This is a genomic window from Streptomyces sp. NPDC107581 (assembly GCF_055657175.1).
The window spans coordinates 57,672-113,329 of sequence record NZ_JBVKBH010000015.1 but is presented as its reverse complement, the minus strand read 5'-3'; the positions used below and the strand labels follow the sequence as shown (position 1 = coordinate 113,329).

Sequence of the window (55,658 nt, the reverse complement as noted above, 5' to 3'; positions counted from 1 at the left end):
GCCGCCCTCGCGCTGAGCGCCTGCGGCGCCGCCCCCGACAACGCGTCCACCAAGACCAAGGACGGCAAGAACGCCGCCACCGCCACCTCGGCCGCCGACTTCGGCGGCATGGACGCCCTCGTCAAGGCGGCCAAGAAGGAAGGCACGCTGCACATCATCGCCGTGCCCCGCGACTGGGCCAACTACGGCGCCATCATCGACGGCTTCCAGAAGAAGTACGGCATCAAGATCCAGGACGAGAGCCCCGACGGCACCAGCCAGGACGAGATCAACGCCGTCACCTCCCGCAAGGGCCAGGACCGCGCCCCCGACGTCCTCGACCTGGGCAGTTCCTTCGCGCTCAGCGCCGCCCAGCAGGGCCTGCTCGCGCCCTACAAGGTGGCCTCCTACGGCGACATCGCCGAGGGCCAGAAGGACCCGCAGGCCCGCTGGTTCAACGACTACGGCGGCTACATCTCCATCGGCTGCGACGCCAAGCGCGTGAAGGCCTGCCCGACGTCCTTCAAGGACCTCCTCAAGCCGCAGTACAAGGGCCAGGTCGCGCTCAACGGCAACCCGACCAAGTCCGGCTCGGCCTTCGGCGGCGTCTACGCGGCGGCGCTCGCGAACGGCGGCTCCTTCGACAGCATCCAGCCCGGCCTCGACTTCTTCGCCAAGCTGAAGAAGAACGGCAACTACACGCCCGTCGAGTCCACCCCGGCCACCGTCGAGAAGGGCGAGACGCCCATCAGCATCGACTGGGACTACCTGAACGCCGGCTACGCCGACGAGTTCAAGTCCAAGGGCGTGGACTGGAAGGTCACCATCCCGGCCGACGGCCAGTACGCGCAGTACTACTCCCAGGCCATCAACAAGGACGCCGCGCACCCGGCGGCCGCCCGCCTGTGGCAGGAGTACCTCTACAGCGCCGAGGGCCAGAACCTGTGGCTCAAGGGCTACGCCCGCCCGGCCCTGATGACCGCCATGGAGAAGGCCGGCACCCTCGACAAGACGGCCGCCGCCAAGCTGCCGAAGGTCACCGGCACGCCGTCCTTCCCGACCGAGGCCCAGCAGAGCAAGGCCAAGACGGTCATCGCTCAGGGCTGGGGGAAGGCCGTCTCCGGATGACCTCCGCTCTCCCGCGTGCGGACGCGGCGCCCGTCGCTTCGGCGAAGCGGCGGCGCCGCGCCCCCGGCTGGCTCGCCGTGGTGCCGCTCCTGGTGTTCACGGCGATCGCCTTCGGACTGCCCGCCTTCGCCATCCTGGACGGCGCCTTCACGGTCAAGGACCAGACGACCGGCGCCGCCTCCTACACGACCGAGAACCTCTCGACCTCGCTGCAGGGCCCGTATCTGACCGCGCTGATCGGCAGCGTCAAGCTGTCGGCGGTCTCCGCCGCGCTCGGTGCCCTGCTCGGGCTGCCGCTCGCGCAGGCCGTGGTCAGCTCCCGTTCCCGCGCGCTGCGCGAGGCCGTACTGACCGCCTCCGGCGTGCTCGCCAACTTCGGCGGTGTCCCGCTGGCCTTCGCCTTCGTCGCCACCCTCGGCAACGCGGGCGTGCTGACCGTGCACCTGGGCCTGACGGACAAGGGCTGGGACCTCTACAGCTTCTGGGGCCTGGTCCTGGTCTACCTGTACTTCCTGATCCCGCTGATGGTCCTCACCATCACCCCGGCCCTGGACGGGCTGCGGGCCCAGTGGCGGGAGGCGGCGCTGAACAACGGCGCCACCGGTGTGCAGTACTGGCGCCACGTGGCCCTGCCCGTCCTCACGCCCTCCCTGCTCGGCGGCCTGGTCCTGCTGTTCGGCAGCGCCTTCGCCGCCTACGCCACCGCCGCCGCGATGGTGGGCAGCGCGGTCCCGCTGGTCACGCTGCAGATCGCCGATGCCCTCTCCGGCAACGTGCTCGTCGGCCAGGAGAACGTCGCCCTCGCCCTGAGCCTCGACATGGTGCTGGTGGCGGGCCTGGTGATGGCCGTGTACCTGCCCCTGCAACGACGGAGCGCCCGATGGCTCGACGCCTGACCCCCTGGCGCTGGGCCGTCCTCGGCCTGGCCGCGCTGTACTTCCTGGTGCCGCTCGCCGCGTCCGTGGTCTTCACGGTCGACGTGCCCGGCCACGGCGTCAGCTTCGACGCCTACACCCAGATCCTGTCCACCGACGGCTTCGTCTCCAGCCTGCTGCTCTCGCTGGAGCTGGCCGTGACCACCATCGCGGTCGTCCTGCTGCTGATGGTGCCCGCCGTGGTCGCGCTGCGGCTCGGCGCGCCCCGGCTGCGGCCGGTGGTGGAGGTGATCTGCTCGCTGCCGCTGGTGGTGCCGCCGATCGCGTTCGTCGCCGGGATCGTGACCGTGCTGAAGTGGGGACCGGAGCACTTGTCCAGGACCCCGCTGTTCGAGACGTTCGTGGTCATCCAGAACGAGAACTTCCCGATCGTGCTGGTCCTCGCGTACGTCGTGATGGCGCTGCCGTTCGTCTACCGCGCCCTGGACGCGGGCCTGCGTGCCATCGACGTACGTACCCTCGTCGAGGCCGCCCGCAGCTGCGGTGCCTCCTGGCCGCAGGCCCTCGTCAGGGCCGTACTGCCGAACCTGCGCGGGGCGCTGCTCAACGCGACCTTCCTCACGCTGGCGCTGGTGCTCGGCGAGTTCACCGTCTCGCACCTGCTCGGCTACGAGCCCTTCGCCGTGTGGATCTACAACGTCGGCGGCTCGCAGGCCCAGATGTCCGTCGCCGTGTCCGTGCTCAGCCTGCTCCTCACCTGGGCCCTGCTGCTCGCGCTCGCCGGTGCCGGCGGACGCACCCGAACCGCTTCCTCCCGGGGATGAACCATGACCGTCACCACGCTTGAGAAGGCCGCCGCCGAAAAGGCCGCCACCGTCGAATTCCGGGGACTGCGCAGGGAGTTCGGGGCCACCGTCGCCCTCGACGGACTCGACCTGACCGTGCGGCCGGGGGAGTTCCTGGCTCTGCTCGGCCCCTCCGGCTGCGGCAAGACCACCGCGCTGCGCATGCTCGCCGGGTTCGAACATCCCGACGCCGGTGCGGTGCTGGTGGACGGAGAGGACGTCACCCACGTCCCGGCCCACCGTCGCGACGCCGGGATGGTCTTCCAGTCCTACAGCCTCTTCCCGCACCTGAACGCCGTCGACAACGTCGCCTTCGGACTGCGCATGCGCAAGGTCCGCACGGCCGAACGGCGCGCCCGCGCGGCCGAGTTGCTGGAGCTGGTCGGACTCGGCGACAAGGGGGAGCGGTTCCCGCACCAGCTCTCCGGCGGCCAGCAGCAGCGCATCGCGCTGGCCCGCGCCCTCGCCCTGCGTCCGCGCGTCCTGCTGCTCGACGAGCCGCTGTCCGCGCTCGACGCCAAGGTCCGCCTGACCCTGCGCGAGGAGATCCGCCGGCTCCAGCAGGAACTCGGCATCACCACCCTCTTCGTCACCCACGACCAGGAGGAGGCCCTCTCGGTCGCCGACCGGGTCGCCGTCATGCGCGCCGGCCGGCTCGAACAGTGCGCCGAACCGGCCGAGTTGTACGGCCGTCCCGCCACCGCCTTCGTCGCCGAGTTCGTCGGCACCATGAGCCGGATCCCGGGCGAGCTGAAGGACGGCACCGTCGAGGTGCTCGGGCAGCGGCTGCCGGCCGACGGCGAGGTGCCGAACGGCGCCGTGGACGTGCTGGTGCGGCCGGAGTCCGTCCAGGTGCGGGCCGACGAGCAGGGCAGCGCCCGGGTCGTCGCCACCGCCTTCCTGGGCGCCGTGGTCCGGGTCACCGTACGGCTCGCCGACGGCACCGAGGCCAAGGCCGACCTGCCCGCCCACGAGGCCACCGGGCTCGGCGCCGGAACCGCGGTCGGCGTGTCGCTGCCCGAGCGCCCGGTGCTGGTGGCCGAACGTATCCAGAAGTGAGGAACGACAACAACGTGACCCCCCACACCCCCCACACCCCCCTACGCCCGCTTCAGGCCGTGCTGTTCGACATGGACGGCACACTCGTCGACACCGAGCGCCTGTGGTGGGAGGCGGTCGAGCAGGTCGCCGGACGGCCGCTGAGCGAGGCCGACCAGCCGGAGGTGCTCGGCCGCCCGGTCGAGCACACCGCCGCCTGGCTCGGCGCCGCCACCGGACGGACCAAGGCCGACCTCGCGGCCGAGCTGCACAGCGAGTTCGCCGCCCGGGTGCGCACCGGCACGGTGCCCCGGCCCGGCGCCCTGGACCTGCTGGACGCCCTGGCCCGGGCCGGCGTCCCCACCGCCCTGGTCACCGCGTCCCCGCGCGAGGTCGCCGACGTCGTGCTCGACGCCCTCGGCGCCGCACGGTTCGCGGTCTCCGTCACGGCCGACGACACCGCCCGCACCAAGCCCGACCCCGACCCGTACCTCGCCGCCTGCCGGGCCCTCGGTGTCGACCCGGCCTCCTGCGTGGCCGTCGAGGACACCGCGACCGGTGTGGCGTCCGCCGAGGCCGCCGGGTGCGCCGTCCTCGCGGTGCCCTCGCTGGCGCCGATCGGCGCGGCACCCGGGCGGACCGTGCGGGACAGCCTGGCCGGGGTCACGCCCGAGGACCTCGGCGCCATGGTCGCGCCCGGGCTGCGGGTGATGAGCTGGAACCTGTGGCTCGGCGGCAGCAAGGTCGACGACCACCGGGCCAAGCAGGTCAAGGCCGTCCTGGAGAGCGGCGCGGATGTCGTCGGACTCCAGGAGACCGCCGGTACGGCGGCCCCGGAACTGGCCGAGGCGCTCGGCTGGCACCACCACCGGGCCGGCGAGAACCTCGGCGTCATCAGCCGGTACCCCATCACCGCCCGCTTCGGAGACCCCGGCGTCGGCTTCTACGGCGCCGCCGGCGTGCGGATCGAGGTCGCGCCCGGCCGCGAGGTCGACGTGTGGACGGCCCACCTGCACTACACGCCGTACGGCCCCTACGAGGCCGCCTTCGACGGGCTCGGCGAACCCGGGCTGATCGACCACGAGGGCGTACGGCTCGCGCAGATGCGGGACACGCTGCGCCGGATCGCCGAGTCGTCCGCCGAGGGGGTCCCGGTCGTCCTCGTCGGCGACTTCAACTGCCCCTCCCACCTGGACTGGCCGGACGTGGCGTGGCCGGTGACCCGGGCGGCGGCGGACGCGGGCTTCGCCGACTCCTACCGCGAGGTCCATCCCGACCCAGTGGCCGAGCCCGGGCACACCTGGTCGCCGATCCACCCAGTGCACGAGGACGGCAGCGGACGGCCCGAGCCGCAGGACAGGATCGACTACGTCCTGCACCGGGGCCTGACCGTGCGGGACGCGAGGACGCTCGTGACCGGCATCCCCTGCCCGTGGCCCGACGTCGCGGGCAACGACTGGCCCTCCGACCACGCGGCGGTGGTCATTTCCTTCGCCCTGCCCAGGAAGTGACCCGGGGTTACCGCAGGTCACCATTGCGGACCAGGTGACGATCCCGTAGGTTGTGCCCGCTCATACTGACTGGTAATACGGGCAGGTACCCCATGCGCTGGCCCGTCGGCCGTCCCACCACCGTCCGCGCGAGGATCATTGCGCTCGCCCTCGCCCCGGCCGTCGCCCTCATGGCTCTGTGGAGCTTTGCCATGGTGTCGGTCACCGCGGAACTGCGCGGCCTGATCCGGGTCCAGGGGGTGTACGAGGACTTCGGCACCCCCGTGGACACCGCGATCGGGCAGATCCAGATCGAACGGCGGATGTCCGCCGCCTATCTGGGCGCCGGCCTCGACACGGCCACGGCGAGCCAACTGCTCGGGCAGCAACGCCGTACCGACCGGGCCGTCGACGCCATGCGGCAGGCGGTCCGGGACGGGGACCGCAGCCGGCTGACGGACCGGCAGCGGCAGGCCCTGGACACCATGGTCGCCGCCACCGGGAAACTGGAAGGGCTGCGCCAGCGGGTGCTGTCCCGGGAGATCTCCTGGGACGGCGCGGTCGACGAGTACAGCACGCTCGTCGAGCCCGGCTTCGACGTGGAGTCCACGCTCACCGCACTCCAGGCCGGACAGCTCGCCCGGGAGGCACAGGTCGTCATCGAGCTGATCCGGGTGCGGGAGTTCGTCTCCCGGGAGGACGCGCTGGTCGCCGGGGCGCGGGCGGCCGGCACCCTGACGGACCGGCAGTACGACGCCCTGACCGCGACGATCGAGGACCGGCGCGTCTTCGAGCGGACGTACGTGCCCGACCTGCCCGCCGACTCGCGCGGTCTGTTCGAGGACTTCCAGCACCAGGACCTGTACCGGTCGCTGGTGCGGGGCGAGGACGCCCTGCTGCGCGCCGGTGCCGGGCGGGCCGGACAGGCCGTCGCGGCGGACACCTGGCGCACGACCACCGACCACGCCGTCAAGCGCTATATGCAGCTGTGCACCCGGTCGGCCGAGAACTCCGCCGCACGCGGCCGGGCCTTCGCATACCACGAGCTGGCCAAGGCCGCCGTCGTCGGTGGGGTCGGACTGGTCGCCGTGGCCCTGTCGCTGTGGTTCGCGGTGCGCGGTGCCCGGCGCATCTCGCGCCGGCTGGAGACCCTGCGGGACGCCGCCGACGTGCTGACCACCCGGCAGCTTCCGGACGTCATGCGGCGGCTGAGCGCCGGCGAGGAGGTGGACGCGCTCACCGAGGCGCCGCCGCTCGCCGCCGACGAGATCAGGAACGACGAGATCGGCCAGGTCGGCCGGTCCTTCAACACCGCGCGCCTGGCCGCCGTGGAGGCCGCCGTCACCCAGGCCACCCTGCGCCGGGGACTGTTCGCGGTGCTGCTGAACATCGCACGCCGCAACCAGGCGCTGGTGCACCGCCAGCTGAAGCTCGTCGACACGCTGGAGCGGCGTACGGACGACCCGGACATCCTGAGCCAGCTGTTCCGCATCGACCATCTGACCACCCGGATGCGTCGGCACGCGGAGAGCCTGATCATCCTCTCCGGCGCGGTCCCCGGGCGCCGCTGGCGCCGGCCCGTGCCCGTGGCGGACGTCGTCGCCTCGGCGGTGGGCGAGATCGAGGACTACGCGCGCGTGGTGGTCCCGCCGATGCCCGAGGTGGGCGTCGCCGCGGACGCGGTCGCGGACGTCGTCCATCTCGTCGCCGAACTCCTGGAGAACGCCACGGCGTTCTCGCCGCCGCACACGCAGGTCACCCTGCGCACCGGACGGGTCGGCAGCGGCTTCGTCCTGGAGATCGACGACCGCGGGCTCGGCCTCGACGCCGAGCAGCGCGCCGATGCCCACCGCACCCTCACCGACGCCGACGCCTTCGACCCCACCCGGCACGACCGGCTCGGCCTGTACGTCGTCGGCCGTCTCGCCGCCCGGCACGGCATCGAGGTGAGCCTGCGGGACTCGCCCTACGGGGGTACGACCGCCGTGGTGCTGCTCCCGGAGGGGGTACTGGCCGAGCTGGAGCCGGCGGGGATGCCGTCCGCCGGGGCCGATGTGCGACACCGGGCGGCACACCAGCCGGAGCAGGCCGAGCGGCCGGAGCGGCCGGAGCGGGTCGGGCGCGGGACGCCGGTCGAGCGGCTGGAGCAGGTCGAGCGGAGGGCGTCGGTCGAGCGGTCGGAGCAGGTCGAGCGGACGGTGCCGGGCGACCGGTGGGAGCAGGCCGAGCGGACGGCGCCCGTGCTGGAGCTGCCCACCAGGAGGCGGTCCACATCCTCGCCCTCGTCCTCGACCCCATCTGCGCCCGCACCCGCACCTTCGCCCGGACTCTCGCCCTCGCCCTCGCCGTCGTCTGCGCCCGCACCCGGGCCCTCGTCCGTACCCTCGCCCACGCGCGAGTCCTCACCCACACCCGAGCCCGTGCGGCCCGAGCAGCCCACGCCGGGTGCACGCGACCCGCAGCCCGCCCCGGCCCTGCCCACCCGTACCCGCCAGGCCTCCCTCGTCCGGGAACTGCGCGACGATCCGCCGCCCCCTGCTACCGCCCCGGAGCGCGAGGTCGACGCCGACGAGATGCGGGCGATCTTCGGCGCCTTCCAGCGCGGCCTGGACCGCGGCCGCAAGGGCCTGCCGACGGCCACCGGGACCGAGGACCGATCCGACGCGCCGGACGGTCCGACCGCGGGGCCGCACCGCCCCGCTCCCGGGCCGTACGACCTGTCCACCGGGCCGCATGACCCGACCACCGGGCCGTACGACCACCTGGCCACCGGGCCGCATGACCCAGCTACCGGGCCGTACGACCCGACTCCCGCGCCGCACCATTCGACCGGCGCGCCACACCCCCCGACTCCCGCGCCGCACCATTCGACCGGCGCGCCACACCCCCCGACTCCCGCGCCGCACCATTCGACCGGCGCGCCACACCCCCCGACCCCCGCGCCGCACCATTCGACCGGCGCGCCACACCCCCCGACCCCCGCGCCGCACCATTCGACCGGCGCGCCGCACCACCCGGCCGCCGCGTCCGACGACGCCCACGCCGATGAAGGGACGGACACCGACGATGCACGGTGACGACCAGAACCCCGAGAATCCGGCCCCGGCCGCCGGAGCGCCCGGCACGGACCTCGGCTGGCTGCTCGACGACCTCGTGGCCCGTACCGACCATGTCCGCCAGGCCGTGCTGCTCACTGCCGACGGCCTTCCGCTCAGCTCCTCGGAGGGCATGCGCCGCCGGGACATCGAGCACCTGGCCGCCGTGTGCTCCGGCTTCCACGGCCTGGCCCGCTCGGCGGGGGAGCGGTTCGACGCGGGCGAAGTGCGGCAGACCATGGTCATGCTGGAGGACGCCTACCTCTTCATCACCCCGGCCGGGCACGGCAGCCGGCTCGCCGTGCTGAGCGAGGCGCGCACCGACGTCGGCCAGCTCGCCCATGAGATGGCCCTGCTCGTCCGCCGCCTCGGCCGCCACCTGGACGCCGCCACCCGTTCGGACCGCTGATCCCGCGGTGAGCGACGAGCACTGGTACGAGGACGAGACCGGGTCGATGGTCCGTCCCTACACCGTGACCCGCGGCCGTACCCGGCCCTCGGAACGGCATGCCGTCGACCTGATGTCCAGGGTCACCGCGCTGGAGCCGGACGGCGCGGGGCACCCGGATCTCGACCACGCCCGCGCCTCGCTGCTCGACCTGATCCGCCGCGGCGCGCGCCCCGTGGCCGAGCTGGCGGCGGACGCCGACCTGCCCCTGACCGTCGTCCGGGTCCTGCTCGGCGACCTGGCCGAGGCGGGGCTGATCCGCATCGACCCGCCCCGCCATCTGCCGGTCAGCGGTCCGGCCGCCGATCCGGGGCTGCTGCGGGAGATCGTGGAGCGGCTGAGGGAGCTGTAACCGCGGCGCCGGCGAGCTCGGCCAGCAGGGCGGCGGTCGCCTCGTCGGCCGGCAGGAACGCCTCCAGCCGCAGCTCGGCGAGCGTGACGTCGACGGCGGTGCCGAAGTGCGTGAGCGTGGTGATCAGCGTCAGCTCGCGGTCGTCACCCGGAGTGGGCGCCCGCAGCCGCAGCGGTACGGCGAACCCCAGGTGGTCCGGCGACTCGCGCGGCCGTGCCGGGGCCAGCTCCGCGAGCTCGTCCGCCAGCCGCCGCAGCCGGTCGTCCGGGTTGCGCACGCTCTCGGCCCGGACCCGGTCGATGATGTGCCACGCCCACTCCTCCAGGTTGACGATGCGGGGGGCCAGGCCCTGCGGATGCAGCAGCACCCGCGGGACGCTCACCGGCGCGACGAGCAGGTGCGGGGCCACGCCCGCGGTGAGGGCGTGGAACGCGGCGTTGGCCGAGACCAGGTCGCCGTGCCGGTCGATCACCACCGCCGGGTAGGGCAGATGGCCGTCCAGGATCCGTTCGAGCGCGGTGCGGACCGGTGCGAGCCGCGGGTCGTCGAGGCGGGTCTGCGGGTACGCCGGTGCGAACCCGGCCGCGAGCAGCAGCTCGTTGCGCTCGCGGACCGGCACCTCCAGCGACTCCGCGAGCCGGATGATCATCGATCGGCCGGGTACGGACCGGCCGCTCTCGATGAAGCTGACGTGCCGCTGTGTGGTACCCGCGCGCGTGGCCAGCTCCAGCTGGCTGACGCGCCGCCGGGTGCGCCACTGGCGCAACGCGCCGGCGAGGGGCGCTCTGGTCGTTTCACCGATCATGACTCCTGTGTAGCCCCCCGGGCGCGAACGGGCGATACCCTGCCGGGAATTGCCGCCGTCCCGCGGGACGCAGCAGGGTCGTCCCCGTACACCGGTCCTGCGCTACCGAGGGGAACGACCATGTCCGACACCGACACCGACACCGGCACCAGCCGCCTCGCCGAGAAGTACGTCGCCGTCTGGAACGAACCCGACGCCGAGCGGCGCCGCACCGCGATCCGTGAGCTGTGGTCCGACGACGCGGTCCATGTACTGCAGGCGCCCGAGGAGATGCGGCAGGCCGCCGCGGGGCTGGGCTTCGACCGTCTCGTCCTGGAGGCGCGCGGACACGACGCGCTGGAGTTCCGGGTCACACGCGCCCACGAGGAGTTCGTCGCGCCCGGCACCTTCGTCTTCCGCATGCGCGGCGGCGCCGACCGGCTCCACGACGTCGTCAGATTCACCTGGGAGATGACGGCCGCGGACGGCGGCGGGATCGCCGCGGCGGGCCTGGAGATCCTGGTGCTCGGCCCCGACGGCCGCATCACCCGCGACCACCAGTTCATCGAGGGGTGACCGCGATGACGACCGTACTTCCCACCACGGTGCGCAGCTACCACCTCGCCGCCGGCGGCGGTCTCGACGGGCTCTCGCTGCGCTCCCGTGCACCGCGCGCCCCCGGACCGGGCGAGGTCGCCGTCGCGGTCCGCGCCGTCTCGCTCAGCTTCCGCGAGCTGCAGGTGCTGCACGGGCGGTACGTGCTGCCCGTCGCGCCGGACGTCGTACCGGTCTCGGACGGGGCCGGCGAGGTCGTCGCCGTGGGGCCGGGCGTCCACCGGGTGCGTCCGGGCGACCGTGTCGTCTCCACCGTCTTCCCGCACTGGCTGGACGGACCGCTGGAACCGGACCGGCTGCCGCAGCTCGGCGGCACGCTCGACGGCATGCTGACCGAGCTGGCGATCCTCCCCGAGGACGCCCTCGTGTCCGTCCCCGGCCATCTCTCCTACGCCGAGGCGGCGACGCTGCCCTGCGCCGCCGTCACGGCATGGAACGCGCTGACCGGCGACGGCCGCGGCGTGCGGAGCGGCCAGACCGTGCTGGCCACCGGCTCCGGCGGGGTGTCGCTGTTCACGCTGCAGCTCGCCTCGGTCCTCGGCGCGCGCGTGATCGTGACGACCGGCAGCCCCGGCAAGGGACGGCGCCTGCGTGAGCTGGGCGCCGACGAGGTCGTCGACCGCCGCGAGGCCCCGGACTGGCACCGTGCCGCCCGCGACCTCACCGGGGGGCGGGGCGTCGAGCGCGTCGTCGACACCGCCGGGACGCTGGACCAATCGCTGCGCTCGGTCGCCGTCGACGGGCACATCGCCCTCGTCGGGTCCGTCTCCGGCACCTGGTCCCCGATCGACCCCCGGCTGCTGTTCGGCGCCGCCGCCACCGTCCGGGCGGTGGCCGTGGGCAGCCGCGCCCAGTTCACGGCCATGAACGACGTCATCTCCGCGCACCGGCTGCGACCGGTGATCGACCGGGTGTTCCCGTTCGAGCAGGCCGCCGAGGCCTACCGGTACTACGAGGAGGCGAGCCCGCTCGGAAAGGTGGTCATCGAGGTCGGCTGAGCGGGTGGACGCCCGGCGCTCAGAGTGCCGGGCGCCACGGGACGACCCTGAAGTCGCCCGTGCCCTGCTTCACCTTCTCGAAGGGGGCCGACGACACGCAGGGCGGCAGGTCCTCGGTGTCCACGGGGCTGCCGACCGCGGCCCAGCTGTAGCCCAGCCGGTCGTGCCGGCCGAGGTCGTGGACCGTGATGCCGACCCGCCTGCCCTTGGCCCCCGGCAGGTCCGAGGCCGTGATCACACCGGAGACGACGGCCACCTTCCCGCCGGTGACCAGGCAGTCCACCGTCGCCCTGCCCCAGGCGCCGTCGCCGTGCAGGTAGTGGCTCCACTCGAAGGTACCGGTGGCCTTCTGTGGATCGCCGGTGTCCTTCGCCGCCAGATGCGCGTCGAAGGAGAAGGTGATGTCGTCGCCGGCCGACCGGTACAGCTTGGCCGTGCCGGTGAGCGAGGCGGCCTCCCGCCCGGGACGGTGCGCCCCGGACGCCGAGGCCGCAGGCGCCCCCGACCGCGAGGCCGCAGGCGCCTCGGACCCCGAGGCCCCGTACCCCGAGGCCATCGCCGCGCCCGCCGTCCCGGCGGTGATCAGCAGGGCGGTGGCCAAGGCGACGGCGGCGATCTTCGTACGACGCTCCATGACGGCCCTTCGACGCTCCATGACGGTCCTTTCCGCAGGTCAAGTGCGTGAACTGAACGCTCACCACTCTCCCGGCGCCGGTCCGCGCGCACATCGGCCCGCGGGTGGCATCCGGCCTCCCCCGTCCGGCGGGGAAGCCCCGGAGCGACCTGCGTCCCAGGGTGGACGGGACCGCCTCCCGGGGGCGCGCAACGAATCGCCGCCCGACCCCCCACCCACGCAACGAACCGCGCACCGGCGCGCAACGGCTCCTTCTTGTCCGGCCGAGCGCGCCGACCGTACCTTCTATCTGGCCCCCCAAAATCTCCTTTTCCGGTGAGGACCCCGCATGCGCACCGCCCTGCTCCAGAGCTCCGGCCGCCCCGGTTCCGTCGTCGAGAACCTCAAGGTCCTCGACGAGGCCGCGGGCCGGGCCGCCGCCGCGGGCGCCGCGCTGCTGGCCGCGCCCGAGATGTTCCTGACCGGGTACGCGATCGGCGACGCCATCGGCCGCCTCGCCGAGCCCGCCGACGGGGACTGGGCCGACGCGGTCGCCGAGATCGCCGCCCGGCACGGCCTGGCCATCGCCTACGGCTACCCGGAGCGCGACGGCGAGACCGTCTACAACTCCGCCCAGCTGATCTCCGCCGACGGCACCCGGCTCGCGAACTACCGCAAGACCCACCTCTTCGGCTGCTTCGAGCGCGACCACTTCACGCCCGGCGAGCAGCCGGTCGTCCAGGCCGAGCTGAACGGCCTGACCGTCGGCCTGATGATCTGCTACGACGTCGAGTTCCCGGAGAACGTACGGGCCCACGCCCTGGCCGGCACCGACCTGCTGATCGTGCCGACCGCGCAGATGCACCCCTTCCAGTTCATCGCCGAGTCCCTCGTGCCGGTGCGGGCCTGGGAGAACCAGATGTACGTCGCGTACGTCAACCGGGTCGGTCCCGAGGGCGAGTTCGAGTTCGTCGGACTGTCCGTCCTCGCCGGTCCCGACGGCATCGCCCGCGGCCGCGCCGGCCGCGGCGAGGAGCTGGTGTTCGCCGACGCCGACCCCGCCTTCCTGGCCGCCTCCCGCGAGGCGAACCCGTACCTGAAGGACCGCCGCCCCGGCCTGTACGGGTCCCTGTCCTGACCTCTGGCGAGCCCTCGCCGTCCCCCGCCCCGAGCCCTCGCCGCCTCCCCCGAGCCCTCCCCGTCGTCACCCCCGCGCAAGGAGTCCGTACCCCATGACGTCCACGGTGCCCAACGCCGTCGAGCACGCCGACGAGCAGCAGCCGCCGATCACCATGTTCGGCCCGGACTTCCCCTACGCCTACGACGACTTCCTCGCCCACCCGGCGGGCCTCGGCCAGATCCCCGCGACCGAGCACGGCACCGAGGTCGCCGTCATCGGCGGCGGTCTGTCCGGCATCGTGGCCGCCTACGAGCTGATGAAGATGGGCCTCAAGCCCGTCGTCTACGAGGCCGACCAGATCGGCGGCCGGCTGCGGACCGTGGGCTTCGACGGCTGCGACCCGTCCCTCACCGCCGAGATGGGCGCGATGCGCTTCCCGCCGTCCTCCACGGCGCTGCAGCACTACATCGACATGGTCGGGCTCCAGACTCATCCCTTCCCGAACCCGCTGGCCGAGGCCACCCCGTCCACCGTCGTGGACCTCAAGGGCGAGTCGCACTACGCCGAGACGGTCGACGACCTGCCCCAGGTGTACCGGGACGTCGCCGAGGCGTGGAACAAGTGCCTCGACGAGGGCGCCGACTTCTCCGACATGAACCGCGCCATGCGCGAGCGGGACGTGCCGCGCATCCGCGAGATCTGGGCGAAGCTGGTCGAGAAGCTCGACAACCAGACCTTCTACGGCTTCCTCTGCGACTCCGAGGCCTTCAAGTCCTTCCGGCACCGCGAGATCTTCGGCCAGGTCGGCTTCGGCACCGGCGGCTGGGACACCGACTTCCCGAACTCCATCCTGGAGATCCTCCGGGTCGTCTACACCGAGGCCGACGACCACCACCGCGGCATCGTCGGCGGCTCCCAGCAGCTGCCGCTGCGCCTGTGGGAGCGCGAGCCGGAGAAGATCGTCCACTGGCCGTACGGCACCTCGCTGAAGTCCCTGCACGCGGACGGCGAGCCGCGCCCGGCCGTGACCCGGCTGCACCGCACCGCGGGCAACCAGATCACCGTGACGGACGCGAACGGCGACATCCGCACCTACCAGGCCGCGATATTCACCGCCCAGTCCTGGATGCTGCTGTCCAAGATCGCCTGCGACGACTCGCTCTTCCCGATCGACCACTGGACGGCCATCGAGCGGACCCACTACATGGAGTCCTCGAAGCTCTTCGTGCCGGTCGACCGGCCGTTCTGGCTGGACAAGGCCGTCGACGACAAGGGAAACTCGACGGGCCGGGACGTCATGTCGATGACGCTCACCGACCGCATGACCCGCGGCACCTACCTGCTGGACGACGGCCCGGACAAGCCCGCCGTGATCTGCCTGTCCTACACCTGGTGCGACGACAGCCTGAAGTGGCTGCCGCTGTCCGCGAACGAGCGGATGGAGGTCATGCTGAAGTCCCTCGGCGAGATCTACCCCAACGTCGACATCAGGAAGCACATCATCGGCAACCCGGTGACCGTCTCCTGGGAGAACGAGCCCTACTTCATGGGCGCGTTCAAGGCCAACCTGCCCGGCCACTACCGTTACCAGCGGCGCCTGTTCACGCACTTCATGCAGGACCGGCTGCCCGAGGACAAGCGGGGCATCTTCCTCGCCGGCGACGACATCTCCTGGACCGCCGGCTGGGCCGAGGGCGCGATCCAGACCGCGCTGAACGCGGTCTGGGGAGTCATGCACCACTTCGGCGGCGAGACCGACCGGTCCAACCCTGGACCGGGCGACGTCTACGACGAGATCGCCCCCGTGGAACTGCCCGAGGACTGACCGGGCCCGGATCAGGGCGCGGGCGGGCGGACTCAGACTCCGGCCGCCCGCGCCTTTTCAAACACCTCGGCGGCGACGGCCTTCAGCTCCTCGGCGTCGCGCGGAGTGCTCTGCAGGTCGACCAGGATCTCCTCCAGGCCGATGGCCGCATAGCCGGCCAGGTCCTCGGCGATCTGGTCGGCGTTGCCCTGGAAGGGCCGGCGGCCCTGCCCGTCGAACGCCTTCGCCGAGTACTCCGCGTTCACCCGCAGGACCGTCTGGATCGGCTCCTTGCGACCGCGCTCGGCCGCCAGGTCCTGCAACTGCTGCCACTGCCCGGCGACCTGCTCCACACCCATGCCCACCGGCAGCCACCCGTCGGCGTGGTCGACGAGCCGGGTCAGCGCCCTCTTGTTGGCCGCCGCCAGCATGATGGGGATCGGCCGGGCGGGCTTCGGCCCCACCACGGCGGACCCGATCCGGGTGATACGGCCCTCGTAGCGCACCGGGTCGGGACCCCACACCGCGCGGCACACGTCGATGATCTCGTCGAGCACCTTGCCGCGCTCCGCGATCGGTCGGATGCCCGCGGCCGCGTACTCGTCCAGCGACCAGCCGGTGCCGAAGCCGGCGATCACCCGGCCGCCGCTCGCCGCGTCCAGCGTGGCCAGGGACTTGGCCAGCTGGAAGGGCTGGTGCAGGGGCGCGACCAGCACGCTGGAGCCCAGCCGGGCCCGCTCCGTGGCCGCGGCCGCCAGGGCGAGCGTGACCAGGGGGTCCGCCACGCTCCGGTAGGAGTCGGGCCAGGGCAGGCCCTCGACGTCGTACAGACCCTGGGTGGGGGGCTCCGGGAACAGCGCCCGCTCGTACACCCAGAGGCTGTCGTACCCGATCTGTTCGGCGGTGCGTGCCACATCCGGCACGTCCTTGCCGAGGTAGTACTGCCGATTCTGCGGAAGACTGAGTCCGAGCCTGGTCGCCATGTGCCGAGTGCTCCTTCGCGATCGGTTGCGGCTTCAACGTACAGCGGCCACGGCGCAGTTCCGGCGAGGCAGGACGGAGTTGGCCGGATCGGTGCGATTCAGTCGGCCAGTGGCGTGAGCAGCATGCGGCCCGCGAAGCCCACCCCCGCGTCCAGGCGTTCGGTGAACTCCTCGGCGACGTCCTCGCAGCGGCGCAGTGCCCACAGGGCCCTGGCCGCCGCCCAGGTCGCCTCCCGTGCCCGTTCCAGGCTCCAGGAGCCCAGCAGATGGGTGATCGGGTCGGCGATCTGGAGCAGGTCGGGACCCGGCATCAGATCTTCGCGGATGCGCTCCTCCAGCGAGACGAGGAGGTCGCCCACGCGGTCGAACTCGTCCTCCAGGTCGGCCGGTTCGCAGCCGAGCGTACGGCAGGTGTCCACCACGGCGAGCGCCAGATCGTGCCCGATGTGCGCGTTGATGCCCGCCAGCGCGAACTGCAACGGCCGTACGCCGGGGTGGCGGCGGAACTGGAACAGGGGCCGCCAGCAGGCGGGCGGACGACGGCCCCGGGCCACCGCGTCGACGGCCGCCAGATACCGCTGGGCGAACCGCACGTCCAGCGCGCTCGCCGCCCCCGGGTCCCGGAACTCCCCGGCGTCCAGACGCCGGTCGACCTCCTCGGTGACGGCGAGGTAGACGCGGTTGAACACGGCGACCCCGTCCCGCTCGGGCAGCTCCGCGTCGAGGGCGCGCATCCGCGCGAGGACGGCATCGACGGGCGGGGTGAAGTGTTCCAACTGCGCCATGGGGGAAGGGTCCCAGCCCTAGGCTGACCGGCGTGCCGACCGGCCCGGCGCTTCGCCGGAACGGGGGAACGCCGGGTTGGGGTGGTGGGAGAACCTCTGGGTGGGACGCGGTGCGGACGACTCTGCGCGGGGTGGTGGGAGAACCTCTGCGCGGGACGCGGTGCGGACGACATCGCGAGGGACGTGTGGGGCGAGACCTTGCGTGGGACGTGCCGGGACGTGTGGGGGCGACCCCGCGCGGGATGTGCCGGGAAGTGTGAGAGCGCCCCTGCGTGGGATGTGCCGGGAGGCGTGGGGGCGACCCCGCGTGGGACGTGCCGGGAGGTGTGGGGGCGACCCCGCGCGGTCCGCTCCGCGATGGTGCGAGCGGCACCGCGGCAGGAGATAGGGGGGAGCAACACCGTGTCAGGCTTACGTGTCCGGCGTCTTGCCGCGCGTCGGGTCGCGCGCAGGCGGGCGCTGCGGCGCGCGGCGATGGTCGCGGCCGCCTCGGTCGTCACCGTGGTCGGCGCCGTGGCGGGGATGATCTCCGGGCTGGACCACGGCCGGGGGGCCGACCAGGCCCGTCCCGAGGTGACCCGTCGGCCGACTCTCGCGCCGCTGCCGGCCCGCTCCTCGTCCTCGCTGTCGCCGTCCCCGCCGCCGTCCCCGTCGAGGACCCCCCGGACTCCTACGGCCACCCCGGGGAACCGGCTGCCCACCGCCACCCCGGCCCCTCCCACCGAGCGGAAGCGGCGGACCACCACCGTGACACCCCTGCTGTACCGCCACCCCGAATCCCAGGTGCTGGACTGGGTCCGCGCCCACCCCGACGATCCGCGCACCGCCCTCATCGCGTCCCGGATCGCCGACCGGCCGGCCGCGGTGTGGTTCACCGACCACAGCCCGGACACCATCGCGGCCCGGGTGCGCACGGTCACCGCGGGCGCGGCGGCGGAGAGCCGGGTCCCGGTGCTGGTGCCGTACGCGATTCCCGGCCGCGACTGCGGTGGCGCCTCCCAGGGCGGGGCGCCGGATCTCGCGGCCTACGACGCCTGGATCGACGCCTTCGCCCGGGGGCTGGGCTCCGGTGAGGTGATCGTGGTCCTGGAGCCGGACTCGGTCGCCCAGTCCGACTGCCTGCCGGAGGCCGCCCGCGCCGCCCGCTTCGCCTCGCTGGCCCGCGCGGGCCGCGTCCTGAAGGCGGCGGACCCCCGCGCGCGGGTCTACTACGACGCGGGCCACTCCGGCTGGAACCCGCCCGAGAAGCAGGCCGCCCTGCTCCGGGCGGCAGGAGCCGCGTCCTCCGACGGCATCTTCAGCAATGTCTCCAACTTCCGCACCACCGCCGACGAGATCGCCTACGACCGGCGTGTGCTCGACGCCCTGGGCGGGCCGGAGTCCCTCGGCGCGGTGATCGACACCAGCCGCAACGGCAACGGCGCCCCGCCCGACGGCCGGTGGTGCGACCCGGCCGGCCGGCGGATCGGCAGGGCGCCGACCCTGAGCACCGGCGAGGCCCGAATCGACGCCTACCTGTGGGTGAAGCTGCCGGGGGAGTCGGACGGCTGCAAGGGCGCGGCAGGCACGTTCACGCCCTCCTACGCCTACGACTTGGCGCGCTGATCGCCCTCGTCATAGGCGGAGGTGCCCTCGTCCAGCAGCGGCTCCTGCGTCTTGAGATGCGCGGGCGCGAAGGCGCGCAGCGCGTGGTAGCCGGTGATGACGACCAGCGTGCCGAGGGCGATGCCGCTCAGCGAGAAGGTGTCGGTGAACTTCATGGAGACGTTGCCGACGCCGATGATGATGCCCGCCGCGGCCGGGACCAGGTTCAGCGGGTTGCGGAGGTCCACCTTGGCGTGGAGCCAGATCTGCGCGCCGAGCAGGCCGATCATGCCGTAGAGGATGACGGTGATGCCGCCGAGGACACCGCCCGGGATCGCGGCCACCACCGCGCCGAACTTGGGGCAGACGCCGAAGAGCAGCGCGAAGCCGGCCGCGGCCCAGTAGGCGGCGGTGGAGTAGACGCGGGTCGCGGCCATCACGCCGATGTTCTCGGAGTAGGTGGTGTTGGGCGGTCCGCCCACCGCGGTCGACAGCATCGAGGCGACGCCGTCCGCCGAGATCGCCGTACCGAGCTTGTCGTCCAGCGGGTCCCCGGTCATCTCGCCGACCGCCTTGACGTGGCCCGCGTTCTCCGCGACCAGGGCGATGACGACCGGCAGCGCGACCAGGATCGCCGACCACTGGAAGGACGGTCCGTGGAAGGTGGGCAGCCCGATCCAGTCGGCCTTGGAGACGCCGGAGAGGTCGAGGCGCCAGTGGTCGGTGACCTTGCCGCCCGGGCCCATGGAGTGGATCTTCCCGAAGATCAGGTCGAAGGCCCAGGAGATGCCGTACCCGAAGACCAGGCCCAGGAAGATCGCGATGCGGGACCAGAAACCACGCAGACAGACGACCGCCAGACCGGTGAAGAGCATCACCAGCAGGGCCGTCCACTGGTCCTGCGGCCAATAGGTCGAGGCGGTCACGGGGGCCAGGTTGAAGCCGATCAGCATGACCACCGCGCCGGTGACGATCGGCGGCATGGCCGCATGGATGATCCGGGCGCCGAAGCGCTGGACGGCGAGGCCCACCAGGAACAGCACGACGCCGACGACGAAGACCGCGCCGGTCACGGTGGCGCTGGTGCCGCCCTGGGCACGGATGACGGCGGCCACGCCGACGAAGGACAGTGAGCAGCCCAGGTAGCTGGGCACCCGGCCGCGGGTCGCGAGCAGGAAGATCACGGTCGCGACACCGGACATCATGATCGCCAGGTTGGGGTTCAGGCCCATCAGCACCGGGGCGACGAAGGATGCTCCGAACATGGCGACCACGTGCTGGGCGCCGAGGCCCACCGTGCGCGGCCAGGAGAGCCGTTCGTCGGGGCGTACCACCGCTCCGGGAGCGGGCGTACGCCCGTCACCGTGCAGTTTCCAGCGCACGCCGAGGTCCATGGTGGGGTTTCTCTTTCTCTGTACGTGAAGACGGTCCGGACCATTGTCACGGGTACCTGGCCGCTCTACGCTCACACGGTCGTCTTCGTGAACGAGATTCACATATCTGAATTCCGACGATCGGAGTGCCCGATGAGTGGACGTTCCCGCGCGGCCGTGCTGCTGGCCGCGGTGGTGACCTTCTCGGCCGTGCTCGTCCCCTCCGCCGACGCGGCACCCAAGGCGCCGCGGACGGCCGTCCTCGACGGCGCCCGCCTCCAGCAGACCCGGGCCCGTCTGGACCACGACCCCCGACTCCGGGGCGCGCTCAAGGAGTTGACCTCCCGCGCGGACACCTGGCTCGACCAGGGCCCCTGGACGGTCGTGGACAAGCCGAAGCCGGCCCCCGGCGGCGACGTCCACGACTACCTCAGCCAGGCCCCCTACTGGTGGCCCACCACGACCCCCACCGCCGGCAATCCCTGGGGGTGCCCCTACGTCCAGCGCGACGGGCAGCGCAATCCGGAGGTCGACAGCGGCACGGACCGGCAGGACGTGGAGAAGGTCTTCGACTCGACATACGACCTCTCGCTCGCCTGGTACTACACCGGCAGGCGGAGCTACGCCGAGAAGGCCGGGCAGATCCTGCGCACCTGGTTCCTCGACCCGGCCACCCGGATGAACCCCGACCTGGACCACGCCCAGTTCATCCCGTGCAAGTACGACGGCCGGGCCATCGGCATCATCGACTTCTCGCAGTCGTACACGAGCGTGCTCGACGCCCAGGCCGTCCTCGCGGACGGCGCCCCCGGCTGGTCCGCGAACGACCGGTCGGCGATGGGCAAGTGGAACAGCGACTTCCTCGGCTGGCTGAAGAACAGCGACTTCGGCGAACAGGAGGGCGCGGCCGCCAACAACCACGGCACCTTCTACGACATGCAGCTCGCCGCCCTCGCCTACGCCACCGGCGACACGGCGCTGGCCCGGCGGACGGTGCTCGACGCGCGCGCCAAGCGGATCGCCCCGCAGATCGCCGCCGACGGCAGCCAGCCCCAGGAACTCGCCCGCACCCGCAGCTGGCACTACTCGACCTTCGACCTCGTCGCCTACACCCGGCTCGCCGCCATCGGCAGGCACGTGGGCGTGAACCTCTGGTCCTACCGGGGGCCGGACGGGCAGAGCCTGTTCGAGGCCGTGGACTATCTGCTGCCGGCCGCGACCGGTGCCGCCGCCTGGCCGCATCCCGAGCTGGAGTTCCACCGGTACGCGGCGAGCGATGTCGTCCACGCGGCGGCGGACGCCGGTGACCGGGCGGCCGGGGCGGCCGTGCCGGGGCTCCAGGAGCCTCCCGGCGGTGACCTGTGGGCGCTGCGGCCCGCCGCCGAGCAGCTGGACTCGATCGCGGGCTGACCCGGCCCGACCAGGGGGCTTCCCGGCCAGGGCTCCTGAGCGGTCGCTTAGTATGGAGTGTCCCCACCACTCCGTACCCCGTCGTTCAGGAGCCCCTCCCGTGACCGCCGAAGCCCCGATCGCCCCCGCCGTCGTCCATGGCCGGCTGATCCCCGTCACCGTCCACTTCGACGACCTGGACGCGCTCGGGCTGCTCCACAACGCCCGCTACCCGCTGGTGGTGGAGCGCGCCTGGACGGAGCTGTGGAACGAGCACGGCGTCCGCTTCGACGGTGACTGGGAAGCCGCCGGCGACGCCTGCAACGCCGTCCGTGAGCTGCGCATCGGCTACGAGGCGCCGGTGACCAGCCCGGGGACCTACGCCGTCCACCTCTGGCTGGAGCGGCTCGGCACCACCGGCCTGACCTACGGCTTCCGCTTCTGCTCGGCCGACGGGACGCAGACCTACGCGCAGGGCACCCGGGTCCTGGTCCGGCTGGACGCGACGACCATGCGCCCCGCGCCGTGGAGCGACGCCTTCAGGGCCGTGGGCCGGGAACTGCTGCGACCGGCCGGCTGACCTCGGCCCGGCCGCCGCGGTCGGCCGTGCGCAGCACACCCGCGCACAGGACAAGCCCGGCCGCCAGCGCGGTCACCACGCAGAACGAGACCGTCAGACTGGTCGCCTGGGCCACCCCGCCGATCAGGCTCGGCGCGATCAGCCCCGAGGTATAGGTGATCGTCGCCACGCCCGCTATGGCCTGACTGGGGTTGGGCCCGGCGTGTCCGGCCGCCGCGAAGCACAGCGGGACGACCACGGCGATCCCGAGGCCCATCAGCGCGAACCCGATCATCGCCACCGCCGGCTGCCCCGCGACGACCACCAGCAGGCCGCCCAGTGCGGCCAGTGCACCCCCGGCGCGCACGGTGCGGACCGCGCCGTGGCGGTTCACGACCGCGTCGCCCGCGATCCGGGCCACCGCCATGGTCAGCATGAACCCGGTCGTCGACGCCGCCGCCAGACCGGCCGAGCCGTCCAGCCGGTCCCGCAGGAACACCGCGGACCAGTCCAGGCTCGCCCCCTCCGCGAACACCGCGCAGAAGCCGACCGCGCCGATCAGCAGCGCCGAGCGGGGCGGCAGCGCGAACCGCGGCGGTGGCTCCTCGTCCTCGGCCGGCTGCACGTCCAGCACCCAGCCGCAGGCCGGCAGGCCGAGCAGGGTGAGAACGGCGGCGGCGAGCGCGAAGTGCAGGCGCGCGTCCGCGCCGAGGTGGGCGGCGAGCGTGCCCCCGGCCGAGCCGATGAGCGCGCCCGCGCTCCACATGCCGTGCAGGCCCGACATGATCGACTTGCCGAGCCGCTCCTCGACCTCGACACCCAGCGCGTTCATCGCGACGTCGGCCATGCCGGCGGCCGCGCCGTAGGCGAACATCGCCAGGCACAGCGTGCCGAGGTTCGGCGCCAGGGACGGCAGGACCAGGGACAGCGTCCACAGCGCGATGAGTCCGCGCAGGGCCTTACGGCTGCCGAAGCGGTGGCTGATCCGGCCCGCCAGCGGCATCGCGCACGAGGCGCCGAAGGCCGTGAACGCCAGCGCGAACCCGAGCTGCCCCGCACCGAGGGAGGCATGTTCCTGGATCCACGGCACACGGGTCGCGAAGGAGCCCGTCACGGCGCCGTGCACGGCGAACACGGCCGCCACGGCATACCGGGCGCGCCCGACGTCGTCGCGCGTGCAGCTCACGTCACTCATGTTCCGGTCCCTCCCCATGAGTTCCCCTCTGAGCCTCGGCAGTACCGCCGTAAACTATCAGGGACCCTGCCTGATAGATAGGGAGTATTACGGCCGCCCGCGTCTGGGAGGATTCCCGTCATGCCCGCATCACCGAGCACCGCCCGGGCCATCAATGACCGGCTCGCCCTGCGGCTGCTGCAACAGGAGGGCCCGCTGACGGCAGGGCAGTTGAAACAGCTGACCGGACTGTCCCGGCCGACCGTCGCGGACCTCGTCGAACGGCTCACCGTCTCCGGCCTGATCACCGTGGTCGGAGAATCCGGCGAGCAGCGCCGGGGCCCGAACGCCCGGCTGTACGGCATCGTCGCCGACCGCGCCCACCTGGCCGCGCTCGACGTACGCACCGAGGGGGTCCTCGTGCTGGTCTCGGACCTCGTCGGCCGGGTGCTCGCCGAGGCGTCCGTGCCGATCGGCGGGGACACCGGGACCGGGCCCGCCGTGGAGCAGGCGGTGGCGGCGGTGGAGCGGGCCGTGAAGGAGGCCGGCGCTACGGGGGCGCCTGCGCGCGAGGGCGTCCGGGCCTGGGGCAGGCTGCACACCGTCGGCATCGGGGCGCCGGGCCTCATCGACCCGGCCACCGGCGACCTCCGCGAATCCGGCCGCCTGCCCGCCTGGCACCGCCGCCTGGTCACCGCCCTGCAGGAACGGCTGCCCGAGGCCCGGGTCACCGTGGAGAACGAGACCAACCTGGCCGCGGTGGCCGAGCAGCGCGAGGGCGCGGCCCGCGACCGCGACACCTTCGTCCTGCTCTGGCTGGGCCACGGCGTCGGCGCCGCGGTCGTCCTGGACGGCGCCCTGCGCCGCGGCGCCTCCGGCGGTACGGGCGAGATCGGCTTCCTGCCGGTCCCGGGAACGGCGTCCCTGCCCTCGGCGACCGACTGCGACGGCGGCTTCCACTCGCTGACCGGGGCGGCGGCGATCGGCGCACTGGCCCGCGAGTTCGGCCTGCCGACGGCGCTGACCGCGGACGGGCCGGGCGTCGCGGTGGTGGTGGGCGGGGCGGTGGCCCGGCTGTCCGGCGGGGGCGACGCGCACGCTGCCGACCGCTTCCTCGACGCACTGGCACACCGGATCGCCATCGGGGCCGCCTCCGTCGTCTCCATCCTCGACCCGGGGTGCGTCGTCCTGGGCGGGGAGATCGGGCAGGCCGGGGGAGCGGAGCTGGCCACACGCGTGGCGGACCGGCTCCGGCGCATGTCACCGCTGGCCACCGAGGTGCGGGCCGGCAGCCTCGGCGGCGCCGCGGTGCTGCGCGGAGCCCTGCTGACGGCCCGGGACCGGGCCCAGGACGACCTGTTCGCACCGGCACAGCACAGCCAGGGACCCGCCCGTCCGACCGGACCACCGGCACGCAAGCACGGCTGACCGCCCCGACCGACCGGCGGCGACGGGGCGTTCTGCCGGCCCGCCCTCAGCGGGCACACCACTGCGGCGCCGGCCGTTCCGCGCCCTCTTGGCTACGGGCTCCGGAACCGTCGTCCAGGTCCCCCCGATTGCCGGCCCGCCCTCAGCAAGCACACCGCTCCGGCGCCGGCCGTTCCGAAGTCCTCATGGGCGCTGGCCTCCGAGGTGCTGCCCTTCCGGGGCTCCCCGAAGGTTCTTGGAGCGGCCTCAGCGGGTGCACCGCTCGGACGCCGGCCGCTCGGTGGCCCTCTTGGCTACGGGCTCCGGAACCGTCGTCCAGGTCCCCCCGATCGCCGGCCCGCCCTCAGAAGGCACACCACTGCGGCGCCGGCCGTTCCGAAGTCCTCATGGCCGTGGGTCCCCGAACCGCCGTTCCAGGTAGTCCTCGAAGGTGGCGCGGCCCGTCGCCCGGTCCGGTGTCAGATGGCCGCCCGCGCGGAAGGCGCGGTAGGTCTTCCCGAGCAGCGGTACGTTGACGACGGCCCGGCGGCGCCCGGTCGCCCGGAGGTAGGCGCGGGCCAGCGAGTCGAGTGACCGTACCTCCGGGCCGCCCATGTCCGGCACCCGTCCGGCCGCAGGCCCGGCCGTCAGCTCGGCCAGGCGGCCCGCGACTTCGGCAACCTCCACCGGCTGGTCCGCGACTGCGGCCGGGACCGGCATGACCGGCGGCTTGGACAGGCTCTGGAAGAGCGTCGCCAGCAGATCGTGGAACTGGGTCGTGCGCAGCACGGTCCAGCCGAGCCCCGACTGTTCGATCAGCCGTTCCACCGCGAGCTTGGACCGGTAGTAGCCGAACGGCACCCGGTCGACGCCGACGATGGAGATGTACACCAGGTGGCCCACCCCGGCCCGCCGCGCCGCCGCGATCAGGTGCTCCCCCGCCTGCTCGTCCCCGCCCCGCGGACTGCTCGCACAGTGCACCACCGTCGCCACGCCCGCGAGGGCCGCGTCGAGCCCGGCCCCGCCCGCGCGCAGGTCGACGGCGTACGGCTGCGTGTGCCGGCTGAGCACCCGCACCTCGTGCCGGTCGGCGCGCAGCCGCTCGGTGACGAGCCTGCCGAGCGTGCCGGTCCCGCCGGTCACCAGGATCCTGGTCATGCTGTTCCGTCCCTCCGGACACCGGGGCCCCGGTCGGAGCGCCCTTCGCCGACCGGGACCGCGCAGCCCCCGTGAAACGTGACAAGCCCCGGCGGGTCCGGCTACGCCCGCGTGAGCTGCCGTCGCACGTACTGCAGCTTGTCCGGGTTCATCACGGCGCGCGCGTGCGCGATCCGCCCGTCCGACGGCTCGAACTCGACGACCCCGGTCAGCGTGCCGCCCGCCCACATGGCCAGCCCGCGCGCGCCGTTGACCTCCAGCACCGTGAACTCCAGGCCCGCCGCGAACCGCTGGGCGACGCCCGCCAGGAAGCGCAGGACCTTCTCCCGGCCCTCGATCGGCCGCCGGGCCGCGGAGACCTTCCCGCCGCCGTCGCTCCACCAGGTCACGTCCGCCGTGAGCAGCTTCTCCAGGCCGGCGAGGTCACCCTCCCGGGCCGCCGCGATGAACGACGTGACCAGCTGCCGCTGATGCTCGGGAGCGGGCTCGAACCGGGACTCCGGCACGGCCACCCGCTGCGCCGCCCGCCGGTACAGCTGACGGCAGTTGGCCTCGCTCAGGTCCAGGACGTCCGCGATCTCCCGGTGGCCGTACCCGAACGCCTCGCGCAGCACGTAGACCGCCCGCTCGGTGGGGGTCAGCCGCTCCAGCAGGACCAGCATCGCCAGCGAGACCTGCTCCCGCCGCTGCGCGGACTCCAGCGGCCCGAGCGCGCCGTCGGAGGTGAGCACCGGCTCCGGCAGCCAGGTCCCGACGTACTGTTCGCGCCGCGCCCGGGCCGACGTCAGCCGGTTCAGACAGAGGTTGGTCACGGTTTTGCCGAGCCAGGCCGCGGGGTGCTCGATGGCCGCGCGGTCGGCGCCGCTGAACCGCAGATACGCGTCCTGCACGGCGTCCTCGGCCTCCTGCGCGGAGCCGAGCAGCCGGTAGGCCAGGCCGAACAGCCGGGGGCGGTGGGACTCGAACTCGTCGGCGAGCTGCGGTGCGGTCATGCGTCCACCCTGTCAGAGGCCTGGCGGCCCGGCGGCGGGCAAGGGCCGTCGTCACCGCCACCGGGCCCGCCCGAACCCTAAAAGGACTAGACCAGTGCGGTCAATGGGTCCGGACCAAGGCCAATCCGTCCTCCGTGCGCGGCAGTTGACCGACGCGACTGCGCCGCGCAAGTCCAGCGACACGTACTGTGAGGGAGCCCACACGGTCCGCCTGTCTGGAGTGTCGTCCGGCGTGGCACACTGGCCGTGTACCAGAAGCAGCGCACTCCGGGGTCGGTGAAATTCCGAACCGGCGGTTACAGTCCGCGACCCGGTCGCTTCCAGCGGCCGGTTGACCAGGTGAAATTCCTGGACCGACGGTTAAAGTCCGGATGGGAGGCAGTGCGCGGCGGGCGGGCATGTTCCTGTGCGCGCCGCCGTCTCTGGGATTCGTCCATCTGCGGACGGGTCCCTGTTCGGCGTCGCCCCCGGTGTGCTCACCCGTTCATTCTGTCGTCATCGACAGGCCCCGGAGTCCGTGCCCCAATGTGGCAGGAGGACCCGGGAAGTGTTCACCGGAATCGTCGAAGAGCTGGGTGAGGTCACCGCCGTCGAGAACCTCGGCGACGCCTCCCGTTTCCGGCTCCGCGGCCCCGTCGTGACCGAGGGCGCGCAGCACGGCGACTCCATCGCCGTGAACGGGGTCTGTCTCACCGTCGTGGAGCACGAGGGCCCCGAGTTCACCGCCGACGTCATGGCCGAGACGCTGAACCGCTCCAGCCTGGGCGCGCTCACCGTCGGCTCCCGCGTCAACCTGGAGCGCCCCACCGCCGTGGGCGCGCGCCTCGGCGGGCACATCGTGCAGGGCCATGTCGACGGCACCGGCCGGGTGCTGGAGCGCAAGCCGTCCGAGAACTGGGAGATCGTCAAGATCTCGCTGCCCGCGGACCTCGCCCGGTACGTCGTGGAGAAGGGGTCCATCACCGTCGACGGCATCAGCCTCACCGTCGTCGAGGCCGGCCAGGACCACTTCACGGTCAGCCTCATCCCCACCACCCTCGACCTGACCACGCTCGGCCACAAGCAGCCCGGCGACCCGGTCAACCTCGAGGTCGACATCATCGCCAAGTACGTGGAGCGGCTGCTCGCGGCCGGTCAGGGGGCCGGCCGGTGAACTGGCTCGACTCCCAGGCCTTCACCCTGTTCGGCCAGCACATCATCTGGTCCGACATGGTCGGCAACATCCTCGGGCTCATCACGCTCGCCCTCGGCTGGCGCCGCTCCCTGCTGACCTGGCCGGTCCAGTTCCTCTCCGGCCTCGTCCTCTTCGCCGCCTTCTACGGCCATCTGGCCGGCAGCGCGGGCAAGCAGGTCGTCGTCATGGCCGTCGCGCTGTACGGCTGGTGGCAGTGGCAGCGCACCAGGGGCCGCTCCGCGGACGGGCACATCGCCCCCCGGTTCGCCACCTGGACCGAGCGCGGGACGATGCTCGCCGCCGCCGCCGTCGGCACCGTCGCGGTGGCCCTGCTCTTCAAGGCCTACCCGTCCCTGTCCTGGGACCCCTGGCCGGACGCGTACATATTCGTCGGCACCATCGTCGCCATGTACGCCCAGGCCAAGGGCATGGTGGAGTTCTGGTTCGCCTGGCTGCTCGTCGACCTCGTCGGCGTGCCCCTCAACTTCGCCAACGGCTACGCCTTCTCCGGTTTCGTCTACGTCATCTACGGCGCACTCGTCCTGTGGGGCATGCGCGACTGGTGGCTGCGCTCCCGCCGGGGCCCGCAGCCCGTCCTGGAAGGAGCGCCGGCATGACCTCGACCTCTCTGCTCCACGGCACCGACCGCATCGAGGAGTTCAGGCTCGACCCCGTCGAGCAGGCGATCGCCGACATCGCGGCCGGCCGGCCGGTCGTGGTCGTCGACGACGAGGACCGGGAGAACGAGGGCGACCTCGTCATCGCCGCCGAGAAGGCGACCCCCGAGATCGTCGCCTTCATGATGAGCGAGTGCCGGGGCCTGATCTGCGCCCCCATGGAGGGCGACGAACTGGACCGGCTGCGGCTGCCGCAGATGGTCGCGGACAACACCGAGTCCATGAAGACCGCGTTCACCGTCTCCGTGGACGCCTCCGCCGCGCACGGCGTGAGCACCGGCATCTCGGCCTCCGACCGGGCCACCACGCTCCGCCTGCTGGCCGGCGGCACGGCGGGGGCCGGCGACTTCGTCCGCCCCGGCCACATCTTCCCGCTGCGCGCCAGGCCCGGTGGCGTCCTGGTGCGCAACGGCCACACCGAGGCCGCCGTCGACCTCGCCCGGCTCGCGGGACTGCGTCCGGCAGGCGCCATCGTGGAGATCGCCGGCGAGGACGGCCGGATGCTGCGGCTGCCCGAGCTGATCCCGTTCGCCCGCAAGCACGGCCTGACGATCATCTCCATCGAGGACCTGATCGCCTACCGCCGCAGCAGCGAGCCCACCGTCCGCCGCGAGGCCGAGACCCGCCTGCCCACCGCGCACGGCACCTTCACGGCCTACGGCTACCGGTCCACCGTCGACGGCGTCGAGCACGTCGCCCTCGTCCACGGCGAGATCGGCGACGGCGAGGACGTCCTGGTCCGCGTCCACTCCGAATGCCTCACCGGCGACGTCTTCGCCTCCCTGCGCTGCGACTGCGGCCCCCAGCTGGACACCGCCCTGGAGCGCATCCAGAAGGAGGGCCGCGGAATCGTCGTCTACCTGCGGGGGCACGAGGGACGCGGCATCGGACTGCTGTCCAAGCTGCGCGCCTACGAACTGCAGGAGCAGGGCCGCGACACCCTGGACGCCAACCTCGAACTGGGCCTGCCCGCCGACGCGCGCGACTACGGCGCCGGTGCGCAGATCCTCGCCGACCTCGGCGTCCGCAGCGTCCGCCTGATGACCAACAACCCCGAGAAGACCGACGCGCTGCTGCGCCACGGCCTCAAGGTCAGCGGCCGCGAGCCGATGCCGGTCCAGGCCGGCGAGCACAACCTCCGGTACCTGCGCACCAAGCGGGACCGGATGGGGCACGACCTGCCCTGGCTGGACACGCCCGCCGTGCCCGCCTCCGCGGCCACGGCCGCGTCCACCTGCGGCAACCAGTAAGCGAAAGCACTTAGGAGAGACGTGAGCGGCAAGGGTGCACCGGAACTGTCCGTACGCAACGTGAGCGACCTCAGGGTCGCCGTCATCGCGGCGCAGTGGCACGAGCAGGTGATGGACGGTCTGGTCAACGGCGCCCTGCGCGCCCTGCGCGACCTGGGGATTGACGAGCCGACCCTCATCCGGGTCCCCGGCAGCTTCGAGCTGCCCGTCGCCGCCAAGGTCCTCGCCGGCCGTGGCTACGACGCGGTGGTCGCCCTCGGCGTCGTCATCCGCGGCGGCACCCCCCATTTCGACTACGTGTGCCAGGGCGTCACGCTCGGCCTCACCCAGGTCTCCGTGGAGACCGGCGTGCCCGTCGGCTTCGGCGTCCTCACCTGTGACACCGAGGAGCAGGCCCTGGACCGGGCCGGTCTGGAGGGTTCCAACGAGGACAAGGGACACGAGGCCGTGACGGCCGCCGTGGCGACGGCGGCCACGCTCCGCTCAGTATCTGAACCCTGGCACTGAGGTACCACCCGGAGCGCGTAGGGTGGGGCCCACCATGTCCAAGAAGACGTTCGAGCAGCTCTTCACCGAGCTGCAGCACAAGGCAGCCAACGGCGATCCCGCCACCTCCCGCACCGCAGAGCTGGTCGGCAAGGGTGTCCATGCCATCGGCAAGAAGGTCGTCGAGGAGGCCGCCGAGGTCTGGATGGCCGCCGAGTACGAGGGCAAGGAGGCGGCCGCCGAGGAGATCTCGCAGCTCCTCTACCACGTCCAGGTGATGATGGTCGCCCGCGGAATCTCGCTGGACGACGTCTACGCCCATCTGTAGAAGACGTCCACGCCCACCCGTAGAACCCGATCCCGCACCGACACCCCGCTCGCACTCCACGCAAAGGAAGCCGACCTCATGCTGCGCATCGCCGTCCCCAACAAGGGTTCCCTGTCCGGCCCTGCGGCGGAGATGCTCCATGAGGCCGGCTACCAGCAGCGGCGCGAGTCCAAAGAGCTGCGGATCGTGGACCCGGTGAACGAGGTCGAGTTCTTCTACCTCCGGCCCCGTGACATCGCCATCTACGTCTCCTCCGGCCGGCTCGACATCGGCGTCACCGGCCGCGACCTCCTGGTCGACTCCGGAGCCGACGCCGAGGAGATCCTGCCGCTCGGCTTCGCCCGTTCCACCTTCCGCTTCGCCGCCAAGCCGGGCACCGCGGACTCCCTCGCGGACCTGAAGGGCAGGACGGTCGCCACCTCCTACGAGGGCATCGTCGCCGGATACCTCGCCGACAACGGCATCGACGCCTCCGTCGTCCACCTCGACGGCGCGGTGGAGACCGCGATCGAGCTGGGCGTCGCCGAGGTCATCGCCGACGTGGTCGAGACCGGCACCTCGCTGCGCAACGCGGGCCTGGAGGTCTTCGGCGAGCCGATCATGAAGTCCGAGGCCGTCGTCATCCGCCGCACCGGCGCCGCCGCCGACGACACCGCGGAGCCGAAGGTCCAGCAGTTCCTGCGCCGCCTCCAGGGCGTCCTGGTCGCGCGGACGTACGTGATGATGGACTACGACTGCCGGGTCGAGCAGCTGGAGAAGGCCGTCGCACTGACCCCGGGCCTGGAGTCGCCGACCGTCTCCCCGCTGCACAACGAGGGCTGGGTCGCCGTCCGTGCCATGGTCCCCGCCAAGGAGGCGCAGCGGATCATGGACGACCTGTACGAGATCGGCGCCCGGGCCATCCTGACCACGGCGATCCACGCCTGCCGCCTCTGAGGGCCGTACAGCCATGTCCGACCAGACCCGCCTGCCCGGCCTTCCCGTCACGTTCAGGCCGGGCCGCACCCGCGCGATCCTGCTCACAGCCGGTGCCGCGATCTTCCTGGTGATCTCAGGGATCGCGATGCTCCTGGAGCAGCTCGGACCGGGGGAGCGGCTCAGCTTCATCATCACCGGGGCGCTCCTGTTCTGGGTGCTCGCCCAGCTCGCCCGGGTGAAGGTCGTCGCCGACGACTCCGGCGTCACCGTGGTCAACATCGCCAGCAGACGGCGTCTGGCCTGGGAGGAGATCCTCCAGGTGAACCTCCGTCCGGGCGACCCCTGGGTGTTTCTGAACCTCAGCGACGGCACCAGCCTGCCCGCGCTCGGCATCCAGCCGGGCATCGCCAAGCAGCGCGCCATCGCCGACGCACAGGCCCTCCGGGCGCTCGCCGAGGCCCGCGCGGCGACCCACGCCACGGAAGATCAGGGCTGACTCAGGGCCGTCCACCCTGCCACAGCGGCCCCTGTCTTGATTAATCTGGTGACGGAGGCGCGTTTCCTCGCGCCTCCGCCCCTGCGCTCCGCCCGGTGCACAGGGGCTCCTGCTACCCGAGGAGTGACTCCCTCCGGCGATGGACGGATCGTCCTGTAGTACCTGCGCCACCCCCTCCCGACAGAGCGCGGACCCCCTCCGCGTCCCTGCGGAGGCGGTGGCACCATGACTCTCCCCCTGCTGCTCCTCGGAGCCGCGTTCCTGCTGATTCTCGCCAACGGATTCTTCGTCGCGGCGGAATTCGGCCTGGTGACGGTCGAGCGCCCGGAGGCCGAGAAGGCCGCCGCGGAAGGCGACAAGCGCGCCGGCACGGTCGTCGAGTCGCTGAAGGAGCTCTCCTTCCAGCTCTCCGGCACCCAGCTCGGCATCACCATCACCTCCCTCGTCGTCGGCATGCTCGCCGAACCGGCACTCGCCGAGCTGCTGCGCGGCCCCTTCGGCGCGCTCGGCATCCCGGACGGCGCCGCCTCCGGTGTCGCCGTCGTCATCGGCATGCTGCTCGCCTCCGCGGTCCAGATGGTGGTCGGCGAGCTCGTGCCCAAGAACTGGGCGGTGTCCAAGCCCCTGCAGGTCGCCCGGTTCGTGGCCGGCCCGCAGCACCACTTCTCCCGCCTGTTCCGCCCGGTGATCGCCGCGCTCAACACGGTCGCCAACCGGCTGGTCCGTGCGCTCGGCGTCGAGCCCGCCGAGGAGCTGGCCTCCGCGCGCACCCCGGGGGAGCTGGTCTCCCTCGCCCGGCACTCGGCCCGGGCCGGCGCCCTGGAGCAGGACACGGCCGACCTGTTCGTGCGCACCCTGTCCCTCGGCGATCTGACCGCGCAGCACGTCATGACCCCGCGCGTGAAGGTCAGCGCCCTGCAGGACTCGGCGACCGCCGAGGACGTGGTCAACCTCACCCGGGCCACCGGACTGTCCCGCTTCCCGGTCTACCGGGAGAAGATCGACGAGATCGTCGGCATGGCCCATCTCAAGGACGCGCTGGCGATCCCCGCGTACGACCGGTTGCGCACCCCGGTCGGCCGCATCGCCCGCAAGGCGCTGCTGGTGCCCGAGACCCTGCCGGTCCAGCCCCTTCTCGCCCGGCTGCGCAGCGAGCAGCCCATCGCGGTCGTCGTCGACGAGTACGGCGGCACGGCCGGTGTGGTCACGCTGGAGGACATCGTCGAGGAACTCGTCGGCGAGGTCCGTGACGAGCACGACGGCCAGGACGTGCCCGAGCTGGCCGCCGCCCCGCCCGAGGACGGCAGACCCGCCTGGGACGTGGACGGCAGCTGCCGCGTCGACATCCTGCAGCGCATAGGCCTCGACGTGCCCGAGGGACCCTACGAGACCGTCGCCGGCCTGGTCGCCGACCTGCTCGGCCGTATCCCGGCCCCCGGTGACCGGGCCGAACTGCCCGGCTGGCGGGTTTCCGTCCGCCAGGTCGGCCACTACCGCGCCGAACGGGTCCGCCTGGTCAGGACGGCCCCGGCGGCGAACGTCATGGAGGCCGTCCGATGAGCGTCCTCCAGCTGGTCTTCGCCGCGCTGCTCGTGCTCGCCAACGGCTTCTTCGTCGGCGCCGAGTTCGCGCTCGTCTCCGTCCGCCGCAGCCAGATCGAACCGCTCGGCACCGCCCGGGCCCGCCAGGTGCTCTACGGCCTGGAGCGGCTGCCCCAGATGATGGCGGCGGCGCAGTTCGGCATCACCGTCTGCTCCCTGACGCTCGGCGCGGTGGCCGAGCCGACCGTGGCCCATCTGCTGGAGCCGGTGTTCGAGGCCATCCACCTCCCGGACGGCGTGATCCACCCGCTGGGCTATGTGATCGCACTCGCCGGAGTGGTCTTCTTCCACCTGGTGATCGGCGAGATGGTCCCGAAGAACCTCGCGATGGCGGCCCCCGAGAAGGCGGCGCTGTGGCTCAGCCCCGGCCTGGTGTACTTCGCCCGGCTGTGCAGGCCGATCACCGTGGCTCTCGGCGCCTGCGCCCAGGGCATCCTGCGGCTCTTCCGCGTCGAGCCCAAGGACGAGGTCGAGGCCGTCGTCACCAGCGAGCAGCTGAACCGGCTGCTGGAGGACTCCGGCCAGGCGGGCCTTCTCGACCCGGAGGAGCAGGAGCGGCTGGAGGACGCGCTGGAGCTGGGCTCGCGCCCGGTGACGGACGTCCTGCTGCCGCGCGAGTCCCTGGTGACGGTGCCCCCGGCGGTCACACCGGGGGAGATCGTGCGGCTGACGGCCCGTACGGGCTACTCCCGCTTCCCGGTGGCGGCCGGGACGGGCGCCTTCATGGGGTACGTCCACGTCAAGGACGTACTGGACCTGGAGGACTCCGACCGCGCCGTCCCCCAGCGCGTCTGGCGTCCGATGACGACCCTTCGCGCGGAACTCCCGCTGGACGACGCCCTGACGGTCATGCGCCGGGCGGCCACCCACCTGGCCCAGGTCGCCGACCCGAACGGCAGGGTACTGGGCCTGGTCGCCCTGGAGGACGTACTGGAACTCCTGGTCGGCGAGGTACGGGACCCGGCGCACCGGGAGACCCCGGAACCGAAGGTGTCGGAGCCGAGGGCGAGCGGAGAACCGGAGGGGGCGCTGGCCACGTAGCGGCCGAATCCCGGCCGTGGGGGCCGTGGGGGCCATGGGAGCCCCGGAAGCTGCGGGAGCCCCGGAAGCTTCGGGAGCCGCGGGGCCGTCCGGTGGGCTGAGGGTGCGTGGGGGGACTGGTCGTGCGGTTCCCCGCGCCCCTGCCGGGCGCTCCGCACGCCCCTGTCGGGTGCTCCGCACGCCCCTGTCGGGCGCCCGGTGCCTACATGGCCGACGGATCCTGCGGCCCCCGCCCCGACAGCACCTCCCCGTACGCCTGCATCAGGTCCGGCAGCCGCAGCGTGGCCAGGTCCTGCCGGGACAGCGCGCCCGGATACGCCGACAGGCGCAGATCCCGGTACGCGCAGCTCTTCTCGTACAGCGTCCGCAGGAACCGCCCGTTCCCCAGCTCGTCGATCCACCCCTGGTCCACCACGTGCCCGGCGATGGACCGCAGTTCCTCCAGCGCCTCCTCGTCCCACAGGTCCCTGTTCTCCGCCGCCAGCACCTTGCCGATCTCGGTGAGCTCCAGCGGCCGGTAGGAGGGGAAGTCCACCCGCGTGGTGAACCGGGAGGAGAGCCCGGGGTTCGCGGCGAGCAGCCGGTCCATGCCCTCGGGATAGCCGGCCAGGATCACCACCAGATGGTCCCGGTTGTCCTCGGCCCGCTTCAGCAGCACCTGCAGTGCCTCGTCGCCGTACGCGTCCCCCTTGCCGTAGCCGGAGTTGGACAGCGAGTACGCCTCGTCCACGAACAGCACCCCGCCGATCGCGGAGTCGATCAGCTCGTTGGCCTTCACGGCCGTCTGCCCCAGGTACTCGCCGACCAGATCGGCCCGCTGCGCCTCCACCAGGTGGTCGCCGCCGAGCAGCCCCAGTGCGTAGAAGACCCGGCCCAGGATCCGCGCGACCGTGGTCTTCCCGGTGCCCGAGGGACCGGAGAAGACGAAGTGCCGCTTCGGCGGCTGCACGGGCAGGCCCTGCCCCGCCCGCAGCCGGGCCATGTTCAGCTGCGCGGACAACGCCTTGACCTGGCGTTTGACCGGTTCCAGCCCCACCATGCGCTCCAGCTCGGCGAGCGCCTCCTCGAGCAGCCCGGGGTCGGTCGGGCCCGCCGGCAGGGGCGAGGACGGCGACGGCACACCGCTCTTCACCCGCACGGCCGGATCGGAGACCGACGGGAGCGGCCCGGTCGGCAGGTCGGGCTCCGGCAGCCGCAGGTCCCGCCCCTCCGTGCCGAAGAACGGATCGAGCGTGTCCGGCCCGTCCACCGTGTCCTGCCCGGCACCCGTCAGAGTGATCGCCGCGAGATCGGCCGGATCGTCGTACCCGTCGCCCTCGGCGATCGCGGCGAGCCGGGCCGAGGTGTCCATGAAGGCGGGATCCACCCGGTGCACGGCCCGGTACAGCGGCAGCGCGGCGGCGCTGCGCCCCGTGCCCTCGTGCGCCCGCGCCAGCCAGTACCGCAGCTCCTTGCGCTGCGGCTGCTCGCTGCGGCAGCGCATCAGGGCCGCCGACAGCAGCGGCTCGGCCTGCCCGTACATCTCCAGCCGCACCCGGGCCATGCCGCCGAAGAGACCGGCCTCGATGCCGAGCATGGCATCGTCCAGCAGCGGATCGGTGTGCCGGACCAGCTGGTCCCAGTCCTTGACCAGATAGGCGCGGCAGGCGTGCAGGAAGCGCACCTGCGGGTCGGTGTCCACCGGGGGCAGCCCGGCCAGGGCCCGGTCCAGCTCCGGGACGTGCCGGCCGTCCAGCCAGTGGGAGGCGTGGGCGAGCAGCAGATCGCGCGGGGTCTCAAGGACCGGCTGCACCCACCAGCCGAGCCAGTACCAGGAGTTGAGGGTCCGGCGGTGGCGGGCGCGCTGCTCCCCGAAGCGCTCGCGGTGCCGGAACATCCGCAGCAGCGCGGTCGTGGTGTCGACCCGCAGCGCGTGCAGCCCCAACCAGCCGTCCGCCATGCCCGGATCCATCCGTACCGCGGCGCGGAACTCCTCCTCCGCCTGCGGATAGGCACCCATCGTGTAGGCGTCCACACCTCGCAGCCAGGCGAGGTCGGCCGGGGCCTCGGGGCCCTGCGTGCCGAAGTCCATCACGTCCCCCACAGACCGTGCCCCCGTCGGTTCACCGCCGGGCAGGCGCCCGACGGCCGCCGCGGCCGAACCGCCGTGCCGCGGACCGGAGTTGCAGGTGCGCGAGGCAGCCGCTCGAAGGTCGCACCGAGGGCATCGTACCCGTGGGACGACCGCGCACCGAAGGGTGCCGCACGGGCCGTTTGACGAGGTGGGAGCAGACGGGGCGCACACCGAACGGTGACCGAGGGTGAGCGAATCGGTGCGCGGGGCGCCCGGAAAACGGGCTGAGGGCAGAACGAAGCCCCCGATCACGGGGGAACAACCGGGGGCTTCGCGTCTGCGGGCGGCTCCGAATGGCCGCACATTGAGAACGTAAGTCCTGTACGGCCCCCGGGTCAAGCGGCCTCGAGGCTCTCAAAGAAGTTCCCCCGCAAGGGTCTTCACACGTTCAGCACACAGCGGACGGACCATCACCGTGGGTGACATCCTGGTCCGGTCCAACGGTTTTCGCGGGCCCCGGCAGCACCTCGTACCCCTCCGGTGTCTGGAGCACCAGGAGATCGGCATGGGGGCGCGAAGGGTCGGCGGCGAAGTGCGCGTGCTCCGCCGCGACCCATCCGGCCCAGAACTCCCGCTGCTCCGCACCGTCCCGCCGGCGCCCGCGCGCCCAGGACTCCTCGTGGGGCAGCTCCATCCACAGCAGCCGCGCCAGATGCGGGCGCAGCGCCCGGCGTCCGGCGCCGACCCCTTCGATCACGACCACGGGTGCCGCCGGCAACGGGCACGGTGCGCCGAACGCGCGGGTGCGCCAGTCGTAAGGGGTGTAGTGCGCGGTCTCGCCGCGGGAGAGCGGCCCGATCACCTGGGCCAGGAGCCGCTCCGTCCAGTCGAAGAGCTGCTCGTGGCTGGCGATGTCGTCGAGGTGCAGCACCGGCGCCCCGTCCAGCGCGGCCGCCAGGCGTCCGGCGAAGGTGGACTTTCCGGAGCCGGCGTGTCCGTCGACACCGATGAGCCGGACCGGTCCCAGGGAGGGGGGAAGCCCGCGCAGCCGGGCGGCGAGGTCGTGAATGGCGGTTCCCGGGGTGTGGTGCGGTGTGGGGTGTTTTCCGGAAACAGTCTAATAGTGGCCCATACTGACGGACCCGGCGGGGCGGGGAAACGTCGCTTCTTGAACCACTGGCTGACCGCCGGTCAATCAAACAGATTAACTTATGAAATCAGCTGACCGATATGTGAAGCTCGGCGTTCCCGGCACGCCGACTGCTGAGTAAGGTGCCTCCTGCGCAACTGCGATGCGCCGAACGGGGACGGACAGGGGAACATGGCCGCGGAGTTATTCGAAGGGCACTACGTATGGCATCCGGCGGCCGACGACCGTGTCCTGGCGGGCGTATGCGTCGATGTGCGCGCCGGGCGTTATCTGAGCGCGTACGAAGCCCTGGCCGAGACCCGTTCCGACTTCGCCCTGCGCGCCCACCGCTCGCTCGTGCTGGCCTCGGAGGCGGCCGGCACGGACCTGGTCGAGCGCTGGCTGGCCGAGGAGCCCACGCCCGAGGCGGCGCTGATGTGGGCCCGGGTGGCGGTGCAGCGCGCGGTGCGCGCCGCCGATGCGCACGACGAGCGCGCCGAGGCACTGGAGCGGATAGCGCTGGCCGCCTGCGACCGGGCCGCCGCCATGGCCCCGGACGACCCCACCCCCTGGGTCGCGAAGCGCGCCATGGCCCGGCTGCACCGGCTGCGCGACCCCGCCCCGAAGGGCCTGCTCACCGCGCCGCCCGGCCCCTGGCGGCTGTTCGCGCACGTCCTGTCCCTGGACCCGTGGCACCGCGAAGGTCACCACCGCTTCCTGTCGTGCTTCTTCACGCGGCACGGCGGCTCGGTCAACGCCGCCTGGGACGTGGCCGCCTTCCTCAGTCAGCGGGCCCCCGCCGACTCCGCCCTCAGGCTGCTGCCGCTGGTGGCCCTGGTGGAGAGCTACAACCCCACCCAGCTGCTCGCCGACCGCGTCTGGGAACAGCCCCAGTGGCGCTCCACCGCACTGGCGATCTACCAGAACTGGCTGCCCACGGTGGCCGGCTACCGCTTCACCCCCGTGCTCGACCTGGCCTACCTCGCGCACGCGCTGGTCATGGGCCAGCGTGAGTTCGAGGCCCGGGCGGTCTTCGCGGCGATGGGCCCGTACGCCTCGCGCATGCCCTGGAGTGCCTTCGGCGACCCCGCCGAGCAGCTCTCCCGGGCCCGGCGCGCCTGCGGCCTGCCCGTCCCGGGACCCGCCTGACCCCCGCACATGCTCTGCCCCCCCACCAAGAGAAAGGTCGATCTGTGTCGGAACGGATATCGGCTCCACGGGCGAAAGCCCGCGGGGGAGAAGACCCGGTCGTACTCGACGATGACGCGACGCTGCATGCGATGGGTTATCCGCGGAAACTCACCCGCCGCTTCCAGGCGTTCGACAATTTCGCGATCTCCTTTACCATCATCAATATTCTTTCGGGTATTTTCTCGTCCTTCGGATTCGGCATGAACGCGGGTGGCCCCCGTATTCTCGTGTTCGGCTGGATCGGCGTTTCCATCATGGTGCTCTTCATCGCCGCCGCCATGGCGGAAGTCGCCTCCGCGTATCCGACGAGCGGTGCGCTTTATTTCTCGGCCGGAAAACTCGCCAAGCGCCACAAGGGCGCCTGGTCGTGGTTCACCGGCTGGCTGAACTTCGTGGGGCAGATCGGCGGCACCGCGGCCACCGGCTACGCGGCCGCCACCTTCATCCAGGCGTTCATCGCCCTGCAGTGGACCTCGTACCGGCCCACCGCGCACCAGACGGTCCTGATCACGGCTCTGGTCATCGTGCTGCAAGGCCTTGCCAACACCTACACCGTCCAGCTGGTCGCCCTGCTGAACCGGATTTCCGTGTGGTGGCTGCTGATCGGACTCGTGGTGATCGTGGCCACACTCATAGTGATGCCTGATCATCATCAGTCGGCGTCCTTCGTGACGCATTTCGAGAACAACACCGGCTTCACGAGCGGGCTTTACGGCGGCATGCTCGGTCTGCTGGTCACCAGCTGGACCTTCACCGGGTTCGACGGCAGCTTCCACATGTCCGAGGAAACCGTCCGTGCGACGGTCAACGCCCCGAAGGGCATCACCCGTGCCGTCGGCTATTCGGCGATCACCGGCCTGATCCTGATGCTGGCATTGGTCTACAGCATTAGCGACTACGACACGGTGGCCGGTGCCTCCGCGCCGCCCGTCCAGATTCTCATCGACGGCCTCGGCCTCGGCACCGCCAAGGCGATGCTGCTCATCGTGATCGGCGCGATGCTCTTCTGCGGTCTCGCCAACCTCACCAGCAACACCCGGCAGATCTTCGCCTTCTCCCGGGACGGCGCCATGCCCGGCTCGCGCCTGTGGCACTCGGTCTCGCCGCGCACCCGTACGCCCGTGAAGGCCGTGTGGCTCGCGGTGGTCTGTTCGCTCGCCCTGGTCCTGCCGGGCTGGTGGTCGCACACGGCGTTCACCGCCATCGTCAGCGTCAACGTGGTCGGACTCTTCCTCGCCTACGCCGTGCCGATCTTCCTGCGGCTGCGGCTCGGCGACGAGTTCGAGCCCGGCCCCTGGCACCTGGGACGCTGGAGCAAGCCGGTCGGCTGGATCGCGGTGACCTGGATCGTGCTCAGCAGCATCCTGTTCATGCTGCCGCAGGCCTCGCCGATCACCGTCGACTCCTTCAACTACGCGCCCATCGCGCTGGCCGCCGTCCTGCTCGTGGCCACGGTCTGGTGGTTCGCCACCGCCCGCCGCAGCTTCCAGGGCCCGGTCAGCTACGGCCGTCCCGACGAGGTCGCCGCGATGGACCTCATCTGACCGCACCGGCCGTCACGGCCCCGGCGCAGGCCACAGTGCCCGCGCCGGGGCCTTCGTGCGCCGGCGGCTTCCCCCTTCAGAGGCTCAGACCAATATTCGTGGCGTGGCATCCGCGGAAGTGCTGGCAGGGGCATGCCGCCTGCTCCATAGTTGGCGCACGACCGTGCACCGGACCAGTCCCGACCCGGACACCTGGGGGTAACCGCGCCCATGAGCAGAGCCCGACAGCCGTCCCGCAGAACCGTCCTCGCCGCCGCCGTGGCCGCGGCGGTCTCCTCAGGAGCCGTCCCCGCGGCCGCCGCCACCGCACCGGCGCCCGCCGCCGACACCGACGACCCCGGCCGGGCCGCGGTCCGCCCCGTCGACTACCACGCCTGGACGGCGTACCGCGACTGGCGCCACGGCGCCGCGCACGGCGTGCGGGCCGTCCCCGGCCACCGCCCCGGCGTCGTGATCGGCGCCCCCGCGGGCCGCAGCGACTACACCGACCCGCACACCGGCACCACCGCCACCTGGGAGTACGCCACCTGGACCGGCCCGGTCCACCACCTCGACGTGCCCGCGACCGAGGTCGTCGCCTCCTGGAACGCCGACACCCCGGCCGGCACCTGGCTCCAGGTCGAGCTGTGCGGCACCTACTCCGACGGCACCGGCACGCCCTGGTACGTCATGGGCCGCTGGGCGGCCGGGGACCAGGACATCAAGCGGACCTCGGTGGACGGCCAGAGCGACGGCAGGAGCACCATCTGGACCGACACCTTCGCCGTCGACGACCCGAGCACCGGACTGCGTCTGGCCTCGTACCGGCTGCGCCTGACCCTCTACCGCAGGCCGGGAACCCGCCTCACCCCCACCGTGTGGCGGCTGGGCGCCATGGGCTCCGACATCCCCGACCGCTTCACCGTCCCGGCGTCCGCCCCCGGCCTCGCCCAGGAGCTGAGCGTCCCGCGGTACTCGCAGGAGCTCCACAAGGGCCAGTACCCGGAGTACGACAACGGCGGCGAGGCCTGGTGCAGCCCCACCTCCTCGCAGATGATCGTCGAGTACTGGGGCGGCCGGCTCACCGCGGAGCAGCTCTCCTGGGTCGACCCCTCCTACGCCGACCCGCAGGTCGACCACGCGGCCCGCTTCACCTACGACTACCAGTACGAGGGCTGCGGCAACTGGCCGTTCAACGCCGCCTACGCGGCCACCTACCAGGGCCTCCAGGGCGTGGTCACGAGGCTGGCCTCGCTCGGCGACCTGGAGACGCTGATCGCGGCCGGCATCCCGGCCATAACGTCCCAGTCCTTCCTCAAGACCGAGCTGACGGGCGCCGGGTACGGCACCTCGGGCCACCTGATGACCGTGATCGGCTTCACCGCGGACGGCGACGTGATCGCCAACGACCCGGCCTCGGCGGACGACCAGGCGGTGCGGCGCGTGTACCTGCGGCGGGAGTTCGAGAACGTGTGGCTCAGGACCAAGCGGTACAACGCCTCCGGCCAGGTCGTCTCCGGCACCGGAGGGGTCTGCTACCTCTACTTCCCGGCCCACCCGAACCCGCGCCAGCGCAAGGCGCTCGCGGCGGTGGGGGTGCGCTGACCCGACCTGTGTGAGCAACGTCTCCGCCGCAAACGCCGTCGCGGGTGGCAAGGTGGACAAAAGGGTGGGGGGATTCCACTCCGTACGTCCGACCTCTGCGAGAAACCATGAGCGCACACCCGGCCACCGCCACCCGCGTCCGCACCGGCGGCCCCCAGGAGGACGGCCCCAAGATCCTGGAGCACGTCCTGGGCTGGGTCCTCGTCGTGGTGGTCGCGATGCTCGTGACCCGGCTGGGGCTGCTCTGACCCGGCCGTGCAACCGGCCGCGCACCCGGCCCTGCGCCGACGCTCCACCCGACCGGTCCCAGTTGTTCTGACATACTGCGGAGGTCCCGCCGACCTCCTAGACCAGGGTCGAAATTGAATATGCGTCAACAGCGTGCCGCCGTCCGTCCCCGGGTGCGCGGCACCGAGCGTTCTGTGGCGCGTCGCGCCGAACTCATCGCCATCGGGCGGAAGCTGTTCGCCGACACGTCCTACGACGCGCTGTCCATGGACGACATCGCCCGGCAGGCACATGTCGCCAAGGGGCTCATCTACTACTACTTCCAGTCCAAGCGCGGCTACTACCTGGCGATCATCCAGGACTCCGTCGCCGACCTGGTCACCTTCGCCGCGAGCGGCCTCGAACTGCCCGCCGTGGACCGCGTCCACCGCACCATCGACAGCTATCTGCGCTTCGCCGAGAACCACCAGGCCGCCTATCGCACCGTCGTCAGCGGCGGGGTCGGCTTCGACACCGAGGTGCACGCCATCCGGGACGGGGTGCGCGAGGCGATCATCGCCACCATCGCCGAAGGGGCCTACGGCCGCAGCGACATCGCTCCGCTGGCCCGCATGGGTCTGCTCTCCTGGGTGTGCAGCGTCGAGGGCGCCACCCTCGACTGGATCGACCGCCCCGGACTCTCCCGGGACACCATGCGCGACCTGCTGGTGAAGACCCTCGGCGGAGCCCTGCGCGCCGTCGCGGAACTGGACCCGTCCTATCCGGCGCCGCCTCCGGCCCGCCGCGACGGCTGACGAGAGGGAGCGAAGGCTCGTGGTCCTCCGCTCCCTCGGCCTGTACGGGGCTAGTTGATCGCCTTGATCAGCTCGCCGTTCGCCGTGTCGCCGCTCAGTTCCCAGAAGAAGGTGCCGCCGAGGCCCTGCTGGTTCTTGTAGGTCATCTTCGTGGCGATGGTCGCCGGGGTGTCGTAACTCCACCAGTTGCTGCCGCACTTGGCGTAGGCCGTGCCGCCCACCGTGCCGGTCGCCGGGCACTTGGTCTTGAGCACCTTGTAGTCGTCGATGCCCTGCTCGTACGTGCCCGCCGCCGGGCCGGTCGCCGTGCCGCCCGGCGCCGCCTGCGTGACGCCGGTCCAGCCGCGCCCGTAGAAGCCGATGCCGAGCAGCAGCTTGGCGGCCGGAATGCCGAGGCCCTTGAGCTTGGCGACGGTCGCCGCGCTGTTGAAGCCCGCCTTGGGTATGCCGGAGTAGGAGTTCAGCGGGGAGTGCGGGGCGGTCGGACCGGCCGCGTCCCAGGCGCCGAAGTAGTCGTACGTCATCGGGTTGTACCAGTCGACGTACTGGGCCGCGCCCGCGTAGTCCGCCGCGTCGATCTTGCCGCCGCCGGAGGCGTCGGCGGTGATCGCCGCGGTGACCAGGTTCCCGGAGCCGAACTTCGACCGCAGTGCGGCCATGACGTTCTTGAACGCCTCCCGGCCGCTGGTGTCGCAGGTGTTGCCGCAGGCGTTCGGGTACTCCCAGTCGATGTCGATGCCGTCGAAGACGCCCGCCCACTTGGAGTTCTTCACCAGGTCGTAGCAGGACTGGGCGAAGGCGGCCGGGTTCTTCGCCGCCTCGCCGAAGCCGCCGGACCAGGTCCAGCCGCCGAAGGACCACAGGACCTTCAGGCCCGGGTGCTTCTTCTTCAGCTTCAGCAGCTGGTTGAAGTTGCCGCGCAGCGGCTGGTCCCAGGTGTCGGCGACGCCGTCGACGGACTCGGCCGCGGTGTAGGCGCGGTCGGTGGCCGCGTAGGAGTCGCCCATGGCGCACTTGCCGCCGGTGACGTTGCCGAAGGCGTAGTTGATGTGGGTCAGCCTGGCCGCGGAGCCCGAGGTCTCGATGTTCTTGACGTAGTACTTGCGGTCGTAGGTCCCCCATTCGGTGAAGTAGCCGACGACCTTCGAGCCGGCCTTGACCTGCGGGGCCGCGGGGGCGGCGGCGGTCGCGGTGCCCGCGCCGGCCAGCAGTCCGGCGCCCAGGGCGGCGGAACACGCTGCGGCGAGGAGCGCCCGGAACCGGGCGCGGGGGCGGTGGGGAGTGTGCATCCGGTGTCTCCTCGTGGGGGGAGAGGGGAACGCGCGCCGATTGGCATGAACGCGGTAAAGCGTTGGTCATGCACAGTAGGAGGACTAGACCAATGCGTCAATGGTTCGGACCAATTTCGGGAGGACGGAGAGTTCCGGCCGCATCGTGAAGTAAGCGGTCGTTAACTGGTGACGGGAGGTCGCTGATCGGGCATACTCACCGCACAGAGCCGCTGGTCAGCAGCTTCCGAGACCCGGGAGCGAACGCCTTCGGCCGAACGGAACGATCAGGCGGAGCCGCCCCGACCCACAGGGCCGGACCGCCGGTGCCCGACAGGGAGGAGACCGACGCCATGTCCGAGCGCGACCCGCAGCCGGTGGAGCGTCAACTGCCCACGGAAGAAGCGAGGGATCTGCTCGCACTCGTCCGTGACATCGCCGAGCGCGAGATCGCGCCGAAGGCGGCCGAGGAGGAGGACGCCGGGCGCTTCCCGCGCGAGGTCTTCACCCTCCTGTCCGACGCGGGCCTGCTCGGCCTCCCGTACGGCTCCGAGTACGGCGGCGGCGACCAGCCGTACGAGGTCTACCTCCAGGTCCTGGAGGAGCTGGCCGCGGCCCGCCTCACCGTCGGTCTCGGCGTCAGCGTGCACACCCTCGCCTCCTACGCCCTCGCCGCCTTCGGTACCAAGCAGCAGCAGGTCGAGCACCTGCCCGCGATGCTCGGCGGCGGCCTGCTCGGCGCCTACTGCCTGTCCGAGCCGTCCTCCGGATCGGATGCCGCCTCCCTGCGCACGAAGGCCGTCCGGGACGGCGACCACTGGGTGATCACCGGCACCAAGGCCTGGATCACGCACGGCGGGATCGCCGACTTCTACACCGTGATGGCCCGCACCGGCGAGGACGGCCCGCGCGGAATCACCGCCTTCCTGGTGCCGGGCGACGCCGAGGGGCTGAGCAGCGCGGCGCCGGAGAGGAAGATGGGCATGAAGGGCAGCCCGACCGCCCAGGTCCACTTCGACGGTGTGCGCGTCGCCGACGACCGCCGCATAGGCGAGGAGGGGCAGGGCTTCTCCATCGCCCTGTCCGCGCTCGACTCGGGGCGGCTGGGCATCGCCGCCTGCGCCATCGGCCTGGCCCAGGCGGCCCTGGACGAGGCGGTCGGGTACGCCACCCAGCGCCGGCAGTTCGGCCACCCCATCGCCGACTTCCAGGGCCTGCGCTTCATGATCGCCGACATGGCGACCCAGATCGAGGCCGGCCGGGCGCTCTACCTCGCGGCCGCCCGGCTGAGGGACGCGGGCAGGCCGTTCGCGAAGCAGGCCGCCATGGCCAAGCTGCACTGCACCGACACGGCCATGAAGGTCACCACGGACGCCGTGCAGATCCTCGGCGGTTACGGCTACACCGCCGACTTCCCCGCCGAGCGCTATATGCGCGAGGCCAAGGTCCTGCAGATCGTCGAGGGCACCAACCAGATCCAGCGGATGGTCATCGCCCGTCACGTGGCAGGGCCGGAGGGGCGCTGAACTGTCCCCTGAGGACCGTCGGGGCCGCCAGCCTGATCCACTCCGGATCGTGGCGGCCCGGCAGGGTGCGGCCCCCGTCGGCCCAGGCGCGCATCAGGTCGCGGTAGATGGGCGGATCCTGCGGCACGGGCGGCGGAAGCGATTCTGCGGGACGGGGCACGAAGATGCGGCGCAGACGCCCGGCCGGGGAGTACGTGGGGGTCATACCCGGACAACGCGGAAGGCGCCGGGCAGGTCACCCGCCCCCGGAATCGGGCGTGAGTTCACGGGCGTCCGGTCCCCGCTCTGGCCTCCTCACAGTATCTGACGTACCGTCAGCGAACTGTCTTCCAGGGGGGTGTCCGTGACCGACGACCGTCCCGTACCGCTCGACGAGTACCCCGTGCACCAGGTGCCGCTGTCCATGAAGCACGTGGCGACCGGGGACCGCAACGCCTACGACCGCTGCATCTTCCACGTCTTCGACCACTCCGGTCGCGCCCTGCTCATCCTCGGCCTCGGGGTCTACCCCAACCTGGGCGTGATCGACGCCTACGCGACCCTGCGCACCGGCGACACCCTGCATGCCGTCCGTGCCTCCGACGCGCTCGGCGAGGACCGGATGCGGCTGGAGGTCGGCCCGCTGCGCATCGAGGTCCGGGAGCCGCTGCGGCAGCTGCGTCTGGTCTGCGAGGACGAACCGCTGTCGTACGACCTCACGTGGACCGCCGCCTTCCCGGGGCTGTGGGAGCCGCACCACCTCCAGCACCGCGGCGGCAGACTCACCCTGGAGGGACGCCGCTTCGTCCAGGCGGGCACGGCGCAGGGGGTGATCCGGGCGGGCGGCGAAGAGTTCGGCGTCTCCCCGGAGGACTGGACCGGCACCCGGGACCGCAGCTGGGGCGTGCGGCCGGTGCCGGGCGAGGACGGCGGTCGGCTCGCCGCGGAGCACCCGACCGAGGGCTTCCACTGGATCTGGTGCCCGGTCCGCTTCGAGGACCGCTTCCTGATGGTCATCACCCAGGAGGACGCCGACGGCCACCGCTCCCTGAACGACGCCACGCTGGTACGCCCCGGCCACCGCGACCGCCAACTGGGCTGGCCCCAGGCCGAGATCGCCTACCGCTCCGGCACCCGCCATCCGGAGCGCGCCGTCATCCACCTGGGCGATCCGCGCAAGCCCATGGAGCTGGAGGCGGAGATGCTGGCCTCCTCGCCGCTGGCGATCGGCGCGGGCTATCCGCCGGCCGACGACTGGCAGCACGGCACATGGCAGGGCCGGGGGTGGGTGGACCGCCGCACCTACGACATGGCGTCGCCCCACCCCCTCGCCGCCTACGGCGTCACCGATCACGCCGCCCGCTTCCGGCTCGACGGACACACCGGGTACGGCATCTTCGAGCACGGCTCGTTCGGCCGGCACGACCCGAGCGGCTTCACCGGCTTCGATTCCGTCGCGCCCTGAGGGAGGACGAGATGGCGACAGCACCGCGTCCCCGCACCAGCACCCGCGACCCCGAGGAACTCGCCCGGCGGGTCACCGCCTGGCTCGGCACCCGGCTGCCCGGCGCCAAGGCCGTCGGCGTCACCGTCCCGGCCTCCAACGGCATGTCCAGCGAGACCCTGCTGTTCGACATCGAGCACCCCGAACCGCCGGTGCGCTCCTGCGCGTTGCGTCTTGCGGCGGACCCGGCGGCGTACACCGTCTTCCCGGAGTACGACATGGCCCGCCAGCACCGCACCCTGCGGCTCGTGGCCGGCCGCACCGACCTTCCGGTGCCCCGGGTGCTGTGGCTGGAGGAGGACCCCGGGCCCCTGGGGGCCCCGTTCTTCGTCATGGAGCGGGCCGCCGGGCGCGTGCCTCCCGACGTCATGCCGTACACCTACGAGGGCAGTTGGCTGCATGCGGCGAGCGACGCGGAGCGCGAGCACCTGGAAGCCGCCACGATCGCCCTGATCGCCCGGCTGCACGACCAAGTACCGGCACGGGAGGCCGAGTTCCTGGCGCTGCCGGGCGAAGGGGACGCCCTGCGCCGGCACGTGACGGCCCAGCGGGCCTACTACCGCTGGGTGATCGACGGACTCGCCCGCTCCCCGCTGATCGAGGCCGCGTTCGACCGCCTGGAGCAGCTGTGGCCGCGCGAGCCCGGCGCGCCCGTCCTGAACTGGGGTGACGCGCGCATCGGGAACGTCGTCTACGACGGCTTCGACCCCGTCGCCGTCCTGGACTGGGAGATGGCGGCCCTGGCACCGCGCGAGGTGGACCTCGGCTGGACCGTCTACCTGCACCGCTTCTTCCACGACCTCACGGTCACCTCCGGACAGCGCGGACTGCCGGACTTCCTGCGCCGCGACCGCATCGAGGCCCGCTACGCACGCCTGACCGGACACACCCCGCGCGACATGGACTTCTACACCCTGTACGCCGCCCTGCGGCACGCGATCGTCATGCTGCGCATCGCCTACCGCCAGGCGTACTTCGGTGAAGTGGCCCTTCCGGCGGACCCGGACGCACTGATCCTGCACCACGGCAGTCTGCGCGCCATGGTGCAGGACAGCTACTGGGACTGAGGGCCGGCGGTCCGGAGGGACTCAGGCGGCCTGGCGGCTCTCCGGCACGCGCATCGGGCGCGAACCCGGGCCGCCGACGTGCGAGAAGGGCTGCGTCCGCCAGTTCAGACCCTGGGGGAGCGTCAGCAGCAGGGCGGTGTCCTGCTCCTGCGGAGCGAAGGACTCGTCCGCGGGGCGGGCCTCGGCCGCCGTGCGGCCCGTGCCCGCACAGACCGTGAGCCCGAACGGGTTCCACGGCGAGGCGCACAGTGCGTGCTCCGGCAGGATCTCCTCGTCCGCCAGCAGCGCGATCGGCTGCGCGCAGTCCGGGCAGATCACCCGGTACATCTCGAAGGTGTCGTAGGCGTCGAGCTCTTCGACCTCGTAGGCGTCGGGTTCGACGCCCTCCGGCTCGGGCTCGACGACCGGCTGCTGGCGCTTGGACGCAGGACGACCAGGGCGCTTGAGACTCTGCATGGGAACTCCCCCTAAGGCTGGGCCGTGAAGGCACTGCGGCCTCGACCACAGCAAGCATTTCCCGTCCGCTCTCGGCGGTAATCACGAGAACATCACGGAGCCCGCACCAGCGCTGTGGCGTTCGTCACATGCCGAGTGAAGATGCCCGGTGCGCCGCGCCTTCGTCCCGCCTCTGCCCCGCCCCGCGCCCGCCCCCGTGCCGCCCGGACGGCCCCCTCTCGATTGTCGGGCACATTACAAACCAGGCATGACCTGCGTTGCTCGGGTATCCGAGGAGATCAAGCGCACTGTAGGTTTTGGCGCCATGGAGGAGCTGGACCGTCAAATCGTGCAGCTGCTCGTCAAGGACGGGCGGATGAGCTACACAGACCTGGGCAAGGCCACGGGCCTGTCCACCTCGGCCGTGCACCAGCGGGTGCGCCGGCTCGAACAGCGTGGTGTCATCCGCGGGTACGCCGCGGTCGTCGACCCGGAGGCCGTCGGGCTGCCGCTCACCGCGTTCATCTCGGTGAAGCCCTTCGACCCCAGCGCACCCGACGACATCTCGGACCGCCTGGCAGGCGTCCCTGAGATCGAGGCCTGTCACAGCGTCGCCGGCGACGAGAACTACATCCTCAAGGTGCGCGTGGCCACCCCGCACGAACTGGAGGAGCTGCTGGCCCGGCTGCGCTCCCTGGCCGGGGTCTCCACCCGGACCACCGTCGTGCTGTCGACCCCGTACGAGGCGCGTCCCCCGAAGATCTGAACCGGCCGCCCCGATGCCCGGTGTCTCCCGTGCACACGAGAGACTGTGGGGCATGAGTGAGCAGTCCGCCGACCCCAAGACCGTCCTCCTGCGCCGCGGAGAGGTCCACAGCCCCGCCGACCCCTTCGCCACCGCGATGGTGGTGGAGCGCGGCCAGGTCGCCTGGGTCGGTTCCGAGGGTGCCGCCGACGCCTTCGCCGACGGTGTGGACGAGGTCGTCGACCTCGACGGCGCCCTGGTCACCCCGGCCTTCGCCGACGCCCATGTGCACACCACCGCCACGGGCCTCGCCCTGACCGGCCTCGACCTGTCCGACGCCCCGTCCCTGGACGCGGCCCTCGCCCTCGTGCGCGACTTCGCCGCGGCCCGGCCGCACGACCGCGTCCTGCTGGGCCACGGCTGGGACGCCGCGCGCTGGCCCGGCGGCCGCCCGCCGGCCCGCGCGGAACTCGACGCCGCCACCGGCGGCCGCCCGCTGTACCTCTCCCGCATCGACGTCCACTCCGCGGTCGTGAGCACGGCCCTGCTGGACCTGGTGCCCGGTCTCCGCCCGGTGGACGGCCCGCTGACCGCCGACGACCACCACGCCGTGCGCGAGGCCGCCCTAGCCGCCGTCACCCCGGCCCAGCGCGCCGAGGCCCAGCGCACCGCCCTCGCCCACGCCGCCTCCCTCGGCATTGGCTCGGTGCACGAGTGCGGCGGCCCGCGGATCTCCTCCGAGGACGACTTCACGGACCTGCTGGGGCTCGCCGCCGAGGTGCCGGGGCCGCGTGTGATCGGCTACTGGGCCGAACAGGATGTGGACAAGGCCCGCGCGCTCGGCGCCCACGGCGCAGCCGGCGACCTCTTCGTGGACGGCGCCCTCGGCTCGCACACCGCCTGCCTGCACCAGCCGTACGCCGACGCCGGTCACACCGGCACCGCCTACCTCGACTCCGACGCCGTCGCCGCCCATGTCACCGCCTGCACCGAGGCGGGGCTCCAGGCGGGCTTCCACGCCATCGGCGACGCCGCCGTCAACGCGGTCGTCGAGGGCGTGCGGGCTGCCGCCGAGAAGGCCGGACTCGCCCGCGTCCGGGCCGCCCGGCACCGCGTCGAGCACGCCGAGATGCTCACCCCCGAGACCATCGCCGCCTTCGCCGAGCTGGGCCTCATCGCCTCGGTCCAGCCGGCCTTCGACGCGCTCTGGGGCGGCGAGGACGGCATGTACGCCCGGCGTCTGGGTGCCGAGCGGGCCCGCACCCTCAACCCCCTCGCCGCCCTGCTGCGGGCCGGCGTGCCGCTCGCCTTCGGCTCCGACAGCCCGGTCACCCCGCTCGATCCCTGGGGCACGGTCCGTGCCGCCGCCTTCCACCGCACCCCCGAGCACCAGGTCTCCGTGCGGGCCGCGTTCACCGCGCACACGCGCGGCGGCTGGCGGGCCATCGGCCGCGACGACGCGGGCGTCCTGGTGCCCGGCGCGCCCGCCGACTACGCCGTCTGGCGAACCGACGAGCTGGTCGTGCAGGCCCCCGACGACCGCGTCGCCCGCTGGTCGACCGACCCGCGCTCCGGTACCCCCGGTCTGCCCGACCTGACCCCCGGCCGCGACCTGCCCGTCTGCCTGCGCACCGTGGTGGGCGGACGGACGGTGTACGTACGGCCGGGCGAGTGATCTCCCGGGGTGGCGCGGCGGTGATCGTCCCCGGCCGTCGCGTCGCCCGACCTGCGCATCCTCCGGGCTCCTTGCCAGCGAAAGAAGGTCCGTGCAGGTCAGGAGGCTGTTGACAGTCGGCGGCCGGGGGCCGGTAGGTTCGGCCGAGTCCACCACCGGACGCCCGACCGGGGAGCGTTCACGCAACTCGTCGCGGCGCCGCTGGGTCAGGGACGGTGTGCCGCACCGGGGCACCGTCACTGGCAGCCAGGCTCAGCGCCCGCGCCGACGAGGGAACGTTCAGGCCGGTCGGCAAGGTGTGACCCGGGTGGGGCCCGGGTGCTCAGTAGACAACGGCTTTCGGTCGACCCGCAGCCAGCGGGCCCCAGGTCGGCCCGAAGGGCGCCGGGCCCCCATCCGCCGCGGACGAAGGTGCCGAAAAGCACACTCTTACCCCACTCTTGTGGAATAGACACCACCGTACGACCATGCAGGCACGTCATCGCAGGCCGCGGCCACTATGGTGGGGGCCTGCGTACGACATGAAGGGGCAGCAGTGAACGACGGCGACGGGACCCTCGCGGCCAAGGCCCAGGGGAGGCAGTTCGGTCCGCTCGGCACGGCCTTGGTGATCATTCCGACCTACAACGAGGCGGAGAACATCAAGACCATCGTCGGCCGGGTGCGCAGGGCCGTCCCCGAGGCCCACGTACTGGTGGCGGACGACAACAGCCCGGACGGCACCGGCAAGCTCGCCGACGAACTGGCCGCAGAGGACGACCACGTCCAGGTGCTGCACCGCAAGGGCAAGGAGGGCCTGGGCGCCGCCTACCTGGCGGGCTTCCGCTGGGGCCTGGAGCACGGCTACGGCGTGCTGGTCGAGATGGACGCCGACGGCTCCCACCAGCCCGAGGAGCTGCCGCGCCTGCTGACCGCCCTCAAGGGCGCCGACCTGGTCCTCGGTTCCCGCTGGGTGCCCGGCGGCCGGGTGGTCAACTGGCCCAAGTCACGCGAGTTCATCTCCCGCGGCGGCAGCCTGTACTCCCGCCTCGCCCTCGACCTCCCGCTGCGCGACATCACCGGCGGCTACCGCGCCTTCCGCCGCGAGACCCTGGAGGGCCTCGGCCTGACCGAGGTCGCCTCGCAGGGCTACTGCTTCCAGGTCGACCTGGCCCGCCGCGCGGTCAAGGCCGGCTACCACGTGGTCGAGGTCCCGATCACCTTCGTCGAGCGGGAACTCGGCGACTCCAAGATGAGCCGCGACATCCTCGTCGAGGCGCTGTGGCGGGTCACCGCCTGGGGCGTCGGTGACCGCGTCGGCAAGCTCACCGGAAAGGGCAAGGGGGCCTGAGGCCCGCCTCCTCGGTCGCGGGTGATCGCTCCCTTATCCCGCACTGAGCCGCGTCCAGGCACACTGGGAGCATGACGACTGGCGCTCCCACCTCTCCGCCCACCGCCCGGCCCCGGCGCTCCCGGCTGCGCAGGTACCTGCCGCTGGGGGTCGCGGCGTGGCTGGTGCTGGAGATCTGGCTGCTGACCCTGGTCGCGGGCGCGGCAGGCGGCCCGGCCGTGTTCCTGCTCCTGGTGGCGGGCTTCGTCGCCGGCTCCGTGGTCATCAAGCGGGCGGGCCGTCGCGCCTTCCGGAACCTGAACGAGGCGCTGCAGCGCGGCGGCTCCCCGGCCGGGGGCGGCGGCAACGGCAACGGCTGGATGATGCTGGGCGGCCTGCTGCTGATCGTCCCCGGCCTGATCTCCGACGCGGTGGGCCTTCTCCTGCTGCTCCCGCCGGTCCAGAAGGCCGTGAGCCGCTCCGCGGAGAGCGCCTTCGACAGGAGCCTGCGCCGTGCCGACCCGGGCAGCCTCGGCGACGCCTTCCAGCAGGCCCGCATCCACCGCCCCGACGGCAAGGTGGTCCAGGGCGAGGTGATCAGGGAGGACCGGCCCGAGCCGGGGGAGCAGTGGCCACCGCTGGCGCGCTGAAGCGCTGAGCCGTCGAGCCCCGGCCGGATTGTCCGGCCCCTGCGCCGTTCGAGGACAGGGGCGAGTCCTCCGGGCCGGCGCGGGGGTTTCTCCGATGGGCGCCTCCCCATGGCCGCTCACGCCTGTGTGGGCGCACCCGAACGTGGCTGTCTCCGGGCGCCGGCCGAACGTGAGCGTATCCGGGCGCAGGCGTATCCGGGCGCGGGCGTGTCCGGATTCGGGCGTGTCCGGACGCAGGTGTGTGCGGATGAGGGCGTGTCCGGACGTCGGTGCACCCGAACGCGGGTGGCGCACTCGAACCCGTGGCGCACCCCAAACACGAAACCGCGGGCGCCGTACGTCAACCTCACGTACGGCGCCCGCGGTTGTTCACGTGCGCTGTTTCTCCGGCGCAGCCCTGCAGGGACTACGCGGACTTGCGGCTGTCCCTGGGGTGAACCGCGATGTTCATCGCCCCCGAGCGCAGAACCGCCAGGCGCTCCTCGAGGACCTCTTCGAGCTCCTCACGGGTGCGCCGCTCCATCAGCATGTCCCAATGGGTACGCGCGGGCTTGGCCTTCTTCTCTTCAGGGCCGTCGCCGTCCACCAGGAGTGCCTGGGCCCCGCAGACCTTGCACTCCCACTCCGGCGGAATCTCCGCCTCGACCGAGAAGGGCATCTCGAAGCGATGCCCCTTCTCACATGCGTACTCCACGGCCTGGCGCGGAGCCAGGTCGATGCCGCGGTCCGTCTCGTAGCTGGTCACTACGAGGCGCGTACCGCGAAGAGCTCGCTCACTCATGAATCGTGCCTCCCGGGCTTGTCGCCCACAGGACAGGTGTCGCTGTCGTCGTCATCCGGTCAACGTCCGGTCGGCGGTAAAGATTCCCGTTCCGGGTCATGCGTCGCCGTCGTAGCCGCCCCTTGTTCTACCCACAGGCGCCCGGTTTGTCACATCTGCTATCAGATGTCACCCAGCGTTTCGGCATCTTTGACGCGCAGTAACGGTCCGCCTGGCAGGCCAAACGCGTACACTACCGCCCTTTCGCGCTGAGTGCTAAATCGTCGCTAGATCCTTTCCGGGACAGGGTTGCCCGCCTCGCCGATCGCCCGCCGCACCGGAACCCGGGCGAGCAGGGCGAAGCCGATGACGAAGAAGGCCACCAGTGAGATGATCGCGGAGCGATAGCTTCCGGTCAGCTGGTAGGTCACCCCGAACAGCAGCGGTCCGAGCCAGCTCATCCCGCGGTCGCTCATCTCGTACGCCGAGAAGTACTCGGCCTCCTTGCCCGGCGGCACCAGGTGCGAGAAGAGCGACCGGGACAGCGCCTGGCTGCCGCCGAGGACCAGTCCGATCCCGGAGGCCAGCACGAAGAACCACACGGGTGCCCCGGCGGGCAGGAAGTACCCGGCCGCCAGCGTCACCGTCCAGGCCACCAGGGAACCGAGGATCGTCCGCTTCGCCCCGTGGGTCCGGGCCAGCCGCCCCATCGCCAGCGCCCCCGCCACGGCCAGTACCTGTACCAGCAGCACCGCCGCGATCAGCGTCGACTGGCCGAGGCCCAGCTCCTCGGAGCCGTAGATCGACGCCTGCGAGATCACCGTCTGGATGCCGTCGTTGTAGACGAGGTACGCCAGCAGGAAGGCGAGCGTCAGCGGATACCGGCGCATGTCCCGGACGGTCGCCCCCAGCTGCCGCAGCCCGGGGGCGGTGGCGCGCTCCACGCGCGCGTGCCGGTCGCGCAGCCGCCGCAGCGGTACGAGCGTGAAGGCGCCCCACCACAGTCCGGCCGAGGCCAGGCAGACCCGGACCGCGGCCGTCTCGGACAGGCCGAAGGAGCCGTGCGCCGAGTACAGGACGAGGTCGGCCACCAGCACCAGGGAGCCCGCCGCGTAGCCGAAGGCCCAGCCCCGGGAGGAGATCGCGTCGCGCTCCTCGGGCGGGGCTATCTGCGGCAGGTAGGAGTTGTAGAGCATCATCCCGACCGACTGCGCGGCATTGGCCACCACGAGGAGCACCCCGCCGAGCAGATAGCGGTCGCCGTCCAGGAAGAACATGCCCGTCGTGGCCGCCGCGCCGGTGTAGGCCGCCGCTGCGAGCAGCGGCTTCTTACGGCCCGTACGGTCGGCCGCGCTGCCCACCAGGGGCATGATCACGACCGCCAGGATCACCGACAGGGACACCGAGTAGGCGAAGAAGGAGCCCGCCCGCACCGGGACGCCCAGCGGGTGCACATAGCCGTCGGCATCCGCCGCCTTCTGGGCGACCGAGGTGAGATACGGACCCAGGAACACGGTCAGGACGCTCGTCGAGTAGACCGAGCACGCCCAGTCGTAGACGTACCAGCCACGCTGTTCGCGCCGCAGTCCGGCGGTCTCTTCGGCCGCCTGTGGCCGCACGGTGTCGGTGCCCACCCGTGCCCTCGCTTCCCCGCTGAA

Annotated in this window: 51 protein-coding genes and 1 riboswitch (1 of these 52 only partly in view); of the genes, 37 read left to right on the top strand and 14 right to left on the bottom strand. The window is 72.3% G+C overall.

Annotated features, from left to right (window positions below; genetic code table 11):
- From ACZ7P3_RS32140 to ACZ7P3_RS32105, 8 genes are all read left to right on the top strand, one after another.
- Positions 1–1,107: the 3' portion of an ABC transporter substrate-binding protein gene (locus ACZ7P3_RS32140; protein WP_472087016.1), read on the top strand. The gene continues 54 nt to the left of window position 1, outside the view; the window shows 1,107 of its 1,161 coding nt (coding positions 55–1,161); its start codon lies beyond the left edge, outside the window; the stop codon is at positions 1,105–1,107.
- The gene (locus ACZ7P3_RS32135) at positions 1,104–2,003 is read left to right on the top strand and encodes an ABC transporter permease (protein ID WP_472087015.1); all 900 of its coding nucleotides are present in this window, start codon (positions 1,104–1,106) and stop codon (positions 2,001–2,003) included. Before ACZ7P3_RS32140 ends, ACZ7P3_RS32135 begins: the two co-directional genes overlap by 4 nt.
- Positions 1,988–2,806 (top strand): ABC transporter permease, encoded by an 819-nt coding sequence (locus ACZ7P3_RS32130; RefSeq protein WP_472087013.1) that lies wholly within the window; start codon positions 1,988–1,990, stop codon positions 2,804–2,806. Before ACZ7P3_RS32135 ends, ACZ7P3_RS32130 begins: the two co-directional genes overlap by 16 nt.
- A 3-nt stretch (positions 2,807–2,809) precedes the next feature.
- Positions 2,810–3,886: an ABC transporter ATP-binding protein gene (locus ACZ7P3_RS32125; protein WP_472087012.1), complete on the top strand. Its 1,077-nt coding sequence runs from the start codon at positions 2,810–2,812 to the stop codon at positions 3,884–3,886.
- A 14-nt stretch (positions 3,887–3,900) separates the two neighbouring features.
- Complete coding sequence (locus ACZ7P3_RS32120) at positions 3,901–5,376, top strand: HAD-IA family hydrolase (protein WP_472087010.1); 1,476 nt, start codon at positions 3,901–3,903, stop codon at positions 5,374–5,376.
- A 92-nt stretch (positions 5,377–5,468) separates the two neighbouring features.
- Positions 5,469–8,432, top strand: a complete 2,964-nt coding sequence (locus tag ACZ7P3_RS32115; RefSeq protein WP_472087009.1) for a sensor histidine kinase — start codon at positions 5,469–5,471, stop codon at positions 8,430–8,432.
- Positions 8,422–8,859, top strand: a complete 438-nt coding sequence (locus ACZ7P3_RS32110; protein ID WP_472087007.1) for a roadblock/LC7 domain-containing protein — start codon at positions 8,422–8,424, stop codon at positions 8,857–8,859. The genes ACZ7P3_RS32115 and ACZ7P3_RS32110 overlap by 11 nt, the downstream gene beginning before the upstream one ends.
- 7 nt (positions 8,860–8,866) lie before the next feature.
- Entirely contained in the window at positions 8,867–9,250 is a 384-nt protein-coding gene (locus ACZ7P3_RS32105; RefSeq protein WP_472087006.1) for a DUF742 domain-containing protein, read from the top strand.
- On the opposite strand, the gene ACZ7P3_RS32100 is transcribed toward ACZ7P3_RS32105, so the two are convergent.
- A complete protein-coding gene (locus ACZ7P3_RS32100; RefSeq protein ID WP_472087005.1) occupies positions 9,186–10,055 on the bottom strand; it encodes a helix-turn-helix domain-containing protein in 870 nt (289 codons plus the stop codon). The two genes, ACZ7P3_RS32105 and ACZ7P3_RS32100, sit on opposite strands and share 65 nt — an antisense overlap.
- 120 nt (positions 10,056–10,175) lie before the next feature.
- Between ACZ7P3_RS32100 and ACZ7P3_RS32095 the strand changes: the two genes are divergently transcribed.
- Positions 10,176–10,610 (top strand): hypothetical protein, encoded by a 435-nt coding sequence (locus ACZ7P3_RS32095; RefSeq protein ID WP_472087004.1) that lies wholly within the window; start codon positions 10,176–10,178, stop codon positions 10,608–10,610.
- Positions 10,611–10,615: 5 nt separating this feature from the next.
- Positions 10,616–11,647 (top strand): zinc-dependent alcohol dehydrogenase family protein, encoded by a 1,032-nt coding sequence (locus tag ACZ7P3_RS32090; protein ID WP_472087002.1) that lies wholly within the window; start codon positions 10,616–10,618, stop codon positions 11,645–11,647.
- Positions 11,648–11,666: 19 nt separating this feature from the next.
- Here the strand turns inward: ACZ7P3_RS32090 and ACZ7P3_RS32085 are convergent, their stop codons facing one another.
- The gene (locus ACZ7P3_RS32085) at positions 11,667–12,281 is read right to left on the bottom strand and encodes a Repetin (RefSeq protein ID WP_472087223.1); all 615 of its coding nucleotides are present in this window, start codon (positions 12,279–12,281) and stop codon (positions 11,667–11,669) included.
- A 328-nt stretch (positions 12,282–12,609) separates the two neighbouring features.
- Here ACZ7P3_RS32085 and ACZ7P3_RS32080 point away from each other — a divergent pair, with 328 nt between their 5' ends.
- Together ACZ7P3_RS32080 and ACZ7P3_RS32075 are read left to right on the top strand one after the other, a co-directional pair.
- The gene (locus tag ACZ7P3_RS32080) at positions 12,610–13,398 is read left to right on the top strand and encodes a carbon-nitrogen hydrolase family protein (RefSeq protein ID WP_472087001.1); all 789 of its coding nucleotides are present in this window, start codon (positions 12,610–12,612) and stop codon (positions 13,396–13,398) included.
- Positions 13,399–13,492: 94 nt separating this feature from the next.
- Positions 13,493–15,205, top strand: coding sequence for a flavin monoamine oxidase family protein (locus ACZ7P3_RS32075; protein ID WP_472087000.1), 1,713 nt, complete (start codon positions 13,493–13,495; stop codon positions 15,203–15,205).
- 32 nt (positions 15,206–15,237) lie between these two features.
- Here ACZ7P3_RS32075 and ACZ7P3_RS32070 read toward each other — a convergent pair whose 3' ends face one another.
- Positions 15,238–16,167 carry an LLM class F420-dependent oxidoreductase gene (locus tag ACZ7P3_RS32070; protein WP_472086998.1) on the bottom strand — a complete coding sequence of 310 codons (930 nt, stop codon included), beginning with the start codon at positions 16,165–16,167 and terminating at the stop codon, positions 15,238–15,240.
- 98 nt (positions 16,168–16,265) lie between these two features.
- Positions 16,266–16,952, bottom strand: coding sequence for a DUF5995 family protein (locus ACZ7P3_RS32065; RefSeq protein WP_472086996.1), 687 nt, complete (start codon positions 16,950–16,952; stop codon positions 16,266–16,268).
- Positions 16,953–17,426: 474 nt separating this feature from the next.
- Here ACZ7P3_RS32065 and ACZ7P3_RS32060 point away from each other — a divergent pair, with 474 nt between their 5' ends.
- Positions 17,427–18,557 carry a glycoside hydrolase family 6 protein gene (locus ACZ7P3_RS32060; RefSeq protein ID WP_472087221.1) on the top strand — a complete coding sequence of 377 codons (1,131 nt, stop codon included), beginning with the start codon at positions 17,427–17,429 and terminating at the stop codon, positions 18,555–18,557.
- Here ACZ7P3_RS32060 and ACZ7P3_RS32055 read toward each other — a convergent pair.
- Positions 18,539–19,930, bottom strand: a complete 1,392-nt coding sequence (locus ACZ7P3_RS32055) for a uracil-xanthine permease family protein (RefSeq protein ID WP_472086995.1) — start codon at positions 19,928–19,930, stop codon at positions 18,539–18,541. The two genes, ACZ7P3_RS32060 and ACZ7P3_RS32055, sit on opposite strands and share 19 nt — an antisense overlap.
- 132 nt (positions 19,931–20,062) lie before the next feature.
- Here ACZ7P3_RS32055 and ACZ7P3_RS32050 point away from each other — a divergent pair, with 132 nt between their 5' ends.
- Positions 20,063–21,319 carry an alginate lyase family protein gene (locus tag ACZ7P3_RS32050; RefSeq protein ID WP_472086993.1) on the top strand — a complete coding sequence of 419 codons (1,257 nt, stop codon included), beginning with the start codon at positions 20,063–20,065 and terminating at the stop codon, positions 21,317–21,319.
- Between the two features lie 100 nt (positions 21,320–21,419).
- On the top strand, positions 21,420–21,878 hold the full coding sequence (locus ACZ7P3_RS32045; protein ID WP_472086992.1) for an acyl-CoA thioesterase: 459 nt from the start codon (positions 21,420–21,422) through the stop codon (positions 21,876–21,878).
- Here the strand turns inward: ACZ7P3_RS32045 and ACZ7P3_RS32040 are convergent.
- Entirely contained in the window at positions 21,838–23,052 is a 1,215-nt protein-coding gene (locus ACZ7P3_RS32040; RefSeq protein WP_472086990.1) for an MFS transporter, read from the bottom strand. The two genes, ACZ7P3_RS32045 and ACZ7P3_RS32040, sit on opposite strands and share 41 nt — an antisense overlap.
- Before the next feature lie 120 nt (positions 23,053–23,172).
- On the opposite strand from ACZ7P3_RS32040, the gene ACZ7P3_RS32035 reads away from it, so the two are divergent.
- A complete protein-coding gene (locus ACZ7P3_RS32035; RefSeq protein ID WP_472086988.1) occupies positions 23,173–24,459 on the top strand; it encodes an ROK family transcriptional regulator in 1,287 nt (428 codons plus the stop codon).
- A 384-nt stretch (positions 24,460–24,843) separates the two neighbouring features.
- Here ACZ7P3_RS32035 and ACZ7P3_RS32030 read toward each other — a convergent pair whose 3' ends face one another.
- Together ACZ7P3_RS32030 and ACZ7P3_RS32025 are read right to left on the bottom strand one after the other, a co-directional pair.
- Complete coding sequence (locus ACZ7P3_RS32030) at positions 24,844–25,596, bottom strand: SDR family oxidoreductase (RefSeq protein WP_472086987.1); 753 nt, start codon at positions 25,594–25,596, stop codon at positions 24,844–24,846.
- Between the two features lie 101 nt (positions 25,597–25,697).
- Positions 25,698–26,588, bottom strand: coding sequence for an RNA polymerase sigma-70 factor (locus tag ACZ7P3_RS32025; RefSeq protein ID WP_472086985.1), 891 nt, complete (start codon positions 26,586–26,588; stop codon positions 25,698–25,700).
- A 258-nt stretch (positions 26,589–26,846) separates the two neighbouring features.
- Positions 26,847–26,977: riboswitch (FMN riboswitch) on the top strand.
- Between the two features lie 158 nt (positions 26,978–27,135).
- Here ACZ7P3_RS32025 and ACZ7P3_RS32020 point away from each other — a divergent pair.
- From ACZ7P3_RS32020 to ACZ7P3_RS31980, 9 genes are all read left to right on the top strand, one after another.
- Positions 27,136–27,741, top strand: a complete 606-nt coding sequence (locus ACZ7P3_RS32020; RefSeq protein WP_472086983.1) for a riboflavin synthase — start codon at positions 27,136–27,138, stop codon at positions 27,739–27,741.
- A complete protein-coding gene (locus tag ACZ7P3_RS32015; protein ID WP_472086982.1) occupies positions 27,738–28,379 on the top strand; it encodes a nicotinamide mononucleotide transporter family protein in 642 nt (213 codons plus the stop codon). The genes ACZ7P3_RS32020 and ACZ7P3_RS32015 overlap by 4 nt, the downstream gene beginning before the upstream one ends.
- Positions 28,376–29,689, top strand: coding sequence for a bifunctional 3,4-dihydroxy-2-butanone-4-phosphate synthase/GTP cyclohydrolase II (locus ACZ7P3_RS32010; RefSeq protein WP_472086980.1), 1,314 nt, complete (start codon positions 28,376–28,378; stop codon positions 29,687–29,689). Before ACZ7P3_RS32015 ends, ACZ7P3_RS32010 begins: the two co-directional genes overlap by 4 nt.
- A gap of 21 nt (positions 29,690–29,710) precedes the next feature.
- Complete coding sequence (gene ribH, locus ACZ7P3_RS32005) at positions 29,711–30,196, top strand: 6,7-dimethyl-8-ribityllumazine synthase (RefSeq protein ID WP_472086978.1); 486 nt, start codon at positions 29,711–29,713, stop codon at positions 30,194–30,196.
- 34 nt (positions 30,197–30,230) lie between these two features.
- Entirely contained in the window at positions 30,231–30,503 is a 273-nt protein-coding gene (locus ACZ7P3_RS32000) for a phosphoribosyl-ATP diphosphatase (RefSeq protein ID WP_158919248.1), read from the top strand.
- Between the two features lie 78 nt (positions 30,504–30,581).
- The gene (gene hisG, locus ACZ7P3_RS31995) at positions 30,582–31,439 is read left to right on the top strand and encodes an ATP phosphoribosyltransferase (protein ID WP_472086977.1); all 858 of its coding nucleotides are present in this window, start codon (positions 30,582–30,584) and stop codon (positions 31,437–31,439) included.
- Between the two features lie 13 nt (positions 31,440–31,452).
- Positions 31,453–31,917 (top strand): PH domain-containing protein, encoded by a 465-nt coding sequence (locus ACZ7P3_RS31990; protein WP_472086975.1) that lies wholly within the window; start codon positions 31,453–31,455, stop codon positions 31,915–31,917.
- 225 nt (positions 31,918–32,142) lie between these two features.
- On the top strand, positions 32,143–33,477 hold the full coding sequence (locus ACZ7P3_RS31985) for a hemolysin family protein (protein ID WP_472086974.1): 1,335 nt from the start codon (positions 32,143–32,145) through the stop codon (positions 33,475–33,477).
- A complete protein-coding gene (locus ACZ7P3_RS31980; protein WP_472086973.1) occupies positions 33,474–34,559 on the top strand; it encodes a hemolysin family protein in 1,086 nt (361 codons plus the stop codon). Before ACZ7P3_RS31985 ends, ACZ7P3_RS31980 begins: the two co-directional genes overlap by 4 nt.
- A 202-nt stretch (positions 34,560–34,761) precedes the next feature.
- Here the strand turns inward: ACZ7P3_RS31980 and ACZ7P3_RS31975 are convergent, their stop codons facing one another.
- Complete coding sequence (locus ACZ7P3_RS31975; RefSeq protein WP_472086971.1) at positions 34,762–36,630, bottom strand: AAA family ATPase; 1,869 nt, start codon at positions 36,628–36,630, stop codon at positions 34,762–34,764.
- A gap of 430 nt (positions 36,631–37,060) precedes the next feature.
- Entirely contained in the window at positions 37,061–37,681 is a 621-nt protein-coding gene (locus ACZ7P3_RS31970; RefSeq protein ID WP_472087219.1) for a uridine kinase family protein, read from the bottom strand.
- Positions 37,682–37,933: 252 nt separating this feature from the next.
- On the opposite strand from ACZ7P3_RS31970, the gene ACZ7P3_RS31965 reads away from it, so the two are divergent.
- From ACZ7P3_RS31965 to ACZ7P3_RS31945, 5 genes are all read left to right on the top strand, one after another.
- The gene (locus ACZ7P3_RS31965; RefSeq protein WP_472086969.1) at positions 37,934–38,890 is read left to right on the top strand and encodes a hypothetical protein; all 957 of its coding nucleotides are present in this window, start codon (positions 37,934–37,936) and stop codon (positions 38,888–38,890) included.
- Positions 38,891–38,934: 44 nt separating this feature from the next.
- A complete protein-coding gene (locus ACZ7P3_RS31960; RefSeq protein ID WP_472086967.1) occupies positions 38,935–40,476 on the top strand; it encodes an amino acid permease in 1,542 nt (513 codons plus the stop codon).
- Between the two features lie 210 nt (positions 40,477–40,686).
- A complete protein-coding gene (locus tag ACZ7P3_RS31955; protein WP_472086965.1) occupies positions 40,687–42,060 on the top strand; it encodes a peptidase C39 family protein in 1,374 nt (457 codons plus the stop codon).
- 107 nt (positions 42,061–42,167) lie between these two features.
- Positions 42,168–42,308, top strand: a complete 141-nt coding sequence (locus ACZ7P3_RS31950; protein WP_472086963.1) for an SCO1431 family membrane protein — start codon at positions 42,168–42,170, stop codon at positions 42,306–42,308.
- A gap of 120 nt (positions 42,309–42,428) precedes the next feature.
- Positions 42,429–43,082, top strand: coding sequence for a TetR/AcrR family transcriptional regulator (locus ACZ7P3_RS31945; protein WP_472086961.1), 654 nt, complete (start codon positions 42,429–42,431; stop codon positions 43,080–43,082).
- A gap of 50 nt (positions 43,083–43,132) precedes the next feature.
- Here the strand turns inward: ACZ7P3_RS31945 and ACZ7P3_RS31940 are convergent, their stop codons facing one another.
- Complete coding sequence (locus tag ACZ7P3_RS31940; protein WP_472086960.1) at positions 43,133–44,371, bottom strand: glycoside hydrolase family 18 protein; 1,239 nt, start codon at positions 44,369–44,371, stop codon at positions 43,133–43,135.
- 332 nt (positions 44,372–44,703) lie between these two features.
- On the opposite strand from ACZ7P3_RS31940, the gene ACZ7P3_RS31935 reads away from it, so the two are divergent.
- The 3 genes from ACZ7P3_RS31935 to ACZ7P3_RS31925 all read left to right on the top strand — a co-directional run bounded on the left by ACZ7P3_RS31935 (position 44,704) and on the right by ACZ7P3_RS31925 (position 48,426).
- On the top strand, positions 44,704–45,876 hold the full coding sequence (locus ACZ7P3_RS31935) for an acyl-CoA dehydrogenase (protein WP_472086958.1): 1,173 nt from the start codon (positions 44,704–44,706) through the stop codon (positions 45,874–45,876).
- 343 nt (positions 45,877–46,219) lie between these two features.
- The gene (locus tag ACZ7P3_RS31930) at positions 46,220–47,320 is read left to right on the top strand and encodes an Rv3169 family protein (protein ID WP_472086957.1); all 1,101 of its coding nucleotides are present in this window, start codon (positions 46,220–46,222) and stop codon (positions 47,318–47,320) included.
- An 11-nt stretch (positions 47,321–47,331) separates the two neighbouring features.
- Positions 47,332–48,426 carry a phosphotransferase family protein gene (locus ACZ7P3_RS31925; RefSeq protein ID WP_472086955.1) on the top strand — a complete coding sequence of 365 codons (1,095 nt, stop codon included), beginning with the start codon at positions 47,332–47,334 and terminating at the stop codon, positions 48,424–48,426.
- A gap of 21 nt (positions 48,427–48,447) precedes the next feature.
- On the opposite strand, the gene ACZ7P3_RS31920 is transcribed toward ACZ7P3_RS31925, so the two are convergent.
- Positions 48,448–48,882: a hypothetical protein gene (locus ACZ7P3_RS31920; protein ID WP_472086953.1), complete on the bottom strand. Its 435-nt coding sequence runs from the start codon at positions 48,880–48,882 to the stop codon at positions 48,448–48,450.
- Positions 48,883–49,186: 304 nt separating this feature from the next.
- Between ACZ7P3_RS31920 and ACZ7P3_RS31915 the strand changes: the two genes are divergently transcribed.
- From ACZ7P3_RS31915 to fxsA, 4 genes are all read left to right on the top strand, one after another.
- On the top strand, positions 49,187–49,627 hold the full coding sequence (locus tag ACZ7P3_RS31915; RefSeq protein WP_472086952.1) for an Lrp/AsnC family transcriptional regulator: 441 nt from the start codon (positions 49,187–49,189) through the stop codon (positions 49,625–49,627).
- 52 nt (positions 49,628–49,679) lie between these two features.
- Positions 49,680–51,281 (top strand): amidohydrolase, encoded by a 1,602-nt coding sequence (locus ACZ7P3_RS31910; protein ID WP_472086950.1) that lies wholly within the window; start codon positions 49,680–49,682, stop codon positions 51,279–51,281.
- A 535-nt stretch (positions 51,282–51,816) separates the two neighbouring features.
- Positions 51,817–52,611 carry a polyprenol monophosphomannose synthase gene (locus tag ACZ7P3_RS31905; RefSeq protein ID WP_472086948.1) on the top strand — a complete coding sequence of 265 codons (795 nt, stop codon included), beginning with the start codon at positions 51,817–51,819 and terminating at the stop codon, positions 52,609–52,611.
- 71 nt (positions 52,612–52,682) lie between these two features.
- Positions 52,683–53,240 carry an FxsA family membrane protein gene (gene fxsA / locus ACZ7P3_RS31900; protein WP_472086946.1) on the top strand — a complete coding sequence of 186 codons (558 nt, stop codon included), beginning with the start codon at positions 52,683–52,685 and terminating at the stop codon, positions 53,238–53,240.
- A gap of 406 nt (positions 53,241–53,646) precedes the next feature.
- Here the strand turns inward: fxsA and ACZ7P3_RS31895 are convergent, their stop codons facing one another.
- Both ACZ7P3_RS31895 and ACZ7P3_RS31890 read right to left on the bottom strand, forming a co-directional pair.
- Positions 53,647–54,021, bottom strand: a complete 375-nt coding sequence (locus ACZ7P3_RS31895) for an RNA polymerase-binding protein RbpA (protein WP_003977404.1) — start codon at positions 54,019–54,021, stop codon at positions 53,647–53,649.
- 266 nt (positions 54,022–54,287) lie between these two features.
- Positions 54,288–55,634 (bottom strand): MFS transporter, encoded by a 1,347-nt coding sequence (locus tag ACZ7P3_RS31890; protein WP_472086945.1) that lies wholly within the window; start codon positions 55,632–55,634, stop codon positions 54,288–54,290.
- Positions 55,635–55,658 lie beyond the last annotated feature (24 nt).

Coding starts and splice junctions, on each gene's coding strand:
- ACZ7P3_RS32135 (WP_472087015.1), top strand. CDS start 1,104: ATGACCTCCGCTCTCCCGCGTGCGGACGCGGCGCCCGTCGCTTCGGCG.
- ACZ7P3_RS32130 (WP_472087013.1), top strand. CDS start 1,988: ATGGCTCGACGCCTGACCCCCTGGCGCTGGGCCGTCCTCGGCCTGGCC.
- ACZ7P3_RS32125 (WP_472087012.1), top strand. CDS start 2,810: ATGACCGTCACCACGCTTGAGAAGGCCGCCGCCGAAAAGGCCGCCACC.
- ACZ7P3_RS32115 (WP_472087009.1), top strand. CDS start 5,469: ATGCGCTGGCCCGTCGGCCGTCCCACCACCGTCCGCGCGAGGATCATT.
- ACZ7P3_RS32110 (WP_472087007.1), top strand. CDS start 8,422: ATGCACGGTGACGACCAGAACCCCGAGAATCCGGCCCCGGCCGCCGGA.
- ACZ7P3_RS32100 (WP_472087005.1), bottom strand. CDS start 10,055: ATGATCGGTGAAACGACCAGAGCGCCCCTCGCCGGCGCGTTGCGCCAG.
- ACZ7P3_RS32095 (WP_472087004.1), top strand. CDS start 10,176: ATGTCCGACACCGACACCGACACCGGCACCAGCCGCCTCGCCGAGAAG.
- ACZ7P3_RS32090 (WP_472087002.1), top strand. CDS start 10,616: ATGACGACCGTACTTCCCACCACGGTGCGCAGCTACCACCTCGCCGCC.
- ACZ7P3_RS32085 (WP_472087223.1), bottom strand. CDS start 12,281: ATGGAGCGTCGTACGAAGATCGCCGCCGTCGCCTTGGCCACCGCCCTG.
- ACZ7P3_RS32080 (WP_472087001.1), top strand. CDS start 12,610: ATGCGCACCGCCCTGCTCCAGAGCTCCGGCCGCCCCGGTTCCGTCGTC.
- ACZ7P3_RS32075 (WP_472087000.1), top strand. CDS start 13,493: ATGACGTCCACGGTGCCCAACGCCGTCGAGCACGCCGACGAGCAGCAG.
- ACZ7P3_RS32070 (WP_472086998.1), bottom strand. CDS start 16,167: ATGGCGACCAGGCTCGGACTCAGTCTTCCGCAGAATCGGCAGTACTAC.
- ACZ7P3_RS32065 (WP_472086996.1), bottom strand. CDS start 16,952: ATGGCGCAGTTGGAACACTTCACCCCGCCCGTCGATGCCGTCCTCGCG.
- ACZ7P3_RS32060 (WP_472087221.1), top strand. CDS start 17,427: ATGGTCGCGGCCGCCTCGGTCGTCACCGTGGTCGGCGCCGTGGCGGGG.
- ACZ7P3_RS32055 (WP_472086995.1), bottom strand. CDS start 19,930: ATGGACCTCGGCGTGCGCTGGAAACTGCACGGTGACGGGCGTACGCCC.
- ACZ7P3_RS32050 (WP_472086993.1), top strand. CDS start 20,063: ATGAGTGGACGTTCCCGCGCGGCCGTGCTGCTGGCCGCGGTGGTGACC.
- ACZ7P3_RS32040 (WP_472086990.1), bottom strand. CDS start 23,052: ATGAGTGACGTGAGCTGCACGCGCGACGACGTCGGGCGCGCCCGGTAT.
- ACZ7P3_RS32035 (WP_472086988.1), top strand. CDS start 23,173: ATGCCCGCATCACCGAGCACCGCCCGGGCCATCAATGACCGGCTCGCC.
- ACZ7P3_RS32030 (WP_472086987.1), bottom strand. CDS start 25,596: ATGACCAGGATCCTGGTGACCGGCGGGACCGGCACGCTCGGCAGGCTC.
- ACZ7P3_RS32025 (WP_472086985.1), bottom strand. CDS start 26,588: ATGACCGCACCGCAGCTCGCCGACGAGTTCGAGTCCCACCGCCCCCGG.
- ACZ7P3_RS32010 (WP_472086980.1), top strand. CDS start 28,376: ATGACCTCGACCTCTCTGCTCCACGGCACCGACCGCATCGAGGAGTTC.
- ACZ7P3_RS32000 (WP_158919248.1), top strand. CDS start 30,231: ATGTCCAAGAAGACGTTCGAGCAGCTCTTCACCGAGCTGCAGCACAAG.
- hisG (WP_472086977.1), top strand. CDS start 30,582: ATGCTGCGCATCGCCGTCCCCAACAAGGGTTCCCTGTCCGGCCCTGCG.
- ACZ7P3_RS31990 (WP_472086975.1), top strand. CDS start 31,453: ATGTCCGACCAGACCCGCCTGCCCGGCCTTCCCGTCACGTTCAGGCCG.
- ACZ7P3_RS31985 (WP_472086974.1), top strand. CDS start 32,143: ATGACTCTCCCCCTGCTGCTCCTCGGAGCCGCGTTCCTGCTGATTCTC.
- ACZ7P3_RS31980 (WP_472086973.1), top strand. CDS start 33,474: ATGAGCGTCCTCCAGCTGGTCTTCGCCGCGCTGCTCGTGCTCGCCAAC.
- ACZ7P3_RS31975 (WP_472086971.1), bottom strand. CDS start 36,630: ATGGACTTCGGCACGCAGGGCCCCGAGGCCCCGGCCGACCTCGCCTGG.
- ACZ7P3_RS31965 (WP_472086969.1), top strand. CDS start 37,934: ATGGCCGCGGAGTTATTCGAAGGGCACTACGTATGGCATCCGGCGGCC.
- ACZ7P3_RS31955 (WP_472086965.1), top strand. CDS start 40,687: ATGAGCAGAGCCCGACAGCCGTCCCGCAGAACCGTCCTCGCCGCCGCC.
- ACZ7P3_RS31950 (WP_472086963.1), top strand. CDS start 42,168: ATGAGCGCACACCCGGCCACCGCCACCCGCGTCCGCACCGGCGGCCCC.
- ACZ7P3_RS31945 (WP_472086961.1), top strand. CDS start 42,429: ATGCGTCAACAGCGTGCCGCCGTCCGTCCCCGGGTGCGCGGCACCGAG.
- ACZ7P3_RS31940 (WP_472086960.1), bottom strand. CDS start 44,371: ATGCACACTCCCCACCGCCCCCGCGCCCGGTTCCGGGCGCTCCTCGCC.
- ACZ7P3_RS31935 (WP_472086958.1), top strand. CDS start 44,704: ATGTCCGAGCGCGACCCGCAGCCGGTGGAGCGTCAACTGCCCACGGAA.
- ACZ7P3_RS31925 (WP_472086955.1), top strand. CDS start 47,332: ATGGCGACAGCACCGCGTCCCCGCACCAGCACCCGCGACCCCGAGGAA.
- ACZ7P3_RS31920 (WP_472086953.1), bottom strand. CDS start 48,882: ATGCAGAGTCTCAAGCGCCCTGGTCGTCCTGCGTCCAAGCGCCAGCAG.
- ACZ7P3_RS31915 (WP_472086952.1), top strand. CDS start 49,187: ATGGAGGAGCTGGACCGTCAAATCGTGCAGCTGCTCGTCAAGGACGGG.
- ACZ7P3_RS31910 (WP_472086950.1), top strand. CDS start 49,680: ATGAGTGAGCAGTCCGCCGACCCCAAGACCGTCCTCCTGCGCCGCGGA.
- fxsA (WP_472086946.1), top strand. CDS start 52,683: ATGACGACTGGCGCTCCCACCTCTCCGCCCACCGCCCGGCCCCGGCGC.
- ACZ7P3_RS31895 (WP_003977404.1), bottom strand. CDS start 54,021: ATGAGTGAGCGAGCTCTTCGCGGTACGCGCCTCGTAGTGACCAGCTAC.